56 protein-coding genes and 3 tRNA genes (2 of these 59 running past the window's edge) are annotated in these 55,659 nt (G+C 69.1%); 36 read left to right on the forward strand and 23 right to left on the reverse strand.

All coding sequences use genetic code 11. The features are described from left to right. The 5 genes from IT072_RS09755 to pepN form a co-directional block, all read right to left on the reverse strand. On the reverse strand, window positions 1-136 hold the 5' portion of the coding sequence (locus tag IT072_RS09755) for a response regulator (protein ID WP_223360757.1). 542 nt of this gene lie to the left of the window's left edge; only the first 136 of its 678 coding nucleotides appear in the window; its start codon is at window positions 134-136; its stop codon lies beyond the left edge, outside the window. Further along, complete coding sequence (locus IT072_RS09760) at window positions 133-1,431, reverse strand: sensor histidine kinase (protein WP_223360758.1); 1,299 nt, start codon at window positions 1,429-1,431, stop codon at window positions 133-135. Before IT072_RS09760 ends, IT072_RS09755 begins: the two co-directional genes overlap by 4 nt. Then, entirely contained in the window at window positions 1,428-2,285 is an 858-nt protein-coding gene (locus IT072_RS09765; protein WP_223360759.1) for an ABC transporter permease subunit, read from the reverse strand. Before IT072_RS09765 ends, IT072_RS09760 begins: the two co-directional genes overlap by 4 nt. Continuing rightward, window positions 2,282-3,193, reverse strand: a complete 912-nt coding sequence (locus IT072_RS09770) for an ATP-binding cassette domain-containing protein (RefSeq protein WP_223360760.1) — start codon at window positions 3,191-3,193, stop codon at window positions 2,282-2,284. The genes IT072_RS09765 and IT072_RS09770 overlap by 4 nt, the downstream gene beginning before the upstream one ends. Window positions 3,194-3,299: 106 nt before the next feature. After that, the gene (gene pepN, locus IT072_RS09775; protein WP_223360943.1) at window positions 3,300-5,846 is read right to left on the reverse strand and encodes an aminopeptidase N; all 2,547 of its coding nucleotides are present in this window, start codon (window positions 5,844-5,846) and stop codon (window positions 3,300-3,302) included. A gap of 99 nt (window positions 5,847-5,945) precedes the next feature. Here pepN and IT072_RS09780 point away from each other — a divergent pair, with 99 nt between their 5' ends. Genes IT072_RS09780 through IT072_RS09795 form a run of 4 tightly spaced genes read left to right on the forward strand, consistent with a single transcriptional unit; the run spans window position 5,946 to window position 9,518 of the window. Next, a complete protein-coding gene (locus IT072_RS09780) occupies window positions 5,946-6,434 on the forward strand; it encodes a ribose-5-phosphate isomerase (protein ID WP_223360761.1) in 489 nt (162 codons plus the stop codon). Then, window positions 6,434-7,426 (forward strand): Fpg/Nei family DNA glycosylase, encoded by a 993-nt coding sequence (locus IT072_RS09785; protein WP_223360762.1) that lies wholly within the window; start codon window positions 6,434-6,436, stop codon window positions 7,424-7,426. Before IT072_RS09780 ends, IT072_RS09785 begins: the two co-directional genes overlap by 1 nt. 8 nt (window positions 7,427-7,434) lie before the next feature. Continuing rightward, a complete protein-coding gene (locus IT072_RS09790) occupies window positions 7,435-8,073 on the forward strand; it encodes an FMN-binding negative transcriptional regulator (RefSeq protein ID WP_223360763.1) in 639 nt (212 codons plus the stop codon). After that, window positions 8,070-9,518: an amidohydrolase gene (locus IT072_RS09795; RefSeq protein ID WP_223360764.1), complete on the forward strand. Its 1,449-nt coding sequence runs from the start codon at window positions 8,070-8,072 to the stop codon at window positions 9,516-9,518. Before IT072_RS09790 ends, IT072_RS09795 begins: the two co-directional genes overlap by 4 nt. A gap of 90 nt (window positions 9,519-9,608) precedes the next feature. Here the strand turns inward: IT072_RS09795 and IT072_RS09800 are convergent, their stop codons facing one another. After that, entirely contained in the window at window positions 9,609-10,091 is a 483-nt protein-coding gene (locus IT072_RS09800; RefSeq protein ID WP_223360765.1) for a Dps family protein, read from the reverse strand. Between the two features lie 167 nt (window positions 10,092-10,258). Between IT072_RS09800 and IT072_RS09805 the strand changes: the two genes are divergently transcribed. Beyond that, on the forward strand, window positions 10,259-11,692 hold the full coding sequence (locus tag IT072_RS09805; RefSeq protein ID WP_223360766.1) for a sensor histidine kinase: 1,434 nt from the start codon (window positions 10,259-10,261) through the stop codon (window positions 11,690-11,692). Window positions 11,693-11,757: 65 nt separating this feature from the next. Here IT072_RS09805 and IT072_RS09810 read toward each other — a convergent pair whose 3' ends face one another. After that, window positions 11,758-12,012 carry an antitoxin gene (locus IT072_RS09810; RefSeq protein WP_223360767.1) on the reverse strand — a complete coding sequence of 85 codons (255 nt, stop codon included), beginning with the start codon at window positions 12,010-12,012 and terminating at the stop codon, window positions 11,758-11,760. A gap of 7 nt (window positions 12,013-12,019) precedes the next feature. Then, entirely contained in the window at window positions 12,020-12,685 is a 666-nt protein-coding gene (locus IT072_RS09815) for a response regulator transcription factor (protein WP_223360768.1), read from the reverse strand. A gap of 124 nt (window positions 12,686-12,809) precedes the next feature. Here IT072_RS09815 and IT072_RS09825 point away from each other — a divergent pair, with 124 nt between their 5' ends. Then, entirely contained in the window at window positions 12,810-14,033 is a 1,224-nt protein-coding gene (locus IT072_RS09825) for an IS30 family transposase (RefSeq protein WP_442786773.1), read from the forward strand. Between the two features lie 306 nt (window positions 14,034-14,339). Here the strand turns inward: IT072_RS09825 and IT072_RS09830 are convergent, their stop codons facing one another. After that, window positions 14,340-15,134, reverse strand: coding sequence for a hypothetical protein (locus IT072_RS09830; protein WP_223360769.1), 795 nt, complete (start codon window positions 15,132-15,134; stop codon window positions 14,340-14,342). A gap of 215 nt (window positions 15,135-15,349) precedes the next feature. Here IT072_RS09830 and IT072_RS09835 point away from each other — a divergent pair, with 215 nt between their 5' ends. Together IT072_RS09835 and IT072_RS09840 are read left to right on the forward strand one after the other, a co-directional pair. Then, window positions 15,350-15,547 carry a hypothetical protein gene (locus tag IT072_RS09835; protein WP_223360770.1) on the forward strand — a complete coding sequence of 66 codons (198 nt, stop codon included), beginning with the start codon at window positions 15,350-15,352 and terminating at the stop codon, window positions 15,545-15,547. A gap of 342 nt (window positions 15,548-15,889) precedes the next feature. Continuing rightward, a complete protein-coding gene (locus tag IT072_RS09840) occupies window positions 15,890-16,735 on the forward strand; it encodes a tyrosine-type recombinase/integrase (protein ID WP_223360771.1) in 846 nt (281 codons plus the stop codon). A gap of 62 nt (window positions 16,736-16,797) precedes the next feature. Here the strand turns inward: IT072_RS09840 and IT072_RS09845 are convergent, their stop codons facing one another. After that, on the reverse strand, window positions 16,798-17,058 hold the full coding sequence (locus IT072_RS09845) for a DUF3892 domain-containing protein (RefSeq protein ID WP_263282070.1): 261 nt from the start codon (window positions 17,056-17,058) through the stop codon (window positions 16,798-16,800). 257 nt (window positions 17,059-17,315) lie between these two features. Between IT072_RS09845 and IT072_RS09850 the strand changes: the two genes are divergently transcribed. Further along, window positions 17,316-18,311 (forward strand): hypothetical protein, encoded by a 996-nt coding sequence (locus IT072_RS09850; protein ID WP_223360773.1) that lies wholly within the window; start codon window positions 17,316-17,318, stop codon window positions 18,309-18,311. After that, complete coding sequence (locus IT072_RS09855; RefSeq protein WP_223360774.1) at window positions 18,271-18,801, forward strand: hypothetical protein; 531 nt, start codon at window positions 18,271-18,273, stop codon at window positions 18,799-18,801. Before IT072_RS09850 ends, IT072_RS09855 begins: the two co-directional genes overlap by 41 nt. Before the next feature lie 7 nt (window positions 18,802-18,808). On the opposite strand, the gene IT072_RS09860 is transcribed toward IT072_RS09855, so the two are convergent. The 3 genes from IT072_RS09860 to IT072_RS09870 form a co-directional block, all read right to left on the reverse strand. Further along, the gene (locus IT072_RS09860) at window positions 18,809-19,351 is read right to left on the reverse strand and encodes a hypothetical protein (protein WP_223360775.1); all 543 of its coding nucleotides are present in this window, start codon (window positions 19,349-19,351) and stop codon (window positions 18,809-18,811) included. Beyond that, window positions 19,344-19,868, reverse strand: a complete 525-nt coding sequence (locus IT072_RS09865; protein WP_223360776.1) for a hypothetical protein — start codon at window positions 19,866-19,868, stop codon at window positions 19,344-19,346. Before IT072_RS09865 ends, IT072_RS09860 begins: the two co-directional genes overlap by 8 nt. A 103-nt stretch (window positions 19,869-19,971) precedes the next feature. Then, window positions 19,972-20,042, reverse strand: a tRNA-Gly gene (locus IT072_RS09870). A gap of 98 nt (window positions 20,043-20,140) precedes the next feature. Between IT072_RS09870 and IT072_RS09875 the strand changes: the two genes are divergently transcribed. From IT072_RS09875 to clpX, 6 genes are all read left to right on the forward strand, one after another. Then, window positions 20,141-20,215: transfer RNA gene (locus IT072_RS09875), tRNA-Pro, on the forward strand. Window positions 20,216-20,275: 60 nt separating this feature from the next. After that, the gene (tig, locus tag IT072_RS09880; RefSeq protein WP_223360777.1) at window positions 20,276-21,697 is read left to right on the forward strand and encodes a trigger factor; all 1,422 of its coding nucleotides are present in this window, start codon (window positions 20,276-20,278) and stop codon (window positions 21,695-21,697) included. A gap of 70 nt (window positions 21,698-21,767) precedes the next feature. Then, complete coding sequence (locus tag IT072_RS09885; RefSeq protein ID WP_223360778.1) at window positions 21,768-22,256, forward strand: tetratricopeptide repeat protein; 489 nt, start codon at window positions 21,768-21,770, stop codon at window positions 22,254-22,256. Window positions 22,257-22,367: 111 nt separating this feature from the next. Continuing rightward, a complete protein-coding gene (locus tag IT072_RS09890) occupies window positions 22,368-22,961 on the forward strand; it encodes an ATP-dependent Clp protease proteolytic subunit (protein ID WP_223360779.1) in 594 nt (197 codons plus the stop codon). Between the two features lie 29 nt (window positions 22,962-22,990). Further along, window positions 22,991-23,689 (forward strand): ATP-dependent Clp protease proteolytic subunit, encoded by a 699-nt coding sequence (locus IT072_RS09895; RefSeq protein WP_374758237.1) that lies wholly within the window; start codon window positions 22,991-22,993, stop codon window positions 23,687-23,689. A gap of 177 nt (window positions 23,690-23,866) precedes the next feature. Next, window positions 23,867-25,141, forward strand: coding sequence for an ATP-dependent Clp protease ATP-binding subunit ClpX (gene clpX, locus IT072_RS09900; RefSeq protein ID WP_223360780.1), 1,275 nt, complete (start codon window positions 23,867-23,869; stop codon window positions 25,139-25,141). Between the two features lie 46 nt (window positions 25,142-25,187). Here the strand turns inward: clpX and IT072_RS09905 are convergent, their stop codons facing one another. Continuing rightward, window positions 25,188-27,227, reverse strand: a complete 2,040-nt coding sequence (locus IT072_RS09905) for a M3 family metallopeptidase (RefSeq protein WP_223360781.1) — start codon at window positions 27,225-27,227, stop codon at window positions 25,188-25,190. Between the two features lie 118 nt (window positions 27,228-27,345). Between IT072_RS09905 and IT072_RS09910 the strand changes: the two genes are divergently transcribed. The 3 genes from IT072_RS09910 to IT072_RS09920 are packed head-to-tail and all read left to right on the forward strand — an operon-like array spanning window position 27,346 to window position 29,422. Further along, on the forward strand, window positions 27,346-27,981 hold the full coding sequence (locus tag IT072_RS09910; protein WP_223360782.1) for an ArsR/SmtB family transcription factor: 636 nt from the start codon (window positions 27,346-27,348) through the stop codon (window positions 27,979-27,981). After that, a complete protein-coding gene (locus tag IT072_RS09915) occupies window positions 27,978-29,240 on the forward strand; it encodes an MFS transporter (RefSeq protein WP_223360783.1) in 1,263 nt (420 codons plus the stop codon). The genes IT072_RS09910 and IT072_RS09915 overlap by 4 nt, the downstream gene beginning before the upstream one ends. Further along, window positions 29,237-29,422 carry a hypothetical protein gene (locus tag IT072_RS09920; RefSeq protein WP_223360784.1) on the forward strand — a complete coding sequence of 62 codons (186 nt, stop codon included), beginning with the start codon at window positions 29,237-29,239 and terminating at the stop codon, window positions 29,420-29,422. The genes IT072_RS09915 and IT072_RS09920 overlap by 4 nt, the downstream gene beginning before the upstream one ends. A 6-nt stretch (window positions 29,423-29,428) precedes the next feature. Here IT072_RS09920 and IT072_RS09925 read toward each other — a convergent pair whose 3' ends face one another. The 5 genes from IT072_RS09925 to IT072_RS09945 all read right to left on the reverse strand — a co-directional run bounded on the left by IT072_RS09925 (window position 29,429) and on the right by IT072_RS09945 (window position 34,686). Continuing rightward, window positions 29,429-29,695, reverse strand: a complete 267-nt coding sequence (locus IT072_RS09925; protein ID WP_223360785.1) for a hypothetical protein — start codon at window positions 29,693-29,695, stop codon at window positions 29,429-29,431. Continuing rightward, window positions 29,695-30,150: a GNAT family N-acetyltransferase gene (locus tag IT072_RS09930; RefSeq protein ID WP_223360786.1), complete on the reverse strand. Its 456-nt coding sequence runs from the start codon at window positions 30,148-30,150 to the stop codon at window positions 29,695-29,697. The genes IT072_RS09925 and IT072_RS09930 overlap by 1 nt, the downstream gene beginning before the upstream one ends. A 72-nt stretch (window positions 30,151-30,222) precedes the next feature. Further along, the gene (locus tag IT072_RS09935) at window positions 30,223-30,669 is read right to left on the reverse strand and encodes a GNAT family N-acetyltransferase (RefSeq protein ID WP_223360787.1); all 447 of its coding nucleotides are present in this window, start codon (window positions 30,667-30,669) and stop codon (window positions 30,223-30,225) included. Then, complete coding sequence (gene valS / locus IT072_RS09940; protein WP_223360788.1) at window positions 30,666-33,275, reverse strand: valine--tRNA ligase; 2,610 nt, start codon at window positions 33,273-33,275, stop codon at window positions 30,666-30,668. The genes IT072_RS09935 and valS overlap by 4 nt, the downstream gene beginning before the upstream one ends. 88 nt (window positions 33,276-33,363) lie before the next feature. Further along, entirely contained in the window at window positions 33,364-34,686 is a 1,323-nt protein-coding gene (locus tag IT072_RS09945) for an MFS transporter (RefSeq protein ID WP_223360789.1), read from the reverse strand. A gap of 65 nt (window positions 34,687-34,751) precedes the next feature. On the opposite strand from IT072_RS09945, the gene IT072_RS09950 reads away from it, so the two are divergent. The 5 genes from IT072_RS09950 to ndk all read left to right on the forward strand — a co-directional run bounded on the left by IT072_RS09950 (window position 34,752) and on the right by ndk (window position 41,126). Next, on the forward strand, window positions 34,752-35,366 hold the full coding sequence (locus IT072_RS09950; RefSeq protein ID WP_223360790.1) for a TetR/AcrR family transcriptional regulator: 615 nt from the start codon (window positions 34,752-34,754) through the stop codon (window positions 35,364-35,366). A 222-nt stretch (window positions 35,367-35,588) separates the two neighbouring features. Continuing rightward, a complete protein-coding gene (gene ileS / locus IT072_RS09955) occupies window positions 35,589-38,918 on the forward strand; it encodes an isoleucine--tRNA ligase (RefSeq protein ID WP_223360791.1) in 3,330 nt (1,109 codons plus the stop codon). Continuing rightward, window positions 38,915-40,291, forward strand: coding sequence for a bifunctional folylpolyglutamate synthase/dihydrofolate synthase (locus tag IT072_RS09960; RefSeq protein WP_223360792.1), 1,377 nt, complete (start codon window positions 38,915-38,917; stop codon window positions 40,289-40,291). Before ileS ends, IT072_RS09960 begins: the two co-directional genes overlap by 4 nt. Continuing rightward, window positions 40,288-40,707 carry a DUF4233 domain-containing protein gene (locus IT072_RS09965; protein WP_223360793.1) on the forward strand — a complete coding sequence of 140 codons (420 nt, stop codon included), beginning with the start codon at window positions 40,288-40,290 and terminating at the stop codon, window positions 40,705-40,707. The genes IT072_RS09960 and IT072_RS09965 overlap by 4 nt, the downstream gene beginning before the upstream one ends. Beyond that, the gene (ndk, locus tag IT072_RS09970) at window positions 40,704-41,126 is read left to right on the forward strand and encodes a nucleoside-diphosphate kinase (protein WP_223360794.1); all 423 of its coding nucleotides are present in this window, start codon (window positions 40,704-40,706) and stop codon (window positions 41,124-41,126) included. The genes IT072_RS09965 and ndk overlap by 4 nt, the downstream gene beginning before the upstream one ends. An 82-nt stretch (window positions 41,127-41,208) precedes the next feature. Here the strand turns inward: ndk and IT072_RS09975 are convergent, their stop codons facing one another. Next, the gene (locus tag IT072_RS09975) at window positions 41,209-41,826 is read right to left on the reverse strand and encodes a vitamin K epoxide reductase family protein (protein WP_223360795.1); all 618 of its coding nucleotides are present in this window, start codon (window positions 41,824-41,826) and stop codon (window positions 41,209-41,211) included. A gap of 302 nt (window positions 41,827-42,128) precedes the next feature. On the opposite strand from IT072_RS09975, the gene IT072_RS09980 reads away from it, so the two are divergent. Further along, window positions 42,129-44,723, forward strand: a complete 2,595-nt coding sequence (locus IT072_RS09980) for an Rne/Rng family ribonuclease (protein WP_223360796.1) — start codon at window positions 42,129-42,131, stop codon at window positions 44,721-44,723. 44 nt (window positions 44,724-44,767) lie between these two features. Here IT072_RS09980 and IT072_RS09985 read toward each other — a convergent pair whose 3' ends face one another. Then, the gene (locus IT072_RS09985; RefSeq protein WP_223360797.1) at window positions 44,768-45,043 is read right to left on the reverse strand and encodes a DUF4031 domain-containing protein; all 276 of its coding nucleotides are present in this window, start codon (window positions 45,041-45,043) and stop codon (window positions 44,768-44,770) included. A gap of 263 nt (window positions 45,044-45,306) precedes the next feature. Between IT072_RS09985 and rplU the strand changes: the two genes are divergently transcribed. The 11 genes from rplU to IT072_RS10040 all read left to right on the forward strand — a co-directional run bounded on the left by rplU (window position 45,307) and on the right by IT072_RS10040 (window position 52,982). Further along, the gene (rplU, locus tag IT072_RS09990; protein WP_055916382.1) at window positions 45,307-45,615 is read left to right on the forward strand and encodes a 50S ribosomal protein L21; all 309 of its coding nucleotides are present in this window, start codon (window positions 45,307-45,309) and stop codon (window positions 45,613-45,615) included. Between the two features lie 30 nt (window positions 45,616-45,645). Beyond that, a complete protein-coding gene (rpmA, locus tag IT072_RS09995; RefSeq protein ID WP_223360798.1) occupies window positions 45,646-45,903 on the forward strand; it encodes a 50S ribosomal protein L27 in 258 nt (85 codons plus the stop codon). Between the two features lie 82 nt (window positions 45,904-45,985). After that, window positions 45,986-47,536, forward strand: coding sequence for a GTPase ObgE (obgE, locus tag IT072_RS10000; protein ID WP_223360799.1), 1,551 nt, complete (start codon window positions 45,986-45,988; stop codon window positions 47,534-47,536). Then, entirely contained in the window at window positions 47,533-48,375 is an 843-nt protein-coding gene (gene proB / locus IT072_RS10005) for a glutamate 5-kinase (RefSeq protein ID WP_223360800.1), read from the forward strand. The genes obgE and proB overlap by 4 nt, the downstream gene beginning before the upstream one ends. Window positions 48,376-48,384: 9 nt before the next feature. Next, window positions 48,385-49,653, forward strand: a complete 1,269-nt coding sequence (locus IT072_RS10010) for a glutamate-5-semialdehyde dehydrogenase (RefSeq protein ID WP_223360801.1) — start codon at window positions 48,385-48,387, stop codon at window positions 49,651-49,653. 53 nt (window positions 49,654-49,706) lie between these two features. Continuing rightward, window positions 49,707-49,943 carry a hypothetical protein gene (locus tag IT072_RS10015; RefSeq protein ID WP_223360802.1) on the forward strand — a complete coding sequence of 79 codons (237 nt, stop codon included), beginning with the start codon at window positions 49,707-49,709 and terminating at the stop codon, window positions 49,941-49,943. Between the two features lie 11 nt (window positions 49,944-49,954). Further along, entirely contained in the window at window positions 49,955-50,557 is a 603-nt protein-coding gene (gene nadD / locus IT072_RS10020; protein WP_223360803.1) for a nicotinate-nucleotide adenylyltransferase, read from the forward strand. Next, window positions 50,554-51,990, forward strand: a complete 1,437-nt coding sequence (locus tag IT072_RS10025) for a hypothetical protein (RefSeq protein WP_223360804.1) — start codon at window positions 50,554-50,556, stop codon at window positions 51,988-51,990. Before nadD ends, IT072_RS10025 begins: the two co-directional genes overlap by 4 nt. Before the next feature lie 55 nt (window positions 51,991-52,045). Next, window positions 52,046-52,423 carry a ribosome silencing factor gene (gene rsfS / locus IT072_RS10030; protein WP_223360805.1) on the forward strand — a complete coding sequence of 126 codons (378 nt, stop codon included), beginning with the start codon at window positions 52,046-52,048 and terminating at the stop codon, window positions 52,421-52,423. Window positions 52,424-52,497: 74 nt separating this feature from the next. Further along, the gene (locus IT072_RS10035) at window positions 52,498-52,794 is read left to right on the forward strand and encodes a TFIIB-type zinc ribbon-containing protein (RefSeq protein WP_223360806.1); all 297 of its coding nucleotides are present in this window, start codon (window positions 52,498-52,500) and stop codon (window positions 52,792-52,794) included. 112 nt (window positions 52,795-52,906) lie between these two features. Beyond that, window positions 52,907-52,982 (forward strand) — tRNA-Ala (locus tag IT072_RS10040). A gap of 39 nt (window positions 52,983-53,021) precedes the next feature. Here IT072_RS10040 and IT072_RS10045 read toward each other — a convergent pair. Continuing rightward, the gene (locus tag IT072_RS10045) at window positions 53,022-54,212 is read right to left on the reverse strand and encodes an IS481 family transposase (RefSeq protein WP_223357653.1); all 1,191 of its coding nucleotides are present in this window, start codon (window positions 54,210-54,212) and stop codon (window positions 53,022-53,024) included. A 199-nt stretch (window positions 54,213-54,411) separates the two neighbouring features. Beyond that, window positions 54,412-55,659, reverse strand: the 3' portion of a protein-coding gene (locus tag IT072_RS10050; RefSeq protein ID WP_223360807.1) for a hypothetical protein. Its footprint extends 189 nt past the window's final position; only the last 1,248 of its 1,437 coding nucleotides appear in the window; the start codon falls outside the window, past its right edge; the stop codon is at window positions 54,412-54,414.

The raw sequence follows: 55,659 nt of genomic DNA on the forward strand, positions 1-55,659 counted from the left end.
GCACGGCCTCGGCGCCGTCGGCGGCCTCTCCGACGACCCGGAAGTCGTCCTCCGCGTCGAGCACCATGCGGAAGCCCAGGCGCACGAGCGACTGGTCGTCGACGAGCAGGATGCGGAGGGGGAGCGGGTCGGTCACGGTTTCTCCTCGAGGTCGGTTGCGGTGGCGGGGGCGTCGGTGGTGGCGGCCGGCCGGATGGCGTCGAACTCGGCGTGCAGTCGCCAGCCCGCGGGGTTCTTGGGGCCGGCGTCGAGCGTGCCGCCGTACAGCGCGACGCGCTCGCGCAGCCCGATCAGGCCGCGACCGGAGCCCTCGACGGCGTCGGTGTGCACGGCGGCGTCGTCCTCGACGGTGATCGCGATGCGCTCCGGGCGGAAGCGGATGGTCACCTCGACGGTGTCGGCCAGCGGACCGTACCGGAGGGCGTTGGTGAGGCCCTCCTGCACCACCCGGTAGACGGTGAGCTGTTGGCCGATGTCGGCGGGCGGCTCGCCGGTGATGGTGATGCGCACGGACATGCCGGCGGCGCGGAACCGCTCCACGAGCTCGCCGAGGTCGCCGACGCCCGGCTGGGGCTGGTGGGCGGCGCCCTCGAGTTCGTCGGAGCGCAGGACGCCCAGCAGGCGGCGCATGTCTCCGAGCGCGGTCCGCCCCGTCTCCGCGACCATCCGCATGGTCTCCGCGGAGCGGTCCGGTGCGGTCTGAGCGAGGCGGGCCGATCCCTCCGAGAGAGTGATCATGACCGTGAGGCTGTGCGACACGATGTCGTGCATCTCGCGCGCGATGCGGCTGCGCTCGGCGGACGCCGCGATGACCGCTTGCTGGTCGCGTTCCCGAGCCAGCTGGCGGGCACGGTCGATGAGGGCCGTCAGGTAGCGGCGGCGGCCGCCGATGTTGTTGCCGATCAGCACGGCGACCAGCGAGAACGCGAGGACCGTGAACCCGGTGCTCGTCGGGTCCTCCGGCTGGGCCGCGTAGACACCCGTGCGGCGGAGCAGCTGGGTGATTCCGAGCGAGCCGAGCGACGCGCCCGCGGTGATCGCGAAGCCGATCCAGGCGGAGGACGTGGAGCGGTAGACCGCGAGGGCATAGAGGGCGAACAGCGCGGGGACGAAGTCCACGAGGTGGCCGAGCAGGGTGCTGACGACGAGCACCGCCATGGCGACCGCGAAGACCACCCGTGGGTGCTGCCGCCTGACGTAGAGCGAGCCGCCGGCGGCGATCACGAGGGCGACCTCGATCGCTCCGGCGACGGACGGCGTCATGATCAGGGTGACGACGGTCAGCAGGATGGACGGGACGAAGTAGACGGTGACGACCGCCGTGTCGACGAGGAGCGGATGATCCGCCAGGAAGCGGCGGATGACCCCGGGCGGTCTGGGGAGTTCCAGAGCGCCCGGGGCCGGATCCGCCGCGGGGAGGGACGGGGTCATGCGTCCCGTCGCTGGAGCAGGAGGGCGCCCACGACGAACGAGACCACGGCCCAGGCGATCGCCGTGAGGATGTTCGCCCACGGCTCGAGCGTCCCGTTGGTCACCCCGGCGAGTCCGGTTCCCGCGCTGCTCAGGAGGTAGTGCCCGGCATCCTGCACCCACTGGGTCTTGGTCAGGCTCGAGACGAGGTTGGCGATGATCGGCAGCACCAGCAGCACGCCGAGGGCCGCAGCGATGCCGCCGGCGGTCGACTTGAGGATGGCGCCCACGCCCAGGGCGAAGACCGCGACCAGCCCGAGGTAGGCGCCGGCGCCGACGATCGCCCAGAGCGTGTCGGAGGCGAGCAGGTCGCCGGGGTAGCCCTTGCCGTTCAGGATGGGCAGCGCGACCGCCCAGGAGGCCGCCGAGGAGACCAGCCCGACGACGAAGGAGACGCCGAACAGGACCAGGGCCTTCGCCAGGAAGACCGGGAAGCGGCGCGGCACGGCGGCGAACGACGAACGGATCATCCCGGTGGAGAACTCCCCGCTGATGACCAGCACGCCGAGGACGGCGATCACGAGGGCGGCGAACGTCAGTCCGGCCGTCGAGGCGCTGGTGGCGAACTGCGCCGCCTGGGCCTCGATCCCGGCACGCTGGGACTGCGGCACCTCGCCGAACAGGACCGACTTCTCCGGGATCGCCGTCGCGACGAGGGCGGCGATGCCGATGACGAGCACGATGACGCTCGCGAGCGTCCAGAACGTGGAACGCAGGGTGCGCAGCTTGATCCACTCGGAGCGGACGACGCGCGGGAAGCTGAGCCGGCCGAGCGTCGAGTGCTCGTGCGGGCGGGCGGGGGCTGTCGTGGTCACTTCTCGACCTCCGTGCGGTATTCGACCTCGTCGTGGGTGAGCTCGAGGTAGGCCTCCTCGAGCGAAGCGCTCAGCGGCGTGAGCTCGTGGAGCACCACGCCGGAGCGGGCGGCGGCCTCGCCGACCTGGGCGGCCGTGAGTCCGGTGACTTCGATGAGCTGGTTCTCCACGCCGGTCACGGTGACGTCGGCGGAGGAGATCGCGCGGGCGAGCTCGTCGACCTGCGGCGTGCGCACCCGCACGGCGTTGCGGGTGGCGCCGGCGAGGATCTGGTCGACGGGGGCGTCGGCCAGGATGCGCCCGCGGCCGAGCACGATGATGTGGTCGGCGGTCTGGGCCATCTCGCTCATCAGGTGCGAGGAGAGGAAGACGGTCCGGCCCTGTGCGGCCAGGTGACGGGCGAACTGCCGCACCCAGAGCACGCCCTCCGGGTCGAGGCCGTTGACCGGCTCGTCCAGGATGAGGGTGGCGGGGTCGCCGAGCATGGCGGCGGCGATGCCGAGCCGCTGGCCCATGCCGAGCGAGAACCCGCCGACGCGCTTGCCCGCGACGGAGTCGAGCCCGGTGAGCCCGATGACCTCGTGGACGCGGCGCTTCGGGATGCCGTGGGTGGCCGCCATCGCGAGCAGGTGTCCGTAGGCGGTGCGGCCGGTGTGCACGGCCTTGGCGTCGAGCAGGGCGCCGACCTCGGTGAGCGGCGAACTCAGCTCGGCGTAGCGTTTGCCGTTGACGGTCGCACCTCCCGAGGTCGGGCGGTCGAGGCCCATGATCATGCGCATGGTCGTCGACTTGCCCGCGCCGTTCGGCCCGAGGAAGCCGGTGACCTTGCCGGGCTGGACGGTGGCGGTGATGCCGTCGACGGCCGTCTTGGGGCCGAACCTCTTCGTGAGGCGGTCGAGTTGAATCATGGTTCCAACGTAGAGGGAGGGGCCCTCGTCCGCCATCGGCCCCTGGTACCAGGCCGGTCGGACGAGGGTCCCCTCCTCAGCTTGTTCGCGTGATGCGCGCGGTGCGTCAGCTCTGCGCGTCGCGCTCCTGGGCGGCGAGCGCGCGCTCCACGCCCGCGAGGTTCTCCACCACGAGGCGGCGGAGCGCCGCCGGCTCCGGATGGGCGTCGAGCCAGGCGCGCGTCGCGTCGCGCAGCTCGGCGTTCGCCAGCGCCGCCGGGTACATGCCCGCGACGAGGTACTCCGCGATCTTGTACGAGCGCGACTCCCACACGTCCTGCAGGGCGGCGAAGTACGGCGAGACGAAGCCTGCGAGCACCGACGTGTCCGCCGCGCGCTGGAAGCCGATCCCGGTGAAGCGCACGATGGTGTTCGGGAGGTCGTCGGAGCCGAACACCGAGTCCCATGCCGCCTGCTTGCCCGCGGCGGTCGGGATGCTCGCCCGCGCCTGCGCGGCGAACTGGCCGCCGTTGGCGGTGTTGTCCGCCGCGAGGGCCGCGTCGATCTCGGCGGTGCCGGCCGCACCACCGGCGACGAGGGCGATCAGCAGCTCCCAGGCCAGGTCGGTGTCGACCGTGAGACCGTCGAGCGTCTGCGAGCCGTCGCGCAGCGCGGCGATCTCGGCCAGGTGCTCGTCGGTCGACGCGTAGGCGGCGAAGAACTTGACGAACTGGAACTGCGCGTCGCTGCCGGCCTCGGCCTGCTTCGCCAGCTCCCAGAGCGCGGTCGCGACCGCCTGCATCGTCTCCTTCTGACGCTCGGGCGCGACGTAGCTTCCCGCGGCCAGGCCGAGCTGGGTGAGGGTCGTGCGGAGCGTGGTCGACTCCGTCTCGGCGGCGATGTTGCCGAGCACGAGGCGCACGTAGTCGCTCGCGCTGCTCTCGGCATCGCGCGTGGCATCCCAGGCGGCGCCCCAGACGAGCGAGCGCGCGAGCGGGCTCTCGATCTGGCCGAGGTGCTCGATCGCGACGGCCAGCGACGCGTCGTCCAGACGGATCTTGGCGTAGGCCAGGTCGTCGTCGTTGAGCAGCACGAGCGCCGGGCGGGTGCGGCCGACGAGTTCGGCGACCTCGGTGCGCTCCCCGTCGACGTCGAGCTCGACACGGTGGTCGCGTACGAGCGCGCCGTCACGCAGCTCGTAGAAGCCGATCGCGAGGCGGTGCGGGCGGATGGTCGGGTAGTCGGCCGCGGCGGTCTGCAGCACGGCGAACGACGTGATGACGCCGTCCGCGTCGACCTCGATCTCGGGGCGAAGCGTGTTGACGCCCGCGGTCTCGAGCCACTTCGCCGACCAGTCGGTGAGGTCGCGGCCGCTGGTGGCCTCCAGCTCGACGAGGAGGTCCTTCAGCTCGGTGTTGCCGTGGGCGTGCTTCGTGAAGTACTCGGAGACGCCTGCGAGGAAGTCGTCCTGGCCGACCCACGCCACCAGCTGCTTGAGCACCGAGGCGCCCTTGGCGTAGGTGATGCCGTCGAAGTTGACCTGCACGTCCTCCAGGTCGTTGATCGTGGCGACGATGGGGTGGGTCGACGGCAGCTGGTCCTGCTTGTACGCCCAGCTCTTCTCCATCGCGGCGAAGGTCGTCCACGCCTCGTGCCACTCGGTCGCCTCGGCCGTCGCGAGAGTCGAGGCGTACTCGGCGAACGACTCGTTCAGCCACAGGTCGTTCCACCACTTCATGGTGACCAGGTCGCCGAACCACATGTGCGCGAGCTCGTGCAGGATCGTGACGACGCGGCGCTCCTTGATGGCGTCGGTCACCTTGGAGCGGAACACGTAGGTCTCGGTGAATGTCACCGCGCCGGCGTTCTCCATCGCGCCGGCGTTGAACTCCGGCACGAACAGCTGGTCGTACTTCTCGAACGGGTACGGGACGTCGAACCGCTCCTCGTAGAAGGCGAAGCCCTCGCGGGTCTTCTCGAAGATGTAATCGGCGTCGAGGAACCCGGCCAGGCTCTTGCGCGCGTAGACGCCGAGCGGGATGGTCCGGCCGTCGCTGCTCGTCAGCTCGCTGTGCACCGACTCGTACGGTCCGGCGATGAGTGCGGTGATGTACGACGAGATGACAGAGGTCGGGGCGAACGTCCACGTCGCGACGCCCTCGCCCGCGGGCACGGGCTCGGGGGTGGGGGAGTTGCTCACCACGGCCCAGTTCGCGGGAGCGGTGAGCGTGAACGCGAACGTCGCCTTCAGATCGGGCTGCTCGAAGACCGCGAACATGCGGCGGGAGTCGGGCACCTCGAACTGGCTGTAGAGGTACACCTCGCCGTCGACCGGGTCGACGAAGCGGTGCAGACCCTCACCGGTGTTCGTGTAGATCGCGTCGGCGTCGACGGTCAGCACGTTCTCGGCCTGCAGGCCGTCCAACCGGATGCGCACGCCGTCGGCGACCTCCGCCGGGTCGAGCTCGACGCCGTTGAGGACCACTGAGTGCACGGTGCGGGTGATCGCATCGATGAACGTCGACGCGCCCGCGGTCGCGGAGAAGCGCACGGTCGTCGTGCTGCGGAAGGTCTCCGGACCGGTCGTCAGGTCGAGCGCGACCTCGTAGGCGTGGGTGCTGACGAGCGACGCGCGCTCCTGTGCTTCGATGCGGGTGAGGTTTTCTCCGGGCAACGGTGACTCCTTGAAGACGAGATTCGCGTGGATCGTGTCCACCCGATCCACCTTAGTGACCCGCGCGCCGCCGTCGGCGGCCTTCCCTAGACTTGCCTCATGCGCATCCACATCGCCACCGACCATGCCGGCCTCGACTTCAGCACGCACCTCCAGGAGCACCTGAGCGCCGCGGGCCACGAGGTCGTGGACCACGGTCCGGCCGCGTACGACCCGATCGACGACTACCCGGCGTTCTGCATCAACGCCGCGAAGGCCGTGGTGCGCGATCAGCAGGCCGGCGTGCAGGCGCTCGGGGTCGTCTTCGGCGGATCGGGCAACGGCGAGCAGATCGCCGCCAACAAGGTGCTCGGCGTGCGTGCGGCGCTGGTCTGGAACGAGAGCACCGCGCAGCTCGCCCGGCAGCACAACGATGCCAACGTGATCTCGATCGGCGCGCGGCAGCACACCGTGGAGGAGGCCACGCGCTTCATCGACCTCTTCATCGCGGAGCCGTTCTCGTTCGAGGAGCGGCACGTGCGCCGGATCGCACAGCTGGCCGAGTTCGAGGCCACCGGCGACATCGCGGGCAAGAACGTGGACCGCTGATGCCCGAGGGCCACTCCGTCCATCGCATCGCCCGGCAGTTCGCGACCAACTTCGTCGGTCACCGGGTGGCCGTCTCGTCGCCCCAGGGGCGGTTCGCCGAGGGCGCCGCGCGCATCGACGGCCAGGTCATGACCGCGGCGAAGGCCGTGGGTAAGCAGATGTTCCTCGAGTTCGAGAACGGGCTGTGGCTGCGCATCCACCTCGGCATCTACGGTGCGTGGGACTTCGCGGGCGAGATCAGCGTCGATCCGACGATCGCCTCGGCCAACGGGCGTATGGGGCAGACCAACCAGCGCGGCACCGTGGCCGACGACGCCCGGGTCTTCGACGACGCGGGTGAGAACTCCCTCCATTCGATCGGCGCACCGCGCCGCACCCGCTTGCGCATGGCCGAGTCGGAGAAGCTGGAGGCCGAGATCACGACGTTCCCGCCCGAGCCGGTCGGCCAGGTGCGTGTGCGCCTGCTGACGGACACCGCAGTGGCGGACCTCCGAGGCCCCACGGCCTGCGAGGTGCTGGACCCGGCGCAGGTGGATGCGGTCATCGCCAAGCTCGGGCCCGACCCGATGCTCGACGACGGGCCGGATGCCGAGGAGCGTTTTGTCGCGACGGTGCGGCGCAAGCCCACCGCGATCGCGCTCCTGCTCATGGACCAGAGCGTCGTGAGCGGCATCGGCAACGTCTATCGCGCCGAGCTGCTGTTCCGCGCGCGCCAGAACCCGCACACGCCCGGCAAGCTGGTCCCGGAGGACACCGTGCGCGCACTCTGGCGCGACTGGGTGAAGCTGCTGCGCATCGGCGTCGCGACCGGCCAGATGATGACGATGGACGACCTCGACGACGCGGCGTACCGCAAAGCGATGGCGAGCCGCGACGACCGCCACTGGGTCTACAAGCGGGAAGGTCTGCCCTGCCGTGTCTGCGGGACGCACATCGTGATGGAGGAGCTGGGCGGCCGCAAGCTGTACTGGTGCCCGAAGGATCAGGCCTAGGAGGCGGCATGCGCCAGAACCCGAGTTTCACCCTCACCGACGCCGAAGAACTGGCGCGGCTCGTCCGCGAGAACCCGTGGGCGACGTTCGTCAGCAACACCGAGGCCGGACTGGTGGCGTCGCACTACCCGGTGATCCTCGACGACACCCGGGACGGGATCAGCCTCCTGAGTCATGTCGGCCGCCCCGACGAGCAGTTGCACGAGCTGGGCGAGCACGAGCTCATGATCATCGTGCAGGGCCCGCACGGCTACATCTCGTCGGGCTGGTACGACGACAAGCCCGCCGTCCCGACCTGGAACTTCATCTCCGCGCACTTCTCCGGAGTGCCGGAGATCCTGAGCGACGAGGAGAACCTCGACGTGCTCGCGCGCCTGGTCGACCACTTCGAGCGCGAGCTTCCGGAGCCGCGGCGGATGGCGGGCACCGAGGCCGACGCCGCGTACGCCCAGCGGATCGCGTCGGGCACCGTCGGTCTGCGCCTCACACCGACCCGGATCACCGCCAAGCAGAAGATGAGCCAGAACCGGCCGGACCACATCGTCGACCGCATCCTCCGGGAGCTCGCCGGCGACGGGCCGTACGCGAGCGACGGGCTGCTCCGCGAGATGACGATCGTGCACGACCGCCGTCGCGCCGCCCGATGAGCCTGCTGCTGGCCGGGGCGCGGCTCCCCGGATCGGACGGCGTGCTGGACCTGCGGATCGTCGATGGCCGGATCGACGCCGTCGACCTCGCCGGACGTCTCGACCCGCGCGGGGCGGAACGGCTGGACCTGGGCGGTCGCTGGCTGGTGCCCGGGCTCTGGGACAACCACGTGCACTTCACCCAGTGGGCGCAGACCGCGCGCCGCCTGGACGTCTCGCGCGCGGCCTCCGCAGCGGAGGCGGCGGACCTGGTGCGCCGTCGCGTCGCGGCCGAGCCGGGGAAGGAGCTGCTGGTGGGGTTCGGCTTCCACGACGCACTCTGGCCCGACCTCCCGACCCGTGCCCTCTTGGACGCCGCGGCGGGGCAGCGGCCGGTGGTACTGATGGCGGGCGACCTGCACTGCTCCTGGCTGAACTCTGCTGCGGCGCGGCGGTTCGCCCCGGCATCCGACGACGCGGTGCTGCGAGAGGACGCGAGTTTCGCGGTCACGAGCGAACTCAGCGCAGCCGACGAGGCGACGTCGGACCGCTGGGCGGCCGAGGCCGCTGCGGCCGCGGCGCGCCGCGGCGTCGTCGGGATCGTCGACCTGGAGTACGGCTGGAACCTCGACACGTGGGTCCGCCGGATGGCGCCGTCCGATCCCCTCCTGCGCGTGGAGTTCGGCGTCTACGGCGACGATCTCGAACGCGCCGCCGGCCTGGGCCTGCGCACGGGCGCACCGGTGGAGGGCACCGACGGGCTGCTGACCGTCGGCCCGTTCAAGGTCATCTCCGACGGATCGCTCAACACGCGCACCGCGCTCTGCACTCACGCCTATCCCGACGGCAGCCACGGTGTCGCCAACCTGAGCGGGGACGAGCTGGTCGCCGCGATGCGGTTCGCCGTCCGCAACGGCATCGAGCCCGCCGTCCACGCCATCGGCGACGAGGCGAACCGGCGGGCGCTGGACGCCTTCGAGCGCATCGGCGTTCGGGGCCGCATCGAGCATGCGCAGCTGGTCGCCCCGGACGACGTGGCGCGTTTCGCGCGGCTCGGGGTGACCGCGAGCGTGCAGCCCGAGCACGCGATGCACGATCGGGATGTCGCCGAGCGACTGTGGGAGGGGCGCACCGACCGCGCCTTCCCGCTCGCGGACTTCCTCCGCCACGGCGTGCGGCTGGCCTTCGGGTCGGATGCGCCGGTCGCGCCGCTCGATCCGTGGGTCGCGATCGGCGCCGCGGTGGATCGGTCGCGTGCCGGGCGCGAGCCGTGGCATCCCGAGCAGCGCATCCCGTTCTCCGCGGCGCTCGACGCCTCGGTGCGCAGCCGTGTGGCCACAGGGGAGCCTGCCGACCTCGTGGTCCTCGATGCCGACCCGTCGACGCTCGCGGGGGAGGCGCTGCGCGCCGCGCCCGTCGCCGCGACTCTGCTGGGCGGCCGGTTCACCCACGACACGCTCCGCTGAGCCGCAGACGACAAGTGCGGCTCCCCGGGACGAGTGCTGCTCGGCGCAGCACCGCATTCGTCCCGAAGAGCCGCACTCGTGCGGCGGACGCTACTCGCTGATGTGGGCGAACAGGAACCAGCGGTCCTTGTCGAGACCGCGCGCGATCTCGATCGCGACGTCCTGGCTGGTCTGATCGAGCTCGTCGAGCTCCTTCACCGCGGTGTTGACGGCCGCCAGGGCGGCGTCGATCTGAGCGATGACCTCGGCGATCGTGTCGTTGGCGGGGCGGAAGCCCGCGGTCAGCTCCGGGGTCGTGGTCTTGGCGGCCACGGTCCCGAGGCGGCCGTCGACGGGCAGGCCCAGGGCGACGATGCGCTCGGCGGCCAGGTCGGCCCACTCCTGCGCGTGGTCGACGATCGTGTCGAGCAGCTCGTGGACGCCGATGAAGTTGGCGCCGCGCACATGCCAGTGCGCCTGCTTTCCGTTGACGACGAGCGCGGTGAGGTCGACGACCACCGGGCTCAGGAACTGGGCGACCCCGGCGGCGACGTCCGGGTTGGAAACACTCTGGCTTGCGGCGATGTCCGTCATGGTTGTGGCGTCCTTTCTCGTGCCTGCTTCAACGCTACCCGGGCGCGGGAATTCCGCAACGAAGCTGAGCCTCGGCTTACTCAGCTGAGCCTTGCCTGGGCGACGGCCGAACGTGGGCAGGAGGCCGCCCGGGGGATAACCCCCGCTGGGATCGGGAGGCTCGCGGGATGGGTTCGGCCGCAGGCGCCCGCGAGGCTGGAGGCATCCTCACCGACTGGAGAAGAACCATGACCGCCGTCCCGTCCGCCATGCTGGATCCTGTGAACGCACGTCCCGCTCCGCCCACCGACCGCACGACCTACGGCGCGCTGTGGCGGGGCGTCCCGCGCGAGCTCGGGTTCCTGCTCCTCACCATGCCGATCGCGATCGTCGGCCTCTCGGTGCTGCAGTCGCTCTTCTGGACGGGTGTCGGCACGATCGTCATCTACGTCGGCCTGTTCATCCTCATCGGCGCGTTCTACACCGCCCGCGGGTTCGGCACCCTCGAGCTCGTGCGCCTGCGCTGGGCGCGCCGACCCGAGATCGCGCGGCCGACGTGGGAGCCACGGGGCACGCCGCGCACGTTCTGGCGGGTCGCGTTCGGGCCGTTCGTCAACGGCCACTACTGGCTCTACCTGCTGCACGGCATCCTGATCAACCCGATCGTCAGCATCGTCACCTGGACCGTCACGATGGTGTGGACGCTCGTGGCGCTCGGCGGACTCACCGATTGGATCTGGGACGGATTCATTCCGCGCGAAGGGCAGAACGTCCATCTCTCCCACGTGATTGTGGACTGGGCCTTCCGCACGAGCTCCACCTTCGATCCGGTGCTCGGCGACCGCATCCTGTACTTCATCCTCGGGGTGGTGTTCGCCGCGACGCTGCCGTTCGTCACCCGCGGGTTGACGCTTGCCCATGACGCCATCGCGCGCGGGCTGCTCGGTGCGTGGCGTTCCGAGGCGCTGCAGCGGGAGGTCGCCGACCTGTCGGCCTCGCGCGGTGCTGCCGTCGCCGCCGAGGACCAGGCGCTGCGCCGCCTGGAGCGCGATCTGCACGACGGCCCGCAGCAGCGGCTCATCCGGCTGCAGATGGACATCGCCGCCGCCGAGCGCAAGCTCGCCGACGATCCGGACGCCGCGGCCGCCCTCCTGGCCGAGGCCCGGCAGCAGGCGGGGGACACCCTGGAGGAACTCCGGGCGCTCTCCCGTGGCTTCGCACCGCCGCTCCTTCAGGACCGAGGACTCGCCGCCGCCGCCGAGTCGCTCGCCGCGCGCAGCACCGTGGCGATGCGGGTGGAGTCGTCGCTCGCGACCGGCGAACGCTTCAGCCCGGAGACCGAGCGCAACGCCTACTACGTGCTCGCCGAGCTGGCGGCGAACGTCGCGAAGCACTCGGGTGCGACGGAGTCACGGCTGTTCCTGGACCGCACTGTCGACCCGTCGGGTGCTGTGTGGCTGAGCGTGTGGGTGACCGACAACGGCACCGGGGGTGCGGCCGCGGTCGACGGTCACGGCCTCAGCGGGCTGGCCGAGCGCGTGCGCGGCCTGCGCGGCGAGTTCGTCGTGGACAGCCCGGCCGGGGGCCCGTCGCGGATCGGGGCGCGTCTCCCGCTCTCCTGAGCGCGGAGACGACCAAGGGCGGGGGAGGGCTGTACCCTCGCCCGCCCTTCGTCGAGCGATCGCCGCTACTCGGTGCCGATGGCCTTGTCCGCGGCATCGCGAGCGCCGTCGATCTGGCTCTCGAACTTGCCACCGGTGACCTTGTTGGCCGCGTCGGCGACCCCGTCGAGCAGCTTGTCGCTGATGTCCTCGGCCTGCTCGGATTTCAGCGCGTTCTTCACGGTGTCGCTGTCGAGGAATTCCTTGGCTTTGTTGGTGATGTCGTCCAGTCCTGCCACGGTGCACCTGCTTTCGTCGTCGATGAGCGGTTCACGCGCCATTCTGTCCTCACCGCTGCAGGAACGCCAGTACCGCGAGCACCCTGCGGTGGTCGTCGCCGGAGTCCTCCAGTGTCAGCTTCTGGAAGATCGACGTCACGTTCTTCTCGACGGCGCCCACCCCGATCACCAGTTGCGCGGCGATCGCCGAGTTCGTGCGCCCCTCCGCCATCAGCCCCAGGACCTCCCGCTCACGCGGCGTCAGCGTCGCCAGCGGATCCGTGCGCCGCGTCAACAGCTCGCGCACGACCTCCGGGTCGAGCACCGTACCGCCCTGTGCGACCCGCGTCACGGCGTCCCGCAGCTCGTCGAGCGACGCGATGCGATCCTTCAGCAGGTAACCCGTGCCGCCCTCCCCGCTGGCGAGCAGCTCCTGCGCGTAGGTCCCCTCGACGTACTGGCTGAGCAGCAGCACGGCGACGCCCGGATGCTCGGCCCGGATCCGCAGCGCCGCCCGCACCCCCTCGTCGCGGAACGTCGGCGGCATCCGCACGTCGAGCACCGCCACATCCGGCCCCACCGCGCCGATCTCCGCCAGCAGAGACTCCGCGTCCCCGTACGCCCCGACCGTCTCGAACCCGGCCTCGTCGAACAGCCGGATCAGCCCCTCCCGCAACAGGACGGAGTCGTCGGCGACGACCAGGCGGAGCGGAGCAGAGGTGGGGTTCAGTGGCACGGGAGCCAGCCTATTCGGGCACAGCGGCGACGTCCCGCCGCACACATTTGGACCGAATGTCGAGAATCACGCTGGTGGTTTCTGGTGGTGAGTGCAACACCCTTTGTTGATGTGGAGGGTTGGGATGGGGTTGCATTCGTCGTTGGAGACGCGGGTTGAGGCGTTGGGGTTGTTGTTGGCTGGTGCTTCGGCTGTGAGTGTGGCGGTGGTGGTGGGGGTGCCGCGTGGTCGGGTGCAGCGGTGGGCCAGGCTTGCGGGCATGAGGTTTGAGCCGGGGAGTCGTGCTGGTTTGTTGCGTGTCGGGCTGTCGGGTGCGGGTGGCGCGGCGGGGGGTCATGGGCGCAGGTTGTCGTTGGCGGATCGGGCGTTGATCCAGGCAGGGTTGGCGCAGGGGTTCTCGTTGCGCCGGATCGCGGGTCTGGTCGGGGTGGCACCGTCGACGGTGTCGCGGGAGGTTGCCCGTTCCAGGTGGTCGTATCGGGGGCGGTGGCAATATGAGGCGGGGGTGGCGCATCAGGTCGCCGGTCAGCGGCGGGCCCGGCCCAAGCCGCGCAAACTCGATCAGGATCCGTGGTTGCGGGCCGCGGTGGTCGAACAGTTGAACGCCCGGTTCTCCCCGCAGCAGGTCGCGGGTCGGCTGCCGCTGCTGTTCCCGGGGCGAGAGGATATGCGGGTGACGGCTGAGACGATCTACCAGGCCCTCTATGTTCAGGGCAAAGGCGGGTTGCGGCACGAGCTGACCGTGGTCAAAGCGTTGCGGACCGGTCGGGCGGGACGCATCCCGCAGTCGAAACTGCCGCGGCGCAGCAACCGGCCCTGGCTGGACGGTGCCCGGCTCAGCGACCGGCCAGCCCAGGTCACCGACCGCGCCGTCCCGGGACATTGGGAAGGCGACCTCGTCGTCGGACCCGCAGGCTCCGGGATCATCACCCTGGTCGAACGCTCCACCCGGTTCGCCCTCCTGGGCCGGCTGCCCGGAACCCGGGACTCCGCCACGGTCATCGACCGGCTCACCGAGATGATCGGCCACCTGCCGTCCGCACTGTTCTCGACCCTGACCTGGGATCAGGGCACCGAGATGGCAGAACACGCCCGCTTCACTATCGCAACCGGTTGCCCGGTGTTCTTCGCCGACCCTCACTCACCCTGGCAGCGCGGCAGCAACGAGAACCTCAACGGGCTGATCCGAGACTTCTACCCCAAGGGCACCAACTTCAACACCATCCCCGACGCCGACCTCGCCGAAACCCAACGCCTCCTCAACATCCGCCCCCGACAAACCTTGAACTTCCACACCCCAGCCGAGAAACTCGACCAATACCTACAAGGTGTTGCACTCACCAGCTGAAACCGCCGCTCTGTAACCACACTTTTAGTCCAAATGTGTGTACGGCGGGATGCGAACGGAGGGGATGACGGGAATCGAACCCGCGTAATCAGTTTGGAAGACCCTCCAGGTGCGTAAACCGAGCCGAACCAATTTGCTCCGACCCAGACCGCCGTCACCCGTCTTGCCCAGTGTTTAAATGGGGAGATCGCGGGTTCTAGCCCCGTTACTCACCAGCCTCGGAGTGCGCCGGAGTGCCTCGGCGGGGCACGGTGACGGGGTTTTTCGGGGATTGGACGGGGATCGCGCCATCAGTTCCCGACGGGGTTAACCGGGGATGACGTAAGAGTTGAGGCCAGCGGCGAGGTTGTCATAGCGATCAAGCATCCACGAGACGCTGATGTGTTCACGCTTCGGTCGCGGCAGGTATCCGAAGCCTCCTGCGCGCATCTCTCCAGTTGGATGCTTCTTCGTCCACAAGAGTTGCGCGAGGTTGGGGAACATCTCGCGCGCGACCGGCTCGCGACCGTTGCCACCTGCCGTATTCGCGCAGTATCTGAACGCGCCGAGGGAGATGTCCGCGGCGCTACTGAGATGTGAAGCGTTGTCGCTGGTCATGCCGAACAACCGAATCCGATCATCGACTCGAACGTGGCTGCCTGTATGCATCTTGAGGCCGTGCTGATGAAGATACTCAAGATGGTCGTAACGGTCGTTGTCGCGGTCCATCAGCATGATGCCGGTCTGACGTTCATCCACGAGCAGCTTCCTGTACGAGCCAGCTAGCGTGTTCAGCGCCCATTCCATCCGCGTGTCGTAGCTCTGATCTCGGCACAGGTCGTGCAGGACGAGTGACACGATCATCCGGACGCCGATGTCTTTGAGGTCTGCGATCAGGTCGCGTTTAGCAGTCCTATGTTGCTCGATACTGACGGACGCAGGACGTGAATTCGTATCGAACTTGAAGCTTTGGCCATGTCGGTAACCAGCGATTCGACGCTGCTTTGCCACCGCGGAGTGAACGAGGGCGATCTGAGCCTCGTCGAACACCAGCCCGCCTACGATGAAGAACTCGCCCTGCGATGCATCCTTGTTTGTCTCATCTACGAGAAACGTGTACACGGAGCCCCCTTCTCTTCCTTGAAGCTACCCGAGGGAGCACTGCGGTGTGGTGCAAGGCGCAGCGCGTCGCTAGCGCTCATCCGCCCCAGAGAGATGCAGCATTCTCAGTTTCTCGACGGGGTTTGCCCACCGCAACGCCAGCCGAGCCGATCGCGGCCGATGCCGCCGAGCAGATGGGCTGGGCCGACCGATGAGCAAGGTCATCGTCCGTCGCCGTGTCAGCGCTCAAGCGTGGCCACGTCGTCCTGGAGGACTACGAGTTGCCGGCCGTCATCACGCGGATCGTGCCGAGCCGAGGACGCTTAACAGTCTGGGCGCGCTACCCGTGGCAGGCGTCAAGAGAGCCGGAGTGGCGGCTCGGCCGCTTCAACCGAGCCGACGTCCTGCCCAAGGTCGTGGAGAGGGGCTACTGATGGCACACGTTCGAGAATTTGAACGGAAGACCGGCATCGCGTACGAGGTGCGATGGAAGGCGGACGGTCGAGAGCGGCAGAAGACCTTCACCGTGAAGCGTGAGGCCGAGCGGTACGCCCTCACCGTTGAGAACGCCAAAGCCACCGGAGCGCCGACAGCCGAGCTCGCAGGACGATCCGAGAAGTTCGAGGCGGTCGTGGCAGCGTCCCTCGACGCGAGCCGTCCGCGGCTCAAGGCAGGGACCATCGTGCAGTACGAGAACCTCTACGCGACCCGCATCTTGCCGACGTTCGGCGCCCAAGCGCATCTCCGCAATCACGAGCCAGGATGTGCAGCGGTGGGTGAGTGCTCTCGTCGCTGCGGGCAAGGCACCGAACACCGTCCACAACCACTACGTCGCCCTGAACAAGGTCTTCCGCTACGCGGCCAAGCACCGGCTGATCTCGCATAACCCTTGCGACGCCGTCGAGCTACCGAAGAACGTTCACACCAAGGGGTTCGCGCCGGTGTTCCTCACCAAAGCGCAGGTGGACGAACTCGCGTCTGCTCTCGACGTAACGGAGCCGTACGGATTGCTTGCGCGTTTCTGTGCGCTGACGAGGCTGCGAGCGGCAGAGGTACAGGGTCTGCGAATTCGAGATGTAGCCCTCGCCGCCACCGAGACGACCGGCGCGCACGTCGAGGTTCGGCAGACGATAAAGCGGGTCGGCGGAGTGTGGACTGTTGGCACGCCCAAGTCCGCCCGGAGTCGCCGCGACGTGCCGTTGCTCGACCGATCGCTGATTGCGGAGCTGAAGTTGTTCCTCCTGACGCACCCGAACTCAGGCGACCCCGACGCGCTCTTCTGGCCGGCTCGGAGCAACGGCTCTCGTCGCCTCGACTTCTCCCGCAACATCGACTGCGGGTCTGTCCTGCAGTACTACATGCGCCCGCTGCTGCCCGCTCTAGCGTTGCCACCGAAGATGCGCTGGCACGACCTCCGCCACACGTACGCATCGCTGATGCTCGCCGCGGGCATCCCGCCGTACAAGCTCAGCCGGTGGACGGGCCACGCCTCGCTCGTCACAACGGACACCATCTACTCGCACCTGTACCCGAGCGACTACAGCGCCGAGATCGCGCAGTTCGAGGCGTTCACATCCAGCAGAGCGGTAGTGATCGCTGACCGGCTTGCACTCGAGCGCTGACATGGGGGAGCCCCGACGCGCATGTCGATTCGGGCGACACGTGCGCCGGGGCTCTGCGCAGACTAGAAGGTCGGCAGCGACAGCAGGTTGTTGTTCCACTTGCCGTCGGCGTACGTCCGCAGGTACGGGCGTCCGGCGTCCGGGTGCACGGTGCCGACGTCTACGCGACTTGCGCCACTGCCGACGTAGGCATCGCCCTTCTTGTTGTCGATCCACTCGACCATCGTCGGCTTATCGCTGACGCCCGTCTCGGTGCTGCTCGTGTTCTTCCACTTGTAGCTGACGATGGACTCGTGCGTCTTCGAGTAGCCCTCGTAACGCACGTGTGTTATTTGAACTGCCATTGCTTCTAACTCCCTTGGTAAGCGAGCCGCGGGTGCGACTGACACATACCAGTCTGTCTCTGTCCACCGACACCGAGGCCGGGCACACTCGGAGGCTGGGTAGCGGCCAAACCTGCTCCTCCCGCGCACTTTGATCCTCCTAGCTGCCGCGAGAGCCACCCGAATAGGGGTGAAAAATGGCCGATGGTGACGACGGCGTTTCGCTAAGGTCTTGCCAAAGAGGGGGACTGTCCAAGATGACGCTCGATCAGGGGAACAATTCTGCGGCCGCTGCTTCAGAGCCGTGGTTCTCCAAGCCCAACGTCGATGTGCTGTTCTATCGCGTAAATCGCAGGCCGATTGGGGGCGATCCGTCGCTGTTTGATCCGCCCCCAGACCTCCTGGATCATCTCCGACGCGTTCTTGCGGTTTCGGCGCCCGGGCACAGTGGCAGAAAGTATCGCAGGACCTGGCAGCTCGGCAGCCTGGAGTTCGATGAGCAAGCCGGGACCTTCACCGGGCGCTTGGGGTGGGCCAGATCGGCCAGTGTTCTCGGGCAGGTCTGGGACAGCGAGACTCACGAGTGGAGGGACCGGCTCGTCCCCAAGGATGACAGCGCTGTGGCGCCTGTCGCGTTCAGCTTGAACGGTCGCATCCTCGGCGTACTGAAGCATCCCTCCTTCACGACCGAGGCAGTGCTCGACGACGTGCTGACGGAGATTCTCAATGGCGGCGAACGCCAGATGGAGTTCCCGACTACGTCCTGGGGCGTCGAACCCCTGGGCGACCAAGGAGACTTCTACGCATGGCTAGATTCCGTCGATCAGTTGTTGCTACTACGCCTTGTCTTCGAGCGCCCGAACCCCGACGGCGAGCCTGAGTTCGATGCGTTGTTCGCTCGTCTCGATCGGTATGAGGCGGATCAGATCAAGGAAGAAATCCGGGCGCGCGACCAAACATCGGGGCTTCAGAAAGAGGCAGTCAAAAACGATCCAACCACCAAGGGGTTCCTGGTTGCGGCCCTCGACCATGCATTTGGACGGATCTGGGCTAAGGGAAAGCGCAATGGTCGCGCTGCAACTTATGATCAACGCCAGAGGGTCCAACGGCTGTCTATCGACGATGTCGGGAGCGACTGGAATACTGCGACCGAGGCCGTCCTAGACGCGGTCTCCAAACGAGGACTGGAGCATGGGAAAACTTCGAAGCGAGGTGAGCTTTTGGACGGCAGTGGGACGACTTCGCCTCTCTGACGTTTTCTCGTTCGAAACGCTTTCGAGCATCGTTCTTGGGGTCGGCCTTGCGTGGTACCTCGCCGCGTTCGGCGCGCTTGCTCAGCGCACGTCGCTGGCCTCGTCTTTCCTAGCCGTTGTGGCTGCGCTCGTAGCAATTGTGTTCGCCGGGCTGGCCTTGGTGGCCTCTCTCCTGTCGGACACATACTTGCGCCTGCTCCGAACAAACGAATCTGGTGTGCTGGGGTTCTTTCGCCCATTCCTTCTCGCGGTCGGCGTCCAGGTAGCGACATTAATTGGTACGGCCTTTTATCTAGCGCTGTCTCCGACGCTTCCTCGGCCTGTTGAGGAGTACTTCTTTGGCCTAGTTGCAACGTTCTTCTTCGCTTCTTGCTTTGAGATCGTTGTCTTGACGCGATCAGTTCTGATGCACGCACTGCTAAGAAGCCGGCTCGGCGAATTGATCGAGCTTGAGACCGAGAAAGAACGCAAACGCAAGCCTGGCGCTTGACTCGTTCTCAATGGAGTCGGTCGTCCTCTTCCCACACAGAAATAGATCGCACGTCGGCGACCTCCCGCGACGTCGCGGTCTCGAAAGGATCACCCCGCAACACCACGCTCTCCTCGGGATCAAGTTTGCGCGGCGAGTTCTTGTCGAGGCGTAGTTTCTCGACCTCTTCCACATACTTGGGCGGCTGCAAGCTTGCATAGAGAGCACTCACACCCCCGCCAGCAGAGCCCCCAACATTGACTCTGCGAGTGCGGAAAGTGCGGGCCAATGTGAGTTTCGGGGCAACCTCCACAGCGCGCACCGTGATTTTCACTACTCGAATTCCGCCAAGCTGTTCTCCCGTGTCGGGGTCTGTGATTCCCACTGTGTCCGGGTTCAGAACCGCGAAGTACATTCCTTCACGAACTCCGTCATCGCTGCCCTTGTTGAGGATGATCTCGCGGTCGCTGACGACCTCCGCGACTTTTCCCCTGATGCGAGTGAGATGTTCGACCCGGTCAACTACCTCCTCAAGCCGCTCGCTATTCGTGATGTCGTTGTCCTCAGACATCAGTTCCCTTTCTCTGAAGCATCTTCAGGGCATCGCGACCCGCGTTGTTGAGCTTGTCGACCTCGGCCAGGGCGCCCGGTGCGATGTTGTCCCACTCTGCCATCGAGACGTAGAGCGAGCTGATTACTTCCTCTAGCCGGTTCTGGGTGTCGACGAGTCCGACCTTCACGCGGTTGGGGTCAGACTCCACCTCGCTAACGAGACTGGTCGTTTGGACCCGTACATTTTCCAGGTCTTGGGCTGCGCCGAGAAGTCCCCGCACCGCGCTTGCACCGTTGGTCGTGTAGTCGACGGGGAGAGGCGTCGCTTGCAGCAATACTCCGAGGAGCGCGCCGAGCACCCCACATGCGCCGGTGCCCAATCCGACCCAGGGCTGGTGCAGCGAGATCAGCACGCTGACCACAACGATGACCACAATGAAGACGACAGCCAGCCAAAACTTGAAGTCCAGCTTCAACTCAGACTTGCGGAATCGCAGCGTCGGCGCCGAACGCTCCTCAGTCGAATCCACCGTCACGGAACAATAGAGTATTGCGAAACCGAGAGAGCGCGGGGTTTTGACGGGGATCGCGTTCCGGAGCGTTTCGCTCGACGGGCGGCTCGCCCAGTGTTTCCAGCGGAGGGGATGACGGGAATCGAACCCGCGTAATCAGTTTGGAAGACTGAGGCTCTACCATTGAGCTACATCCCCGAAGCCGCGCGTCTGCGGCGGCCGGAGACCATCGTAGTACACGCGGGGGTCATCTCGTGTGCAGTAGACTTGCGCGTGGTCTTTCGCACCGTTGTAGCCGGGGCGTAGCTCAGCTTGGCTAGAGCGCCCGCTTTGGGAGCGGGAGGTCGCAGGTTCGAATCCTGTCGCCCCGACGAGGACCTCGTTCCTTGCGAGAAGACCATCGTTCGAACATTCAGGAGAACCCAGACATCGTGAAGACCACGGTCGAGAAGCTCAGCCCCACCCGCGCCAAGCTCACCATCTCGGTGACGCCGGAGGAGCTGAAGCCTTCCATCACCCACGCGTACGAGCACATCGCCGAGCAGGTCAGCATCCCCGGCTTCCGCAAGGGCAAGGTCCCGCCGGCGATCATCGACCAGCGGGTCGGCAAGGCTGCCGTCCTCGAGCACGCCGTCAACGAGGGCCTGGACGGTTTCTACCGTGCGGCCGTCGAGGAGAACGACGTGCGCCCGCTCGGCCGCCCGCAGGCCGACATCACCGAGTGGCCGGCCGAGAAGGACTTCTCCGGTGACCTGCTGCTCACCATCGAGGTCGACGTGCGCCCGGAGATCACCCTCCCGAAGCTCGACGACATCACCATCACGGTCGACGCCGCCGAGATCGCGGAGAGCGACATCGACGAGGAGCTCGACACCCTGCGCAGCCGCTTCGGCACGCTCGTGACGGTCGACCGTCCGGCCAAGAAGGGCGACTTCGCCCAGATCGATCTGACCGCCGAGATCGGCGGCGAGGAGGTCGACACCGCCGCGAACATCTCCTACGAGATCGGCTCCGGCGAGCTGATCGACGGCATCGACGAGGCGCTCGACACGCTGACCGCGGGAGAGACCACGACCTTCGAGGCTCCGCTCATGGGCGGCGACCACGAGGGCGAGAACGCGCAGATCACCGTCACGCTCAACGCCGTGAAGGAGCGGGAGCTGCCGGAGGCGGACGACGACTTCGCCCAGATCGCGAGCGAGTTCGACACCATCGCCGAGCTGCGGGACAGCCTGCGCAGCCAGGTGGAGCGCTCGAAGGCGTTCGGCCAGGGCACCTCCGCCCGTGACCAGCTCGTCGACACGCTCCTCGAGCTCGTCGAGATCCCGGTCCCGGAGCAGCTCGTCGAGGACGAGGTGCACCGCCACCTCGAGCAGGAGAACCGCCTCGAGGACGACGTGCACCGCGCCGAGGTGAAGGAGTCGAGCGAGAAGACCTTCCGCACGCAGATCCTGCTGGACGAGGTCTCGACGGCCGAGGACGTCAAGGTCAGCCAGGACGAGCTCACCCAGTACCTCATCCAGGGTGCGGCGCAGTACGGCATGGACCCGAACGAGTTCGTCAAGATCCTCAGCGAGAACGGCCAGATCCCGTCGATGGTCGGCGAGGTCGCCCGCAACAAGGCGCTCGCGATCGTGCTCGGCAAGGTGAAGGTCGTCGACAGCAACGGCAAGCCTGTCGACCTCAGCGAGTTCACGGCCGTCGCCTCGGGCGACGACGAGGACGCGGAGGCCCAGGACGCGGAGGCCCCCGCGGAGGAGGCCGCCGAGGCCCCCGCCGCCGAGGAGAAGCCGAAGAAGAAGGCTCCCGCCAAGAAGCCGGCCGCCAAGAAGAAGGCCGCGGACGCGGAGTAACACGACACGACGACGAAGGCCGGGTGCGCACGCGCCCGGCCTTCGTCGTATCCGGCACGAGGGAGACGGAATGGACGACTGGCAGCGGCGTGTCGACGCGGCGTGGGACGCGGCGGACGACCGGGGTGAGGCGGCGACCGTCGCCGCGATCCTCGCCCTCGCAGCCGAGCGGCCCGCGGGGGACGCCGCCGCGCTGTACGAGAGCGCGGGCGCGTACGACTACGCCGGAAGGGAGGCGGAGGCGGAGCCGCTCTACCGGGCGGCACTCGACGCGGGCCTGGCCGAACCGGAGCGCTCGCGGGCGACGATCCAGCTCGCAAGCACGCTCCGCAATCTGGATCGTCCTGAGGAGGCGGTCGAGCTGCTCCGCGACCTGCTCGCCGCCCAGCCGGCCGGCGCTCCGCTCGCCGGTGACGCGCACGCGTTCGCCGCGCTCGCGCTCTTCGATCTCGGCCTGAAGGCGGAGGCCCTTCGCGAAGCCCTGACCGCTCTCGCACCGCACGCCTCCCGCTACGGCCGTGCGATCTCCGCATACGCGGCCGAGCTCGACGACGCCTGACCCCGCCGTCATGTGCACGGCGCGACACCACTCTGCCCAGGGCGAACAGCGCCGAAATGGCCGCACCGCTCCGATAGATTCGATCCCAAGCGATAAGGAAACGGAGCGAACATGGCCGACCTGGGTATCCAGCCCAATGTTTTCGACAGACTGCTGAAGGACCGCATCATCTGGCTCGGTTCCGAGGTCCGGGACGAGAACGCGAACGAGATCGCCGCGAAGCTGCTGCTCCTGGCCGCCGAGGACCCGAAGCGCGACATCTATCTCTACATCAACTCTCCCGGCGGTTCGATCACGGCCGGCATGGCGATCTACGACACCATGCAGTTCGTCCCGAACGACATCGTCACCGTCGGCATCGGCATGGCGGCCTCGATGGGCCAGCTCCTGCTGACCGCCGGCACCAAGGGAAAGCGGTACATCACCCCGAACGCCCGCGTGCTGCTCCACCAGCCGCACGGCGGGTTCGGTGGAACCGCGAGCGACATCCAGACCCAGGCCCAGCTCATCCTGGACATGAAGAAGCGACTCGCCGAGATCACGGCGTCGGCCACGGGCAAGTCCGTCGAGCAGATCAACGCGGACGGCGACCGCGACCGCTGGTTCACCGCGCAGGAGGCACTCGAGTACGGCTTCGTGGACCACATCCGCGAGTCGGCCCTCGATGTCGCCGGCGGCGGCGGCACCGACCAGGAATCCAAGTAGCGGACGCCGGAAGGACGAAGGACACCACTATGAACACCCCCATGCTCGGCGGAGCCGCCCACAACGGCCAGCCTCTCGGCGGCCAGGCCCTCGGCGGCGTGCAGGCGCCCGGCTCCCGCTACATCCTCCCCAGCTTCGAGGAGCGCACGGCCTACGGCTACAAGCGCCAGGACCCGTACGCGAAGCTCTTCGAGGACCGCATCATCTTCCTCGGCGTGCAGGTCGACGACGCCTCGGCGGACGACATCATGGCCCAGCTCCTCGTGCTCGAGAGCCAGGACCCCGACCGCGACATCGTCATGTACATCAACTCGCCCGGTGGCTCGTTCACCGCGATGACGGCGATCTACGACACGATGCAGTACATCCGCCCGCACATCCAGACGGTCGTGCTCGGCCAGGCGGCCTCCGCCGCGGCCGTGCTGACCGCTGCGGGCACCCCCGGCAAGCGTCTCGCGCTGCCGAACGCCCGCATCCTCATCCACCAGCCGGCCGTCGGCCAGGCGGGTCAGGGTCAGGCGTCCGACATCGAGATCCAGGCCAACGAGATCATGCGCATGCGCAGCTGGCTGGAGGAGACGCTCGCGAAGCACTCCAACCGGTCGGTCGAGCAGGTCAACAAGGACATCGACCGCGACAAGATCCTCGGTGCGCAGGAGGCTCTGGAGTACGGTCTGATCGACCAGGTGCTCACCAGTCGCAAGACGCTGCCGGCGCTCGTCAAGTAGCAGCAGCGGTAGAAGGGGAGGACGCGGTCGATGCGATCGCGTCCTCCTCGCACGTCCGGCGGTCATCTGCTGTCGGCATAACGGCGGATGACGCGTTCGACCCGCCGGTGCGCGCCATTGTCGCTCGCACAGGTTAGGCTCGGACGAAGACACCCGTGTTGTAGGAGGGGATGAGGGATGGCTCGAATCGGGGAGAGCGCCGATCTGCTCAAGTGTTCCTTCTGCGGCAAGAGCCAGAAGCAGGTCCAGCAGCTGATCGCCGGGCCGGGCGTGTACATCTGCGACGAGTGCGTCGAGCTGTGCAACGAGATCATCGAAGAGCGTCTCGCCGAGGCCGGCGAGGAGGCCGCGAGCGAGTTCGACCTGCCGAAGCCGAAGGAGATCTTCGGGTTCCTCGAGGAGTACGTGATCGGCCAGGAGCAGGCCAAGCGCTCGCTCGCCGTGGCCGTCTACAACCACTACAAGCGGGTGCGCGCCAAGCAGACCATCACGGCGGCCGACGCCATGGACGACGTCGAGATCGCCAAGAGCAACATCCTGCTGATCGGCCCCACCGGCTGCGGCAAGACCTATCTGGCGCAGACGCTCGCCCGCCGCCTCAACGTTCCGTTCGCCGTCGCGGACGCCACCGCCCTCACCGAGGCGGGCTACGTCGGCGAAGACGTCGAGAACATCCTGCTCAAGCTGATCCAGGCCGCCGACTACGACGTCAAGCGCGCCGAGACCGGCATCATCTACATCGACGAGGTCGACAAGATCGCCCGCAAGGCCGAGAACCCGTCGATCACCCGCGACGTCTCCGGCGAGGGCGTGCAGCAGGCGCTGCTCAAGATCCTCGAGGGCACGGTCGCCTCGGTCCCCCCGCAGGGCGGTCGCAAGCACCCGCATCAGGAGTTCATCCAGATCGATACGACGAACGTCCTGTTCATCGTGGCCGGCGCCTTCGCCGGGCTGGAGGAGATCATCTCGTCCCGCGCGGGCAAGAAGGGCATCGGCTTCGGCGCCCCGCTGCACTCCAAGGGCGACGACATCAACCTCTTCAGCGAGGTGCTCCCGGAGGACCTCCACAAGTTCGGGCTCATCCCGGAGTTCATCGGCCGTCTGCCCGTCGTCACGACCGTGACGCAGCTCGACCAGAGCGCCCTGATGCAGATCCTCACCGAGCCGAAGAACGCCCTGGTGCGTCAGTACCAGCGCATGTTCGAGCTCGACGGCGTACAGCTCGAGTTCGAGCACACCGCGCTCGAGGCCATCGCCGATCTCGCCGTGCTCCGCAAGACAGGTGCCCGCGGCCTTCGCGCGATCATGGAGGAGGTGCTCGGGCCGATCATGTTCGAGGTGCCGTCCAGCTCCGAGGTCGCCCGCGTCGTCGTCACCCGGGAGGCCGTGCTCGAGAACGCCGCGCCCACCATCGTCCCGCATCGCCCACGCCGCGAGGAGAAGTCGGCCTGACGGCCGGCGGCGGGCGGCGACCGAGACGGCCTCCGCCCGCCGGCGGTCAGCCGGTCAGCCCGCGCCGTTCCAGCAGCGGCTCGATCACGGCGTCGCGCCCGCGGAAGTCGCGGTACGCCTCCAGCGGGTCCTTCGAGCCTCCCACGCCGAGCAGGCGGGAGCGGAACCGGTCGCCGTTCTCGCGGGTGAGGCCGCCGTTCTCCCGGAACCACTCGACGGTATCGGCGTCGAGCACCTCGCTCCAGATGTAGGAGTAGTAGCCCGCGTCATAGCCGCCGGAGAACGTGTGCGCGAAGTAGGTGCTCGCGTAGCGCGGAGGGACCGCCGGGTTGTCGAGGCCGACCGCGGCCAGAGCCTCCGCCTCGAACGCCGCGACGTCCTCGACGGTGTCGTCGGCCGTGATGGCGTGCCAGGCCTGGTCGAGGAGCGCGGCGGCGAGGTACTCGCTCGTCGCGAAGCCCTCGTTGAACGACTCCGAGGCGTGGAGGCGGTCGATGAGATCCTGCGGCATCCGCTCGCCGGTGACGTGGTGCACCGCGTAGTTCTCGACGATCTCCGGCCACAGCATCCACATCTCGTTCACCTGGCTCGGGAACTCGACGAAGTCGCGGAAGACGTTGGTTCCCGCGAACTTGGGGTAGGTGACGCGGGCGAACAGTCCGTGCAGCGCGTGCCCGAACTCGTGGAACAGTGTGTTCGTCTCGTCGTAGGTGAGCAGCGTCGGCTCGCCCGCCGCGGGCTTCGGGACGTTGAGATTGTTCACGACGACCGTCGGGGTGGCGAGGAGCTCGGACTGGGAGATGAGCGGGTTCATCCAGGCGCCGCCGCGCTTCGAGTCGCGGGTGTAGAGGTCGAGGATGTAGAGGCCGAGTTCGCTGCCGTCCTCGTTGCGGACCTCGAAGACGCGGGCTTCCGGGTGGTAGGCGACCAGGTCGGGGCGCTCCTCGAACGTGATGCCGTAGAGACGGGTCGCGGCGTGGAAGACGCCGTCGCGCAGCACCCGCTCGGCCTCGAAGTACGGGCGCATGCCGGCGAAGTCGACGTCGTACTTCTGCTGCCGCACCTTCTCGGTCAGCAGCGGCCAGTCCCAGCTCTGCACGGTGTCGCCATCGGGGAGCTGCTGCTGGAGGTCCTCCTGTTCGGCGCGCGCGTTGCGGGCCGCGGGAGGGGCGAGCCGGCCGAGCATGTCGGCCACGGCCTGCGGGGTGCGTGCGGTCTGGTCGGCCGTCACGAAGGCCGCGTGCGTGTCGAAGCCGAGCAGACGGGCGCGTTCGGCGCGCAGGCGGGTGATCTCGAGCACCAGCTCACGGTTGTCGTGCTCGCCACCGCGGATGCCGCGCGAGCGGGAAGCCGTCATGATCCGCTCGCGCACGTCGCGGCGGGTGAGGGAGGACAGCCACGGGTGGCCGGTGGGGAGCACCAGAGTCACCACGTACGTGCCGTCGAGTCCGCGCTCCCGCGCCGCCTCGGCCGCGGCGGAGATCTCTCCGTCGCCCAGTCCCGCGAGCTCGTCAGCCGAGTCGAGCACGACCGCGAGGTCGTTCGTGTCGGCGAGGAGGTTCTTCTCGAAGCGGGTGGTGAGGGTCGAGAGCCGCTGGTTGTACTCCCGCAGCCGCTCCTTGTCCGCCTCGTCGAGGCCGGCACCCGCCAGGGTGAATTCGGTGTGGTACCGCTCCACCAGGTAGCGGGACTCGGCGTCGAGGTCCAGCTCGTCGAGTGCGGCGTGGACCGCGGCGATCCGGGCGTAGAGCTCCGGGTTCAGGAGGATCGCATCCTGGTGCGCGGCGAGCCGCGGCGCGATCTCCTCCTCCAGCGCATTGGTGAAGTCCGTGCTGTCGGAGGAGCTCTTGTTGAAGAAGACCTCGGCGACGCGCTGGAGCACCTGTCCGGAGCGCTCGAGCGGCAGGAACGTGTTCTCGAACGTCGCCGGTCCGGGGGAGGCCGTGATCGCGTCGATCTCGGCGAGCTGCTCCGCGAACCCGCGCTCGAAGGCCGGACGATAGTGCTCGTCCCGGATCTCGGCGAACGGCGGCAACTGGTAGGGGAGGGTGCTGGGGGAGAAGAACGGATTCGCGGTGTCTGCCATTCGTCCAGCCTACGGCCCCATTCACACTCGCAAAGGGTGCGCTGCAAAGAAATGATTGCAAACGAATCAGTGCAAAGAAACAATTGCAAAGAATCCTTTGCATTGCTACGCTCGATACATGGCCCACGAAGACCCCCGCGAGACGGACGCCCCGCAGAAGCCGGCGCCGATCTCCCACCCCATGGACGACGCCCTCGGCATGGAGGCGCTCCGCGCGCTGGCGCACCCGTTGCGCGTTGAGATCATGAACGAGCTCTCCGACTTCGGGCCGGCGACCGCGAGCGGACTGGCGGAACGGCTGGGGGAGTCGAGCGGCTCCACGAGCTACCACCTGCGCCAGCTCGCCAAGCACAACATCATCGTCGAGGACGCCGAGCGCGGCTCGGGGCGCGAGCGCTGGTGGCGCATGGCGCCGGGCGGCGTGACGATCGGCTCGCCCGAGACGCTGGCCACTCCGGCCGGCCGTGAGGCCAACGAGCTCATCTCGCGCGAATGGCAGCAGAACAACGAGCGCCGCCTCACCGCGTTCGTCCGCCGCGGACTCGACGTCTTCGGTACGGAGTGGATGCAGGCGAGCACACTCTCGACCTCCCACCTCGAGCTCACGATCGACCAGCTGGCCGAACTCGGGCGCGAGTACTACCGCCTCCTGGACCGGCTGCGTGAGCAGTGGAAGTCCGACGATGTCGAGGGCAAGCTGCGGGCCCAGGTGCAGTTCAACGCCTTCCCGCTGGTCGAACAGGAAGACCGATGACGACGCCGCTCGGCGCCGGGTTCGCGCGCCTCTGGACCGCCGCGATCGCGAGCAACCTCGCGGACGGCATCGGCCGCACGGCGGTGCCGCTGATCGCGACGACGCTGACCCGCGACCCGGCTCTCATCGCCGGGCTCACGGCGGTCACCTTCCTCCCGTGGCTGCTCTTCGGCATCCCGGCCGGGATGCTGCTCGACCGTGTCGACCGGCGCGTCGCGATGGCCGTGGCCAACAGCCTCCGGTTCGCCGTCGCAGCGCTGCTCGCCGGACTCATCGCGGCGGACGCGCTCACCATCTGGTGGCTCTACGGCTGCGTGCTCCTGTTCGGGCTGGGCGAGACCGTCTTCGACAACGCCACGACCACGGTCGTGCCGAGCCTGGTCGGCCGCACCCAGCTCGACCGCGCGAACGGCCGTATGCAATCCGCCGAGATCGTCGTGCAGAACTTCATCGCGACGCCCATCGCGGGCTTCCTGTTCGCGGTCGCCCTCGTGCTGCCGGTCTGGCTCACGGGGTCCGGATTCCTTGTCGCCGGTCTGCTGGCGCTGAGCATCCCGGCGGCGGCCGCGCGTGCCCACGCGCGGGGCGCAGACACGGACGGGGAGGCGGCCGCCCGCCCGGGGATGGGCGCCGTCGTGCGCTTCCTGGTCGGGCACCGGTTCCTGCGCAAGATGATCGTGCTGACATCGCTCACCGCGTCGGCCCTGGCCTTCGCACAGGGAAGCGTGGTGCTCCTCCTGCTGCAGACCTTCGCGGTGCCGGAGGCGCTTGTCGGTGTGGTGACGGCGGGTGTCGGGGTGGGGGCGCTCGTGGGCGCCCTGATCTCCAGTTCGCTCGTCGCCCGATTCGGTCGCGGCCGGGTGATGTTCTGGTCGATCCTCGTGAGTGGCGTCGGTCTCGCCGGTGTCGGACTCACCGCGAACGTCGCGGTCGCCGTGCTCAGCTACGCCGTCGGCGCCTTCGGTGTGGCGGTCTGGAACGTGCCGTGGGGTGCGCTCCGCCAGGCGCTCATCCCGGGCGACATGCTCGGCCGTGCGATGGGCATCGTCCGCACCATCGGGTGGGGACTGACTCCGATCGCGACCGTGCTCGGCGGGTTCGTCGCCCGCATCGACCTGCGCCTGCCGTTCGTCATCGGCGGCGGCGTCGTGGTCGTCCTGACCTTCGTCTGCACGCGCCTGCTGCTCAGCGCGCGCAGCTACGACGCCGGCTCTCCCGAGCCGGCACTCCAGCCCATCTCGGAAGGATCCGCCTCATGACCGCCTACGCCCTCTCGGCCCGCCGGCCGTGGACCCACCGCACCGCCGTCCGTCTCGGCCACGCGCTCACCGCGTGGGGGGACCGCCCCGTTCGCCGGTCCGCTGAGCACGCCGACCTCGTCGACCAGCTGGAGGCGACGCGGGATCGCGCCGCGCGCCAGCTGCCGCAGCTCCCGCGGTAGAGCCGATCAGGCCTCGTCGTAGTCGGTGGGCTGCTGCTCCACCGGCTGCGTGATCGTGGCGGAGTCCTCCTGCGGGTTGTACCGCACCACGGTGCCGTCGTCGAGCTCCACGACGGGGCGCCCCTCCAGCCAGGTGAGGGTCCAGCGCCATCCATCGGTCTCGACGTCGGTGGCGACCAGCTCCTCCTCGACGGTCGAGAGCGCGAACGCGACGACCTCGGGGAGGTTCTCCGGAGGAGTCGCGCCGACGGCCCAGCGGGTGCCGAGCTGCATCAGCCCCGGCCCGACAGATCGATCTCGTACGTCACCCAGGAGGTGCGTTCGGCCACGGCATCGTAGACGCGCTGGGCCGTTGCATTGTCCTGGGCGGTGATCCACTGCACGACGCCGAGACCGCGCTCCTGAGCGAGCGAGCGGACATGCTCGATGAGCGTGCGCCCCACTCCGGCGCCGCGAGAGTCCTCCGCGACGAACAGATCGTCGAGGAATAGGCCGCGGTCGCCCTCGAGCGGCCGGGCGAACTCGCGCACGTGGGCGAGGCCGACGATGCGCTCCCCGTCCACCGCGACGAAGCCGAGCTCCTCGTGCTCCGGAGCCGTGAGCCACGACCACAGCAGCAGGGCGCGCTGGTCGGTGAGCTCCGTCTCGTAGAATTCCGCGTACTTCGTGTACAAGTCGAGCCAGGCGAAGAAATCGCCGTCCCTGACCGGTCGGACCTCGATCGTCATGGGTTACTCCGTTCGCCTTCCCCATACGGCCGTGCGGGCCGCGTGCGTGTTCTGACCATATCCCGATCCGGTTCAGGGGACGAGATCGTAGGTCACCCACTTCGTCTTCTGTGCGACGGCGTCGTAGAGCCGCCGCGCCGTGTCGTTGTCCTTCGCCGTGATCCAGCGCACCACGGAGAGACCGCGCTCGCGGGCGGCGTCGCGCAGGAACTCGAGCAGCTGCGTGCCCGCTCCCGCGCCGCGCGCGTCCGGAGACACGAACAGGTCATCGAGGTAGAGGCCCTTGCTGCCGTCGAGCGGGCGCACGAACTCGCGCACGTGGGCGACGCCGATGGGCGCCCCCTCGTCGTCGATGGCGAAGTAGGCCTCGAGCTCGTTCTCGGGGTCAGTGATCCAACTCCAGACGAGAAGGGCCTTCTCGTCCGTGACGGGGCTCTCGTAGAACTCCCCGTAGCCGACATAGAGGTCGAGCCAGGTGAAGAACTCGTTGTCCTCCACCTTCCGGACGGTCGCCGTCATCGTTCCTCCTCGGTCGGTGCCTGAGCAAGCAGAATATCGGTGACGGCCAGCTCCTCCGCGGCTGCGAAACGCAGTTCGGCGATTCTGCCCACCGAGCGCAGATCGGCGGCCGCCGACTCGATCGCGGCGATCTCGTCCGCGGGGCCCGAGATCACGGCGGAGTCGACAGGTGTGCGCTGCGAGACCTTCGCCGCCGTCTTCGCTCCGCGGATGCCCGTGAGAGCGCGGCCGACGACGGCCAAGACAGGACGCTGGTCGGCGCCCTCGGGGGCGACATCGGAGGCCGTCGGCCAGGGCGCGACGTGCACGGAGTCCTCCGCGGACCAGCTCCAGGCCTCCTCCGCCGCGAACGGCAGCACAGGCGCGAGCAGTCGCAGGAACGCCGAGAGGGCGACACGGAGGGCGACGACGGCCGAGACCTGCTCGGCGTTCGCCTCGCCGTAGGCGCGCTCCTTGACGAGCTCGAGATAGTCGTCGCAGAAGGTCCAGAAGAACGTCTCGACGATCTCGAGCGCCCGCGCGTGATCGTAGCCGTCGAGCTCGGCGGTCGCGTCGGCGATCACCTCGGCGAGGTTCTGCAGCATCCCGATGTCGAGCGGGCTGGTGACCTGGGCGAGGTCGAGGGAGGCGGGCGCCTCGAAGCCCAGGATGAACTTCGCCGCGTTGAGCAGCTTGATGGCCAGGCGGCGGCCGATCTTGATCTGCGTCGGGTTCTGCGGGTCGAAGGCGGCATCCGTGCCGAGGCGCGATGAGGCGGCCCAGTAGCGAACGGCATCCGAGCCGTGCCGCTCCAGGATGTCGGCGGGCGTGACGACGTTGCCCTTCGACTTCGACATCTTCTTGCGGTCGGGGTCGACGATGAAGCCGGAGATCGCAGCGTTGCGCCAGGGAACGACGTCGCTCTCGAGCTGCGAGCGCAGGAGGGTCGAGAACAGCCAGGTGCGGATGATGTCCTGTCCCTGCGGACGCAGGTCGAACGGGTAGACGGCGTCGAACAGGGCGCCGTCGCGCTCCCAGCCGCCCGCGAGCTGCGGGGTGAGGGAGGAGGTCATCCAGGTGTCCATGACGTCGAGCTCGCCGATGAAACCGCCCGCCTGGCCGCGCTGCGACTCATCGTGACCGGGGGCCGGATCGGACGACGGGTCGACGGGGAGCTGCTCCTCGGTCGGCAGGATCGGCTGGTCGAACACCGGGTTGCCCTCCGCGTCGAGCGGGTACCAGACGGGGATGGGAACGCCGAAGAAGCGCTGGCGTGAGATCAGCCAGTCGCCGGTGAGGCCGTTCACCCAGTTCTCGTAGCGCACCCGCATGAACTCGGGGTGCCAGTCGATCTGGCGCCCGAGCTCGATGAGTCGCTGCCGCAGCTGCTCGTCGCGCGCTCCGTTCTTCACGTACCACTGCCGGGTGGACACGATCTCGAGCGGCTTGTCGCCCTTCTCGAAGAACTTCACCGGGTGCTGGATGGGCTTCGGATCGCCGATCAGGTCGCCCGAGGCGCGCAGCAGCTCCACCACCGCCTGCTTGGCCGAGAAGGTGGTCTTGCCGGCGAGCTCGGCGTACGCCGCCCGACCCTCGGCGCTCTCGATCGCCGCGGGCGGCTCGCTGACGATGCGGCCGTCGAAGCCGATGATGGCGCGGTTCGGCAGGTCGAGCTCGCGCCACCAGACCACGTCGGTGATGTCGCCGAACGTGCAGATCATCGCGATACCGCTGCCCTTGTCGGGCTGGGCGAGGTGGTGGGCGACGACGGGGACCTCCACGCCGAAGACCGGGGTGCGGACGGTGGTGCCGAACAGAGGCTGATAGCGCTCGTCGTCCGGGTGGGCGACCAGGGCGACACAGGCCGGCAGGAGCTCCGGGCGAGTGGTCTCGATGTACACGGGTCCGTCGGCGCCGTGGAACGCGACGCGATGGTACGCGCTCGGCTGCTCGCGGTCCTCGAGCTCGGCCTGGGCGACCGCGGTGCGGAACGTGATGTCCCACAGCGTCGGCGCGAGGGCCTGGTACGCCTCACCGCGGTGGATGTTGCGGAGGAACGCGAGCTGGGAGGTCTTGAGCGACTCGTGGCCGATCGTGCGGTAGGTCTGCGACCAGTCGACCGAGAGACCGAGCGAGCGCCAGAGCGCCTCGAACTGCTTCTCGTCCTCGACGGTGAGGCGCTCGCACAGTTCGATGAAGTTGCGGCGCGAGATCGGCTTCTGGTCGGCCGCCTTGGTGCTCTTGTTGTCCCCGCCCTCGAACGGCGGCACGAAGTCCGCCTCGTAGGGGAGGGTGGGGTCGCAGCGCACGCCGTAGTAGTTCTGCACGCGGCGCTCGGTGGGCAGGCCGTTGTCGTCCCAGCCCATCGGGTAGAAGACGTGCTTGCCGCGCATGCGCTGGTAGCGCGCGACGACATCCGTGTGGGTGTAGCTGAAGACGTGGCCGATGTGCAGGGAGCCGGACGCGGTCGGCGGCGGGGTGTCGATCGAGTACACGCCGTCGCGGCCGGCGGCGAGGGCGGAGTCGCGATCGAAGCGGAAGGTGCCCTGCTGCTGCCAGCGGTCGCCCCATTTGGCTTCCAGGCCCTCCAGTGCGGGCTTCTCGGGCACGGGGTTCGCGGCGCTCATGGTCCTCCGGTTCGATATGTGCGGCACCGTGTCATCGGGGTGCCTGAGTGTGCGACCGTACAAGCGTACCGGAGGACCGCACCGCCGTTCAGACCTCGTCGACGATCGGGGTCCGTCGGGAGGCGATCAGCGCGGCGACCAGGGTGATGACGCTCATCAGGCCGAGGACGATGCCGGGGTGCCACCAGGCGTTGCCCGTCGCGCCGCCGAGGAGCAGTGTGAGCGCCGGGACGAACGCGGTCAGGAGCGCCGCGAGGCTGTACGCGACCGAGAGCCCGCTGTAGCGCACCTCGCTCGGGAACAGGTCGGACATCAGGCTGCCGAGACCCGCCCAGGCGAGCGTCGGGAGGATGCCGCCGACGATCATGCTGCCGACGAGGATCGGGAACGTCGCATACTGCAGGAGGAAGTACATCGGGAAGGCGATGATCAGCGTCCCGATCGCACCGATCATGACGACCCTGGCCGACCCGATCCGTGTCGCCCAGACTCCGAACAAGGGGATGGTGACGAGCTGGAGGAGGCCGCCGACGGTAGTCGCGATCAGCAGGTCCTGGAAGCTGAAGCCGAGCGTCGTGGTGCCGTAGTCGACCATGTAAGTGTTCATCAGCGAGTACGAGCCGATGCCCAGCACGGCCGCGCCGATCGCGATGACGAACCCGGAGGGCGCCTTGCGGAAGACGTCGAGCACGGGGAAGCGGTCCCGCGTCCCCGTCTCGAGCAGCTGTCGGAAGACAGGGGTCTCGTCGATCGACCAGCGGAGGTACAGGGAGACCAGCAGGAGCGGGATGGCGGTCAGGAAGGGCAGGCGCCAGCCCCACGCCGCGATCTGGTCGGTCGGTATCAGCGCGGTCGTCGCGATGAACACCACGGCGCTCAGGATGGAGCCGACCGGGGAGCCGAGCTGGGGGAGCGCGGCGTAGAAGCCGCGGCGCTTCGGGTTCGCGTACTCCGTCGCGAGAAGGATCGAGCCTCCCCATTCGCCGCCGAGCGACAGCCCCTGCACCAGACGCAGGATCACGAGCGCGACGGCGCCGAACCAGCCGGCCTGCGCGTAGGTGGGCAGGACGCCGACCAGGCCCGTCCCGATCCCCATCATCGCGATGGTGATCAGGAGGGTCGGGCGCCGGCCGATGCGGTCGCCCAGATGGCCGAAGACGATCGCGCCGATCGGGCGGATGACGAATCCGGCCGCGATGGTCAGGAAGCCGGCGAGGACACCCCCGAACGCGCCGAGCGGCTGGAAGAACAGCGGTCCGACGAAGAACGCGCTGAAGTACGCGAAGAGGTAGAAGTCGTACGATTCGAGGGCGGTCCCGACGAACGAGGCGATCGTGACGCGGCGTGCCGTGCCGGGCGTGATGCCGGGCCGATCCGTCTCGCTGCGCACGGCGGTGGGGGTGGTTGTCACGGGCGTCCTTCGCAATCGTTGATAAGTGGACCGGGTCCAATAATAGGCGTCAGGGAGAACACGAGATGGCCAGAGCGCATTCCGCATCGGGCAGGCCCCGCGCGTCCTCCCGGCAGATGATCGCCGAGGCGGCGGGCGAACTGTTCCTGGAGCAGACCTACGCGGGCACGACGATCGACGACATCGCGCGCCGCGCCGGTGTGAGCCGCGGCACGTTCTTCAACTACTTCGGATCCAAGAGCGACCTGCTGTGGCTGGAGGTCGATCAGTCGCTCGCCGGATTCGCGGACGCGCTCGCCGCCGTCGACGACGGCGTCGCACCGATGGATGCGGTCCTCGCCGCCGTGGTCGCGCTCGCCGACGGGTTCGGTCCGTCGCGCCTGCCTCTCGCGGTCACGCAGGTGGAGCTGATGGGCACCGACGCCGAGCTGCAGGCGTCCGGCCTCCCGCGCTTCCTGGCCCTGGTGCGCGCGGTCGCCGGCGCCGTCGCCGCGCGCACCGGTCTCGACCCCGACGACCTGCTGCCACGCAGTGCGGCGACCGCCGTCGTCGGCGCCATGGTCTCGGCCGCGACGGTGTGGGCGCGTGCGGGAGTCGCGCGCGGGCCGCTCTCCCCGCTCGTGCGGGCAGCGGTCGAGCCCGTCTGCCGGGGCTACGCGGCCGCGTTCGTGAACGGGTAGAATCGACGCATCGACTACGACCCGGCCATCACCGGCGAGTCTTCGGAAGAACCGTGCGGCCCGTCCGTGCGCAGTAGAACCGAACGGGGTCGGCCCGTCACAGCCGCAGAATGAGAGGCCGTACCCGGCGCAGCCGGCGGGTGGGGCAAGCGGGGTGGTACCGCGACGGGCGCGCGAGCGGCCGGCGTCCTCGTGCAGACCAGTGAACCTGCCAGGAGAGAGATGCCGTACCCCAAGCCCTCATCGGACGGAGCCTCGGCCGACGCCGCTCAGCGCTCGGACGTGCCCGCCAGCCCGGTCCTGCCCGAGATCGAGACCGGCATCCTCGCCTTCTGGAAGAAGGACGACACCTTCCGCGCCTCCGTCGCCAACCGCGAGGGCGCGCCGGAGTGGGTGTTCTACGACGGACCGCCCTTCGCCAACGGCCTCCCGCACTACGGCCACCTGCTGACCGGCTACGCCAAGGACGTCTTCCCTCGCTTCCAGACCATGCGCGGCAAGCAGGTGCACCGCCGCTTCGGCTGGGACACGCACGGCCTGCCGGCGGAGCTGGAGGCGGAGCGCCAGCTCGGGCTGACCGACAAGAGCCAGATCGAGGAGATGGGCATCGCCGCCTTCAACCAGGCGGCGAAGGACTCCGTCCTCCGCTACACGAAGGAGTGGCAGGAGTACGTCACCCGCCAGGCGCGCTGGGTCGACTTCGACAACGACTACAAGACGCTCGACGTCACGTACATGGAGTCCGTGATCTGGGCGTTCAAGCAGCTGCACGAGAAGGGCCTCGCCTACGAGGGATACCGCGTCCTCCCGTACTGCTGGCGCGACCAGACGCCGCTCTCCAACCATGAGCTGCGGATGGACGACGACGTCTACAAGATGCGACAGGACCAGACGGTCACGGTCACCTTCCCGCTGGTCGGCGCGAAGGCCGAGGCGCTCGGCCTCACGGGTGTGCGGGCGCTGGCGTGGACGACGACGCCGTGGACGCTTCCCACGAACCTGGCGCTCGCCGTCGGCCCCGCGATCACCTATGCGGTGGTGCCCGCCGGCCCCCACGGCGCCGCCGACACGCACGGCGCGACAGACGACGAGGTGCTGAGCGGCGAGTACCTGATCGCGATCGACCTGCTCGGCAACTATGCGAAGGACCTCGGCTACGAATCCGCGGCCGACGCCCAGGCCGCGGTCTCGCGCACCCTGCTCGGCGCCGAGCTGGAGGATGTGCACTACGACCGCCTCTGGGACTACTACGCCGACGCGGAGACGTATGGCACGCAGGACGCCTGGCGCATCCTGGTCGACGACTACGTCACCACCGAGGACGGCACCGGCATCGTCCACCAGGCCCCTGCCTACGGCGAGGACGACCAGCGGGTGACCGAGGCTGCCGGAATTCCCATGATCATCTCCGTCGACGACGGCGCCCGCTTCCTGCCTGCGGTCTCCGACGTCGCGGGTCTGCAGGTTTTCGACGCGAACAAGCCGCTCACGGCCCTCCTGAAGCAGCAGGGCCGACTGCTGCGCCAGGCGAGCTACGAGCACTCGTACCCGCACTGCTGGCGGTGCCGGAACCCGCTGATCTACAAGGCCGTCTCGAGCTGGTTCGTGCGCGTCACGGAGTTCCGCGACCGGATGAGCGAGCTCAACCAGGAGATCAACTGGGTGCCGGAGAACGTGAAGGACGGCCAGTTCGGCAAGTGGGTCGCGGGGGCGCGCGACTGGTCGATCTCCCGCAACCGCTACTTCGGCTCGCCGATCCCGGTGTGGAAGAGCGACGACCCCGCCTACCCGCGCACCGATGTGTACGGGTCGCTGGAGGAGCTCGAGCGCGACTTCGGCCGGCTGCCGCTCAACGCGGCGGGCGAGCCCGACCTGCACCGCCCGTTCATCGACGACCTCACCCGCCCGAACCCGGACGACCCGACCGGCCGCTCGACGATGCGCCGCATCTCCGACGTGCTCGACGTGTGGTTCGACTCCGGCTCGATGCCGTTCGCCCAGGTGCACTACCCGTTCGAGAACCGGGAGTGGTTCGACTCGCACCACCCGGCCGACTTCATCGTCGAGTACATCGGCCAGACACGTGGCTGGTTCTACCTGCTGCACACCCTCTCGACGGCGCTCTTCGACCGGCAGGCGTTCTCGAACGTCATCAGCCACGGCATCGTGCTGGGCAGCGACGGGCAGAAGATGTCGAAGTCGCTGCGCAACTACCCCGACGTCAACGAGGTCTTCGACCGCGACGGCTCGGACGCGATGCGCTGGTTCCTGATGTCGAGCCCGGTCCTGCGCGGCGGCAACCTCGTCGTGACCGAGGAAGGCATCCGCGAGGGCGTCCGCCAGGTGCTGCTGCCGCTGTGGAGCACCTGGTACTTCTTCTCCCTGTACGCGAACGCGACGGGCTACGAGGCGAAGCGCTCGGTGCAGTCGACCGACGTGCTCGACCGCTACCTGCTGGCGAAGACGCGCGACCTCGTGGAGGCCGTGACCGATGACCTGGAGGGGCTCGACTCGACGCTCGCGGCGGCGAAGCTGCGCGACTTCGCCGACGTGCTCACCAACTGGTACGTCCGACGATCCCGCGATCGGTTCTGGACGGGCGTCGGAGAGGACGGCTCCGGCGCCGAGGCGTTCGACACCCTCTACACCGTGCTCGAGACGCTGACGCGCGTCGCGGCGCCCCTCCTGCCGCTCGTCACCGAACGGATCTGGAAGGGCCTCACCGGAGGCCGCAGCGTGCACCTCACCGACTGGCCGGAGGCCGCCGAGTTCCCGGCGGACGACGCGCTGGTCGATGCGATGGACCGAATCCGCGCGATCAGCTCGACCACGCTGTCGCTGCGCAAGCAGGCCGGACTCCGCGTCCGCCTCCCGCTCGCGTCGCTCACCGTGGTCGTCGAGAACTCCGCGGCCCTGCAGCCGTTCGAGGCGATCCTGCGCGACGAGCTCAATGTGAAGGCGGTGGAGCTGGTCGAGCTGCACGACGACAGCGCGACCGCATACGGCATCACCCGCAGGCTGACGGTCAACGCACGCGCGGCCGGGCCCCGTCTCGGCAAGCAGGTGCAGCAGGTGATCGGCGCCGCTCGAGCCGGCGACTGGAGCGAGCAGGACGGCGTAGTCACGGTCGGTGGCATCCTGCTGGTCGAGGGGGAGTACGAACTGGTGCTCGAGACGGCCCAGACCGACGGCGACGCTACGAGCGCCCTCGCCCTCCTGCCCGGCGGCGGCTTCGTGCTGCTCGACACGCGCACCACCCCGGAGCTGGAGGCCGAAGGGCTCGCGCGCGATGTCATCCGCGCCGTGCAGGACACCCGCAAAGCGGCCGGTCTCGATGTGAGCGACCGCATCCGGCTGGTGCTCACCTTCGATCACGAGGGCGACGTCCGCGCGCTCGACCTCGCCGCCGATGTGGACATCGCGACCGAGACGCTGGCGCTCGAGCTCGTGGTGGGCTCCGCGTCGTCCGCGTTCGAGAAGGGCTTCACCGCCGGGCAGTTCGCGAACGCCGGCGCGTTCACCGTCGGCGTGACGAAGATGGAGGAATCGTGAGCGACGAGATCTCGGCCGAGGACTGGCACGAGCAGGCGGAGGCCGTCTACCAGGCGCTGCTGGCGCGGGTCGGTGAGGGCGCCCCGGAGCGCCGGCTCGACGCGACCCGCCGGGCGGTCGAACTGCTGGGCGACCCGCAGCGCGCCTACCCGATCGTGCACATCACCGGCACCAACGGCAAGACCTCGACGAGCCGCATCATCGAGAGCCTCCTGCGCGCCTACGGGCTGCGTACCGGGCTGCTGACCAGTCCGCACCTGGTGTCGTTCACCGAACGCATCGTCATCGACGGGCAGCCGGTCTCCGATGAGGAGCTGGTGCGCAACTGGGAGGACATCCGGCCCTACCTCGAGATCGTCGACGCTGAGCTGGAGGAGCAGGGCAAGGCGCCGCTCACGTTCTTCGAGGCGCTCACGGCGCTCGCCTACGCGATCTTCGCCGACTCACCGGTCGACGTCGCAGTGATCGAGGTCGGCATGGGCGGCGAGTGGGACTCGACCAACGTCGGGGACGGCCAGGTGGCCGTCTTCACGCCGATCTCCCTCGACCACACCAAGGCGCTCGGCGACACGGTCGAGGAGATTGCGCGCACGAAGTCCGGCATCATCAAGCCATCGGCCGACGTGGTCAGCTCGGCACAGGTGCCCGAGGCGCTCGACGTACTGCGGGAGGCCGCGGCTCTCACCGAGTCGAGCCTCGCCGTGCAGCCGCGCGACTTCGACGTCGCGTCGACCAAGGTCGCGGTCGGCGGCCAGCTCGTGACCGTGCGCGGCCGCGCGGCGACCTACGAGGACGTCTTCTTGCCGCTCTACGGCGATCACCAGGCGCAGAACGCCGCCGTGGCGGTGGCCGCCGTCGAGACCTTCCTCGGCCGCGGTTCGCAGCCGTTGAAGGCCGACCTGGTCGAGGAGGGCTTCGCGACGGCGACGTCGCCCGGCCGCCTGCAGCTCATCGGCATCGAGCCGACCATCCTGGTCGACGCCGCGCACAACCCGGCGGGCGCCTCCACCCTCGCCGAGGCCCTGCGCCGGTACTTCGACTTCGACGAGCTGACGTTCGTGATCGGCAGCCTCGCCGACAAGGACGCCCGTGGGGTGGTGCGCGCTCTGGCGCCCGTCGCCACCCAGTTCTTCGTCACCGCGCCCGCCAGCGAGCGCGCGCTCGACGCGGAGGACCTCGGCGACATCGTGCGGGACGAGGTCGGTGACGAGGCGACGATCGTCTACAGCGATGCGATCGACGCGCTCGAGTCCGCCCGCGACTGGGCCGGCGAGTCGGGCCGGCGCGCCGTGGTCGTCACCGGGTCGATCGTCCTGGTGGGCGCCGCCATCGCCTACGCGGGCGACCAGGAGTGGAAGGGGAACGGCGCGTGAGCGACGCCCCTCCGGAGTCCACCGCGGCCGGCGGGCCGCCGCCCCGCGCCCGCCGCACGCGCAGCCTCCGCGAGAGCCTCGGCTCGATCGTGCTCGCCTTCGAGCTCGTGATCGTGTTCCTCGGCGCCCTCGTGCTGTTCGGGCTGGGCGCCCTGCCGCCCGCGGTCGCCCTGGGCGGGGGAGCGGCGGTGATCGTGCTCATGATCCTCGCGGTCGGCACCCTCCGCTGGCCGGTGGGCGTCGTGCTCGGCTGGATCGTGCAGCTCACCGTCGTCGCCGCCGGATTCCTGGTGCCCGCCTTCTTCATCGTCGGGGCGATCTTCACCGCCATGTGGACCTACTGCATGATCGCGGCCGCCCGCATCGACCGCAACCAACGGGCCGCCTCGGCCCACAACGGAACGGAGAACACATGACCACCGCCGTCGAAGAGACCCTCGTCCTCGTGAAGCCCGACGGGGTCGCCCGCAGCCTGACGGGTGAGATCCTGCGACGCATCGAGGCGAAGGGATACTCGCTCGTCGACCTCCGGATGCTGCAGGCCGACCGCGAGCTGCTGGCGAAGCACTACGCCGAGCACGAGGGCAAGCCGTTCTACGAGCCGCTCGTCGAGTTCATGGAGTCCGGCCCGATCGTGGCCCTCCGCGTCGCGGGCAACCGCGTGATCGAGGGCTTCCGCTCGCTCGCCGGCACCACCGACCCGACCACCGCGGCTCCCGGTACCATCCGCGGCGACCTCGCTCGCGACTGGGGCCTCGCGGTGCAGCAGAACCTCGTGCACGGCTCTGACTCGCCCGAGTCCGCGCAGCGCGAGCTCGCGCTCTGGTTCGGCTGAGCCGGCGGGTCGGCTGCACGGGCCGACGACGAACGAAGGGCCGCGGCATGCCGCGGCCCTTCGCCGTGCGACAAGCGGGTGCTCAGACGAACGCGCGGTGGATCCAATCGAGCTGGATCTGCGCCAGGATGGCGACGGTCGCATAGCAGACGATCGTGATGAGCGGCACCCAGGAGTAGGCGGCCGTGAAGAAGCGCCGGGCGCGCTCCGGGACGGGGATGTTCCCCTCTTTGAGGTTGTAGAGGGTCACCGCCCAGAAGGTCGGGATGGTGACCGCCCAGGTGACCATGCACCACGGGCACAGCACGTTCAACACGGTGAGCGACTGGGTGATCAGGAAGACGACCAGCGCCAGCGCGAGCACGACGCCCACGTTGAAGGCGATCCAGTACCAGCGCGCGAACCGACCGCGGACCGCGAACAATCCGACGCCGACAGCGATCGTGGCCGTCCAGCCGCCGAGTCCGAGCACCGGGTTCGGGAAGCCGAGGAGCGAACCCTGCCAGGAGTTGAGGTTTTTCGAGCAGCCCACCAGCACGCTGAAGTTGCAGGACAACTGGGCGTCCGGGTTCTCGAGGAGGTGGAACTTGTCCACGGTCAGCATGAAAGCGGCCCACAGGCCGATGACTCCGGCGGCGATCAGGAAGACCGCAAGAACGGTGGGGCGCCGGTAGGGGGCCGCGACGACAGGTTCAGACACCCTCGGATTATGGCATGCGCCACGCGCGTCGTCCTGGGAGCTACGGTCATCGGCGCGCGCGTCATGCGATAATCGTCTGTGGACGTCGAACCGGCCCGGCCGGAGACGTGCGAAGAAGGCTTGAGGGCGCCCCCGGCGCCCGGTGAGGGTCGGCCGAAGAGGTCGGCGGAGACAGAGCCGGATGCGCGCCGCGCCACGAGCCGGCGGTGTCCGAGCAAGGATTACGGGGCAGGCCGAGTGTCAGTTCCGACGGAGAGTACCCGGTGAGCGGGGAACCGCACCGGTCGAGGAGTGCACCAGCGATGGTGGAAAACGAGAATATCGACAGCAATGGCAACGACACGGAGACGGGAGGGCGCAAGCGCAAGGGGCTCTTCGGAGCGCGGCGCGCGGTGAAGCGCACCACCGATTCCCCCGTGCAGCAGGCCTCGGTACAGCAGGACACCGTGGCGGAAGCCCGCGCAGCGCGGCCGACCTCCGCGACGGTGCAGGACGACGTGGTGACCGCCTCAGCGACGACGGTGACGCAGCCGGAGACCATCGCGGAGGCGGCGACGCCGACGCAGGCTCAGACTTCGACGGGGGCGAAGACCGACGCGGTGGTCGAGCGCGGTGCGCACGAGCCGCCGGCGCTCCCGGCGCCGCACGGCGACGAGGAGGCGCCCGTCGCCGCCGCCGTCCCGGGCCTCCCGCCCACGACGCTGCTGTTCCAGGCGCCGGACATCGTCCCCCTCCCGCCGCTCCCGGGCGACGATGAGGAGCAGGCGGGCTCCGTGCGCCGCCGGTCGCGCCGACGCGCCGGCGAGTCGGGCCGTGAGGGCGCGAACGACCCGGCGAACACCGTCGTCAAGGTGCGCACGCCGCGCGAGCCGGAGCTCATCACCGAGCCGCAGAAAGTCAAGGGATCGACCCGTCTCGAGGCCAAGAAGCAGCGTCGCCGCGACGGTCGCGACGCCGGTCGCCGCCGCCCGGTCATCACCGAGGCCGAGTTCCTCGCCCGCCGCGAGTCCGTCGACCGCCAGATGATCGTGCGCTCGAAGGGCGGCCGCATCCAGATCGGCGTGTTGGAGGACAAGGTGCTCGTGGAGCACTACGTCGCCCGCTCGCAGGAGGCGTCGCTGATCGGCAATGTCTACCTGGGTCGTGTGCAGAACGTCCTTCCCAGCATGGAGGCGGCGTTCGTCGACATCGGTCGCGGCCGCAACGCGGTGCTGTACTCGGGCGAGGTCGACTGGGACGCCGTGGAGACCGGCAATCAGCCGCGCCGCATCGAGCTGGCGCTGAAGCCGGGCGACCGCGTTCTCGTCCAGGTGACCAAGGACCCGGTCGGCCATAAGGGCGCTCGACTGACCAGCCAGATCTCGCTTCCCGGCCGCTACCTCGTCTACGTGCCCAACGGCTCGATGAACGGCATCAGCCGCAAGCTCCCGGACACCGAGCGCTCGCGCCTCAAGAAGATCCTCAAGGAGGTGCTCCCCGAGAGCGCGGGTGTGATCGTGCGCACCGCCGCGGAGGGGGCCACCGAGGAGCAGCTGACGCTCGACGTCAACCGCCTCACCGCGCAGTGGGCCGACATCAGTGCGCAGGTCGAGAGGCAGCAGGCTCCCGCCCTGCTCCACAGTGAGCCCGACCTGCTGATCAAGATCATCCGTGACGTCTTCAACGAGGACTTCCAGAAGCTCGTGATCGCGGGGGACGACGCGCGCCAGACGATCGAGAACTACCTGCGCCAGGTCGCCCCGGACCTCCTCGACCGGGTCGAGGCCTACACGGGAGAGCGCGACGCGTTCGACGAGTTCCGCATCACGGAGCAGATCGAGAAGGCGCTCGAGCGCAAGGTGTGGCTGCCCTCCGGTGGCTCGCTCGTCATCGACCGCACCGAGGCGATGACGGTGGTGGACGTCAACACCGGCAAGTTCGTGGGCTCCGGCGGCAACCTGGAGGAGACGGTCACCAAGAACAACCTGGAGGCCGCGGAGGAGATCGTGCGCCAGCTGCGGCTGCGCGACATCGGCGGCATCATCGTCGTCGACTTCATCGACATGGTGCTCGAGTCGAACCGCGATCTCGTGCTGCGGCGCCTGATCGAGTGCCTCAGCCGCGACCGCACCAAGCACCAGGTGGCCGAGGTCACCTCGCTCGGCCTGGTCCAGATGACCCGCAAGAAGCTCGGCCTCGGTCTGCTGGAGACGTTCAGCGAGGCGTGCGAGGTCTGCGCGGGCCGTGGCGTCGTCGTGCACCACGACCCGGTCGTGAAGCACCGCCAGCCCCAGCAGCAGGCACCCCAGGGCGAGCGCCGCCGAGGCCGCGGCAACGGGGGCGGGTCCGGATCGCAGACGGTGTCCGGCGTGACCCAGAACGGCACCGGGAACGGCGGCACGCACGCCATCACGGACGACGCGAAGAACGCGCTCGCGCAGATCGCCGCCTCCACCATCCACGCCCACCCGCACGACGAGGAGGCGGCACCGGCGGAGGCCGCTCCGGCGGAGGCCGCTCCGGCGCCGAAGAAGCGCCGCCGCAAGGGAAAGGGCGGCGCGTCGGGCGAGCAGGCTCCTGTTGCAGAGGCTTCCGCTGCAGAGGCTCCCGCTGCAGAGGCTCCGGACGCCGAGGCTCCGGCCGACGTCCGCGCGGGAGAGGCACCGGCCGTCCCGGACCTCGAGCCGGCTCCCGCCGCGGAGGACGACGGCACGCTGGTGCCGCTGATCGACCTGCCCGAGCCGCACGATGCGCCCGCGCCCGCCGAGCGCCCCTCCGCCCAGGAGGCCGCGTTGCTGCTCGACTCGGTGCTCGACGCTCTTCCGGCGCCGAAGGAGCCGGGCCAGGGCCGCAGCCGCAGCCGGCGCGCCAGCACGGCGGTCATCGCCGGCGGGGAGATCGCCCACCCGGGCGAGTAGCGCGCGACGCAGACACGCGACCGCGTCCGGAGGCGCTGACCGGCTCAGTGCCTCCGGACGCGGTCGCGTGCTTTGACGCGCAGTCCGCTCGCGATGAGCCGGGTGACGAGCTCTTTGCCGGGGACGGCGAGGGCGCCGGCGGCCACCAGCTCGTCGTGACGGCGGTCGGGGACGTCGTAGTGGTCGCGGTCGAAGGCGCGCGCGGGGATGTCGTTGGCGGCGGCGAAGGCGTGGAGTTCCTCGAGCGACGCGTCGCTGACCAGATGCGACCACAACATGCCGTGGGCGGGCCATGCCGGGGGATCGATCAAGACCGTCATAGAATGATTGTAGGAACGGCGCCATCGACGGTGCTGCACGGCCCCGGAGCCCCCTCGCTGAATTGACGAGAAGAGTGGCCTCGGGTAAAGTTGACCGCTGGTGTGTGTTGGGCGTCGCCCTGATCGACACCATGGTTTTCTGAGAGCCGCCCCCGATCCACGGGGCGCCGGACTCGCCAGTGACTTCCGAGAACAGTAAGAGTAGGACCAGGTCCGGGCCGTCAGGTCGCCGGGAGCTGTTCCCCGACGAAAAGGTACTGAAAGTGGTTTACGCAGTTGTGCGCGCCGGTGGCCGGCAGGAGAAGGTCGAGGTCGGCACCATCGTCACGATGGACCGCATCAAGGCCGACAAGGACGGCAACGTCGAGCTGGCTGCGGTCCTGCTTGTCGACGGTGACAAGATCACCTCGGACGCCAAGTCCCTCGCCAAGGTGAAGGTCACGGCGGAGGTCCTCGGCGACCTGCGCGGTCCGAAGATCGTCATCCAGAAGTTCAAGAACAAGACCGGCTACAAGAAGCGCCAGGGCCACCGCCAGGAGCTCACGCGCGTCAAGATCACCGGCATCAAGTAGTCGACCCGGACCTCCCGAGGAGAAGAAGACATGGCACACAAAAAGGGAGCGAGCTCCACTCGCAACGGCCGCGACTCGAACGCGCAGCGCCTCGGCGTCAAGCGCTTCGGCGGCCAGACCGTCAGCGCGGGTGAGATCCTGGTCCGCCAGCGCGGCACCCACTTCCACCCCGGCGTGAACGTCGGCCGTGGCGGCGACGACACGCTGTTCGCCCTGGCGGCAGGCTCGGTCGAGTTCGGCAGCAAGGGCGGCCGCAAGGTCGTCAACATCGTGGCGGTCGAGGCGTAGCCTCCACCACCAGCACCACTTTCCGGATGGGCGGGCTTCGGCCCGCCCATCCGTCGTTGAGGACAGAACAAGGGAGCACCACATGGCGACGTTCGTTGATCGCGTGACGTTGCATCTGCGCGCCGGCAACGGCGGCAACGGGTGCGTCTCGGTCCGGCGGGAGAAGTTCAAGCCGCTGGCCGGCCCGGACGGCGGCAACGGCGGCAACGGCGGCGACATCGTGCTGGTCGCCGACCCGCAGGTCACCACGCTGCTCGGGTTCCACCGCGCGCCGCACCGCTCGAGCGAGAACGGCGGCTTCGGGATGGGCGACCATCGCAGCGGCCACCAGGGCGAGGACCTCGAGCTGGCCGTGCCGGTCGGCACGGTGGTCAAGAGCGCCGACGGCGAGGAGCTGATCGACCTCACCGAGCCGGGCACCCGGTACGTGGTGGCGCCCGGCGGCATCGGCGGACTGGGCAACGCCGCCCTCGCGAACCCGAAGCGCAAGGCGCCCGGCTTCGCCCTGCTCGGCACGCCCGGGTGGGAGGGCGACATCCTCCTCGAGCTGAAGACCGTCGCCGACGTCGCGCTGGTCGGGTTCCCCTCGGCGGGCAAGTCGAGCCTCGTGGCGGCGCTGTCGGCCGCCAAGCCGAAGATCGCCGACTATCCCTTCACCACCCTGCACCCGAACCTCGGGGTCGTGCAGGCGGGTGACGTGCGCTACACCATCGCCGACGTCCCCGGCCTCATCGAGGGCGCGAGCGAGGGCAAGGGCCTGGGGCTCGAGTTCCTCCGCCACGTCGAGCGGTGCTCGGCGCTGCTGCACGTGCTCGACTGCGCCACGCTCGACCCCGGGCGGGACCCGCTGAGCGATCTCGACGTCATCCTCGGCGAGCTCGCCGCGTATCCGGTGCGCGACGGGCAGCTGCCGCTGCTCGAGCGCCCCCAGCTGGTCGCCCTCAACAAGATCGACGTCCCCGACGGCCGCGAGCTGGCCGACTTCGTGAAGCCGGAGCTCGAAGCGCGTGGCTACCGGGTCTTCGAGATCTCCTCCGTCAGCCACGAGGGCCTGCGCCCCCTCTCGTTCGCCCTCGCCGAGCTCGTCGAGCACGCACGACGCGAGCAGGCGCAGCTCGAGGCCGAGCGCCCGCGCATCGTCATCCGCCCGCGCGCCGTCGACGAGATGCCGTTCACCGTCAAGGTCGAGGGCGGGTCCGACGGTCCCGTCTTCCGCGTGCTCGGCGGCAAGCCGGAGCGCTGGGTGCAGCAGACCGACTTCGCCAACGACGAAGCGGTCGGCTTCCTGGCCGACCGGCTGGCGAAGGTGGGCGTCGAGGAGGCTCTGTTCAAGGCGGGCGCGGTGGCGGGCTCGACCGTCGTCATCGGCCGCGACAACGGCGTGGTGTTCGACTGGGAACCGACGCTGACCTCCACGGCCGAACTCATCACATCCCCGCGCGGCACGGACGCCCGCCTCGACGGGAACGCGCGCCCCACGCGCAACCAGCGCCGCGAAGACTATTTCGACCGGATGGACGCCAAGGCCGAGGCGCGCGCCGAGCTGATCCGCGAGCGCGAAGCGGGCCTCTGGCAGGACGACGACTACGACGACGCCGCGGAGGGCGGCAGCGAGGAGACGGGCCGCGAATGATCATCGACGACCGCAGCCGGATCCGCACGGCCAGACGCATCGTCGTCAAGGTCGGTTCGTCCTCGATCAGCGGCGACAACGCCGGGCAGATCCAGCCGCTCGTCGACGCCCTGGCCGAGGCGCACGGGCGCGGCACGCAGGTCGTCCTGGTCTCCTCCGGCGCCATCGCGACGGGCATCCCGTACCTGTCGCTCGCCGAGCGCCCCACCGATCTCGCCACGCAGCAGGCGGCGGCGGCGGTCGGGCAGAACGTCCTCATCTACCGGTACCAGGACAGCCTGGACCGCTACGGGATCGTCGCGGGACAGGTGCTGCTGACGGCGGGGGACATGGAGACCCCGACCCACCGCACCAACGCCAAGCGGGCGATGGAGCGGCTCCTCGACCTCCGCATCCTGCCCATCGTGAACGAGAACGACACCGTCGCGACCCACGAGATCCGCTTCGGGGACAACGACCGGCTCGCCGCGCTCGTCGCGCTGCTGGTAGAGGCGGACGTGCTCGTCCTGCTGTCCGATGTCGACGCGCTCTACACGAAGCCCCCGCAGGAGCCCGGCGCCGAGCGGATCGACCGGGTCGACTACGACGACGAGCTGGCCGGTGTCGAGATCGGCGCCACGGGCACGTCCGGTGTCGGCACCGGGGGAGCTCTCACGAAGGTGTCCGCCGCGCGTCAGGCCGCGGAACGGGGAACCGCCGTCGTGCTCACCTCCACGGCCCTCGTGGCGGAGGCGCTGCGCGGCGAACCCGTCGGCACCTGGTTCGCCCCCGCGCCGGACGGCGTGCCGAGCGTCACGGGAGCCCTCTCGGCCGTCACTCCCGGGACCGTCGCGTCCTAGACTGAGAGCATGTCTCAGACCACCGCCGCACCCGTCGCGCTCATCGACAAGCTCGCCGCGGCCAAGCACGCCTCACTCGCGCTCTCGACGGCGAACACGCTGCAGAAGAACGCCGCCCTGACGGCGATCGCGGAGGGCGTGCTCTCCTCGTCCGCCGACATCCTGGCGGCCAACGAGCTCGACCTCGCGAACGGCCGGGAGAACGGTCTCTCGACGGGACTGCTCGACCGTCTGACGCTCTCTCCCGCCCGCCTGCAGGGGCTCGCGGACGCGGTGCTCGAGGTGGTCGGCCTGACCGACCCCGTCGGACAGGCCGTGCGCGGCAGCACCCTGCCGAACGGCGTCGCGATCTCCCAGGTCCGCGTGCCCTTCGGCGTGGTCGGTGCGATCTACGAGGCGCGCCCCAACGTCACCGTCGACATCGCGGCGCTCGCGATCAAGAGCGGCAACGCCGTCGTGCTGCGCGGCGGGAGTGCGGCCATCGAGACCAACCGCGTGCTGGTGGAGGTCATCCAGTCGGCCCTTGCGACCGCCGGGCTGCCTGCCGCCGCGGTCCAGACCGTCGACGAGTTCGGCCGAGCGGGCGCGGGCGAGCTGATGCGGGCGCGCGGCTACGTCGACGTGCTCATCCCGCGGGGCAGTGCCGATCTCATCCGCACCGTGGTGACCGAGTCCACCGTGCCCGTCATCGAGACCGGGGCCGGCGTCGTGCACATCGTGCTCGACGAGAGCGCGCGAGAGGACTGGGCGGTCGACATCGTCCTCAACGCCAAAGTGCAGCGGCCGAGCGTCTGCAACGCCGTCGAGACACTGCTCGTGCACCGAGGGGCCGCCGAACGGCTGCTCCCTCCCGTGCTCACCGCCCTCGCGGAGTCCGGGGTCACCGTGCACGCCGACGAGCGGGCGCTTCCGTACGCGGTCGCCGGCGTCCCCGTCACGGAGGAGGACTGGGCGACCGAGCACATGAGCCTCGACATCTCCGTGAAGGTCGTCGACGACCTCGACGAGGCGATCGACCACATCCGTCGCTACTCGACGCAGCACACGGAATCGATCATCACGAACGACCTCGCGAACGCCGAGCGGTTCCTGGGCGAGGTGGACTCCGCCGTCGTGATGGTGAACGCCTCCACCCGCTTCACCGATGGCGGGGAGTTCGGCTTCGGCGCCGAGGTCGGCATCTCGACCCAGAAGCTGCACGCCCGCGGCCCCATGGGTCTCCCGGAGCTGACGAGCACCAAGTGGATCGTCCGCGGGTCCGGGCAGATCCGCGGCTGACCGCCCGCTAGACTGATCGGCGGGCCAGCGCCCACCGGAAAGGAAGAACCCCGATGTCATTTCTGACGACCGTCCTCGCGGAGGCCGAGACCCACGTCGAGCTGCCGATGCCCACCTGGGCTTATGGCGCCATCGCCCTCGCCGTCTTCGCGGTGCTCGCGATCGTGGTGTTCAGCTACAAGGACGTCGCCAATCGGCACAGCCACAAGGCCGCTCCCGACGCCGCGTCGCACGCGGGCGCCCCGGGCGCGACGCACCACGGCAGCGGGCACCCGAACCAGGGACACTGACCCTTCCGGGCATGGAGCTCTCGGAGAACAGCCGGCCGCGCATCGGCGTGATGGGCGGGACGTTCGACCCGATCCACCACGGCCACCTGGTCGCCGCCAGCGAGGTGGCGCAGTCGTTCGACCTCGACGAGGTCGTGTTCGTCCCCACCGGGCAGCCCTGGCAGAAGGGCGCAGTCACGGAGGCGGAGCACCGCTACCTGATGACGGTGATCGCGACGGCCTCCAATCCGCGGTTCACCGTGAGCCGCGTGGACGTGGACCGCGCCGGCCCGACCTACACGATCGACACCCTCCGCGATCTGCACGAGCAGCGGCCGGACGCCGAGCTGTTCTTCATCACGGGCGCCGACGCGGTCGCCCAGATCCTCAGCTGGCGCGACGTCGAGGAGCTCTGGAAGCTGGCCCACTTCGTCGCTGTGAGTCGCCCGGGACATGACTTGAGTATTTCTGGATTGCCGTCGAGCGACGTAAGCTTGTTGGAAGTTCCGGCCCTGGCGATCTCGTCCACCGATTGCCGGAGCCGGGTGAGCAGGGGATTCCCGGTCTGGTACCTCGTGCCGGACGGTGTCGTCCAGTACATCTCGAAACACCACTTGTATCGGAGTGTTGCATGACTTCGTGGCCTGACCAGCCAGCGGGAGGCCAGCCGCCCCAGACTCGGCGACAGGCCCGCGAGAGCGAGCGCGCCGCAGGGCGTCGGGACGCCCGCCGCGCAGGAACGACCGAGCCGACGCCGGGCGGGGAGATCCCCGACCTGACCGCGACGGCGGCATCCGCTGCCGGCCGGCCGGCAGACACCGCGTCCGACCGCCCGACCATCCCGGCGACGGCGTTCGCCGAGCCGGGTGTGCTGCCGCCGACGCGTCCGCACACGGCGGGCGGCGACGACTTCGACGCGCTCCTCTTCGCGGGCGCCCCGGCGTCGCAGGAGAGCCCCGCCGATGCCGGCGACGACGCCTCCGGGCTCTTCCGCCAGGCGGCCGACCCCGCGAAGCCGCAGGCGGTCACCCAGCCCCTCGCCGTGGTGGACGGGCCGCCCGCGCCTGCAGGCACGTCCGGATCCGCCACGCCCGGATCCGTCGCAGCCACGCCCGCGTCGGTCGCCGTGCCCGGGTCCGCCGCCGGGTCCATCCCGGCGGATCCGTCCGCTCCGGCCGGCGTCGCCCCCGAGCGCACTCTCACGCGTCGTGAACTGCGGGCCATGATGCAGGCGCAGGAGGCGAACCAGCAGGCGAACCACACGCCGCAGCCCGCCGAGCCGATCGTCCCCGTCACGTTCACGCCTCCGGCCGCTCCGGCCGACGCGAAGCCGCCGGCCGCGGAGGAGACCCCGGCAGACGGCGCCAAGACGGCCTGGCCGTTCGCACCGCTGACGCCGTCGAGCGGTGCGCAGGCGGAGGCGCCGGAGGCCCACGGTTCGTCGGCCACCGCGGTTCCGCCCGTCCGCACGTCCGCGGCGGCGTCCCCCTTCGCCTCGCTCGGTCTGGCGCCGGCGCCGGGCGCGACGGCCGGGGCGCAAACGCCCGCGCCGGCTGCGGATCCCGCCGAGACCGCACAGGAGCGACGCCCCTTCACCCCGCCGACCGGGCACTGGTCGACGGCAGCCGACGTCGAAGACGAGAGCGAGCCGATCATCTCACGCAACGTCGGCCAGTCGACGGCCGCGACGACGACGAACGCGCTCATCCTCCCGGCCATCCCACGTCCTGACGCCACGGCGCCGCTGACCAGCACGGGGGAGATCCTCGTGACCGGGTCGATCGACCTGCCGCGAGGCGTCGGGGCGACCGGACTCAACCCGGAGCACCTCGACTCGTCCGACATCGACAACCTGCTCGACGGCGAGGAGAACGAGTTCAACACCTCGGAGGTGGCGCCTGTGCGTGCCTCCCGTGCGATCAGCACCCACACGTCCACGCGCGGCGTCATCACTCCGCCGAAGAAGCGCGGCAACGCCCTGCCGACCGTGCTGATCATCACGGCGGGCGTCCTCGCCGTGGGCGTCATCGGACTGCTCGTCGCGGCGTACTGGCTGAAGGTGTTCTGATCCTCCGCTCCGCCATCTCGACACCCGCCATCGTCACCGCACCGGAGGCACGACAGTGACCGCATCCCCGCACGCCCGAGAGATCCTGCAGATCGCGGCGGCCGCCGCCGACGCGAAGGGCGGGGAGGACCTCGTCGCCCTCGACGTCTCCGGTCCGCTGCCGCTGACCGACGCGTTCCTGCTGGCGACCGGGCGCGTCGAGCGCAACGTGCTGGCCATCGCCGGCGAGGTCGAGGACCGCCTGAACGAGGCCGGGGTGAAGACCCTGCGCCGCGAAGGCCGTGCCGAAGGCCGCTGGGTGCTGCTCGACTTCGGCGACCTCGTGGTGCACGTCTTCCACGAGGAGGACCGGATGTACTACTCGCTCGAGCGCCTCTGGAAGGACTGCCCCGTCCTCCCGATCGAACTGCCGGTCCACGACACCGCGCAGTAGGCCGCCTGCGCCGTCACGGCGTTTTCCCGGCTTCGCCTGAGAGTTCTCTCATGCGCGCAGGTTCTACTGTGGACATGAAGTGTCCTACCGACAGTGCGACCCTGGTCATGAGCGAGCGCAGCGGCATCGAGATCGACTACTGCCCCGAGTGCCGCGGCGTCTGGCTCGATCGCGGGGAGCTCGACAAGATCATCGAGCGGGCAGGTGCGAGCGCGTCCCCGAGGCCGGCGGCGCCGCCAGCGCCGGCATACCAGGAGGCGCAGTTTCGCGAGCCGCAGTACCGGCAGCCGTCGTACCCGCAGCAGGGCTACGAGCAGCAGCGCCCGTACAGGAAGAAGCGCGAGAACTGGCTCAGCGAGCTGTTCGACTGAGCCTGCGACGACGACGCGCCCGGGGAGGCTCGGATTTTTTCCTGGGCGAGTCGGTGTAGTACGCTGGATGAGTTGTCGCGGGAGACCGAGACAGCAACGAGAAGTGAACAACGGGTCTGTGGCGCAGCTGGTAGCGCACCTGCATGGCATGCAGGGGGTCAGGGGTTCGAGTCCCCTCAGATCCACCATGTCTTGAGTCGCGACATAGGTCTCACCTGAGTCGTGTCTTAGGTCTCACGTGAAGAAGCCCTCGGCCATCGGCCGGGGGTTTTCTCGTTGTTGCGCCAGTAGCTGCGGGTGGGGTCGATGGTGTGGGTGGAGAGGATTTCGCCGGTGTTCAGGGCGATGACGGTGACGGTGGTGTCGTCGGCGAGGGCGAGGATGCGGGTTCCGCGGTGGTGGTAGCCGATGCCGAGGTGGTGCATTCGGCCGGCGCGGCGGAGGCTGACTTTGCCGCCTGTTCCGACGAGGTCGTAGCGGATGCGGTAGTGGCCGGGGGTGCGGGCCTGGGCGGGGAGCGCTTTCGGGGTGGCGCGGAATGCTTGCCCGGGTGTCTGCCGGTTCAGGGCGCGGTGGGGGCGGTGCTCGTTGTAGTGCTCCCGGAACGCGTCGAGCTGAGTCTGGAGCTCGGTCAGGGTGTCGGCGGCGGGCCGTGCGGTGAGCCAGCGTTTGAGGGTTTGGTGGAAGCGTTCGATCTTGCCTTGAGTTTGCGGGTGGCTGGGTGAGCCGTTCTTCTGGGTGACGCCGAGCAGGGGGAGCAGGTATTCGAAGGCGTTGCGGCCGCCGCCGAACCGGGCGGTGTAGACCCTGCCGTTATCGGTCAGGGTGGAGGCAGGGATGCCGTGCCGTTCGGTCGCGGTCAGGAAGCTGGTGACCACGTCGTCGCCGGTGACCGGGCGGTGTGCGGTGCAGGAGAGCAGGTAGCGGGAGTGGTCGTCCAGCCAGTTCAGGATCTCGATATCGGTGCCATCGGCCAGGCGCCAGTGGGTGAAGTCGGACTGCCAGGTCTCGTTCGGTTGCGCGGCCTGAAACCGGAGGTAGGAGGAGCGGGGCCGTTTCCGGGGTTCCGGGGTGATGAGCCCGGCGGTGTGGAGGGTCCGGCGGATCGTCGAGGTCGACGGAGCCTGCAGGTTCTCCTGTTCGAGGTGCCAGGCGATGGTGACCGGGCCGGCATCCAACCCGTTCCCGATCAGCTCAGCTCGCAATTGCAGGATCCGTTCCCGGACTTCGTCCGCGGTTCGCTGCGGGCTGGTGTGCGGGGCTCGGGAGCGCGGTTCGACCGCGTCCAGGCCGCCGTCTCGGTAGCGTGCGAGCAGCCGATGCAGGTGCCGGCGGGAGAACCCGTACTCGGCAGCTGCCGCCGTCACGGTGAGCTGTTTGGACACGATCTTCATCACGGCGACCCGAGCCTTCGACATGCCACCGACTGTGACGCATGTCCCGACTCACCAGGGACCTATCAACTGAGACCTATGTCGTGAACCCAGACACCCTCAGATCCACCACGGGAAGCCCGGCTTCCGCGAGAACTCGCGGAGCCGGGCTTCTTTCGTTCATGGATGCGACTGTCCCCGACGGATGGGTCGGGCGGGTCCGGCACAGCTCGCCGTTCGGTTCTCAGTCGCGCCGCAACTGCGAGCGCACGGCCGTCAGCGCACGCACGGCGGCGACGGCCCGGCGAAGCCGGGACGGCGGGCGGACGGTGCCGAGGGCGTCGGCGGGGAGCGATGTCGAAGCGAGCCTGCGTTGCAGTTCGCGGAACCCGTCGATCTGCAGCGCGAGGGTCTCCAGGTCCACTGTGGGCGCATCCAGCTCTGCGAGGAGGTACTCGGGCGCGGTGACGAGGGCGACGGCCGGGATGCGGTGCTCCAAGAGCGGCTCTCCCTCGCCGAAGTGGATGAGTGGCGCCGGTTTGGCGACCGTGGCGGAAGCCCCGTCGCGCTCCGGCCAGACCAGCCGGACGAGGCTGGCGAGCTCGCGCGTCGTGGCGTACAGCAGCTCGGGCTCTGCCGCACCTGTCGGGCCGTAAGCGCCGGTGGCGGGGTCGACGGCGAATGCACGTGCCCCCAGGTGCTCGATCGCGAGTCCGGCGACGGCGCGCAGATGTCCGATGCGGCCGTCCCAGAGCTCGGGGTGGTCGCGCAGCCAGGCGGTGGTGGCCTGGCCGTGGTCGGTCATGGCCGGGATCCGCAGGTGACCCGTGACCGCGGCGAAGACGATCGTACGGTCGTGCGCGGTCCCCGCTGCGTCTCTGGCGAGCGCGAGGAGGCCGATGTGTCCGTTCTCCTCGACCTCGTTGGAGCCGTCCGTGTGGGTGATCACGAGGACGGACTCGCCGCGCACGGCGCCAGGGGAGACGGCCCAGACGGTGTCGGTGGGGGCAGCGGGCGTGAGCGCGGCGACGAGGCGGAGGCGTGCGGTCGCCCCGCGGCTCGCACCGGCGCGGAGCCGATCGGAGACGCTCTCGGGCGCCCACACCGCCGGTAGGTCGTGGTAAGGCTGGGTGAACGGGACGTACTGGCCGGCGGCGATCGCGTCGGGGAGGCCGCGCCAGACGGCGACGACGCCGAGCACCCCCGCGGCTCGCGCGGCGGCGAGGTCGAGACCGCCGAGTTCGGCACTCAGGACCGGGTTGCTCACGGTCGGTCCCAGCGCCGTCGAGCCGTCCCAGCTGTCGACGAGGAAACGCGAGGGGACGCGGAGGTGGGGCACCTCGACGACGGCGATGGCTCCCGCCGCGTCGGCCCAGCGCGGCCGGCGACCGCCCAGACGGACGAGGCGTCCCGTGACGCCGTCGGCGGGGGTGGCTCCGGAGTACGGCCACGCGGACGCGAGTGGGATCCGCTCGCCGCCCACCTCCAGCGA

Origin of the sequence: Leifsonia sp. ZF2019 (genome assembly GCF_019924635.1) — a bacterium.
Lineage (GTDB): Bacteria > Actinomycetota > Actinomycetes > Actinomycetales > Microbacteriaceae > Leifsonia.

Bases quoted from the DNA above. Each gene is read 5' to 3' on its own strand.
- ileS (WP_223360791.1), top strand. From the start codon at position 35,589: ATGCCGTACCCCAAGCCCTCATCGGACGGAGCCTCGGCCGACGCCGCT.
- IT072_RS09930 (WP_223360786.1), bottom strand. From the start codon at position 30,150: ATGACGATCGAGGTCCGACCGGTCAGGGACGGCGATTTCTTCGCCTGG.
- IT072_RS09850 (WP_223360773.1), top strand. From the start codon at position 17,316: ATGACGCTCGATCAGGGGAACAATTCTGCGGCCGCTGCTTCAGAGCCG.
- IT072_RS09925 (WP_223360785.1), bottom strand. From the start codon at position 29,695: ATGCAGCTCGGCACCCGCTGGGCCGTCGGCGCGACTCCTCCGGAGAAC.
- IT072_RS09980 (WP_223360796.1), top strand. From the start codon at position 42,129: ATGGTGGAAAACGAGAATATCGACAGCAATGGCAACGACACGGAGACG.
- IT072_RS09760 (WP_223360758.1), bottom strand. From the start codon at position 1,431: ATGACCCCGTCCCTCCCCGCGGCGGATCCGGCCCCGGGCGCTCTGGAA.
- clpX (WP_223360780.1), top strand. From the start codon at position 23,867: ATGGCTCGAATCGGGGAGAGCGCCGATCTGCTCAAGTGTTCCTTCTGC.
- IT072_RS09885 (WP_223360778.1), top strand. From the start codon at position 21,768: ATGGACGACTGGCAGCGGCGTGTCGACGCGGCGTGGGACGCGGCGGAC.
- IT072_RS10010 (WP_223360801.1), top strand. From the start codon at position 48,385: ATGTCTCAGACCACCGCCGCACCCGTCGCGCTCATCGACAAGCTCGCC.
- IT072_RS09795 (WP_223360764.1), top strand. From the start codon at position 8,070: ATGAGCCTGCTGCTGGCCGGGGCGCGGCTCCCCGGATCGGACGGCGTG.
- IT072_RS09890 (WP_223360779.1), top strand. From the start codon at position 22,368: ATGGCCGACCTGGGTATCCAGCCCAATGTTTTCGACAGACTGCTGAAG.
- IT072_RS09805 (WP_223360766.1), top strand. From the start codon at position 10,259: ATGGGTTCGGCCGCAGGCGCCCGCGAGGCTGGAGGCATCCTCACCGAC.
- IT072_RS09895 (WP_374758237.1), top strand. From the start codon at position 22,991: ATGAACACCCCCATGCTCGGCGGAGCCGCCCACAACGGCCAGCCTCTC.
- IT072_RS10045 (WP_223357653.1), bottom strand. From the start codon at position 54,212: ATGTCGAAGGCTCGGGTCGCCGTGATGAAGATCGTGTCCAAACAGCTC.
- IT072_RS09825 (WP_442786773.1), top strand. From the start codon at position 12,810: ATGGGGTTGCATTCGTCGTTGGAGACGCGGGTTGAGGCGTTGGGGTTG.
- IT072_RS09985 (WP_223360797.1), bottom strand. From the start codon at position 45,043: ATGACGGTCTTGATCGATCCCCCGGCATGGCCCGCCCACGGCATGTTG.
- obgE (WP_223360799.1), top strand. From the start codon at position 45,986: ATGGCGACGTTCGTTGATCGCGTGACGTTGCATCTGCGCGCCGGCAAC.
- IT072_RS09860 (WP_223360775.1), bottom strand. From the start codon at position 19,351: ATGTCTGAGGACAACGACATCACGAATAGCGAGCGGCTTGAGGAGGTA.
- IT072_RS09935 (WP_223360787.1), bottom strand. From the start codon at position 30,669: ATGACGGCGACCGTCCGGAAGGTGGAGGACAACGAGTTCTTCACCTGG.
- rpmA (WP_223360798.1), top strand. From the start codon at position 45,646: ATGGCACACAAAAAGGGAGCGAGCTCCACTCGCAACGGCCGCGACTCG.
- IT072_RS09915 (WP_223360783.1), top strand. From the start codon at position 27,978: ATGACGACGCCGCTCGGCGCCGGGTTCGCGCGCCTCTGGACCGCCGCG.
- ndk (WP_223360794.1), top strand. From the start codon at position 40,704: ATGACCACCGCCGTCGAAGAGACCCTCGTCCTCGTGAAGCCCGACGGG.
- proB (WP_223360800.1), top strand. From the start codon at position 47,533: ATGATCATCGACGACCGCAGCCGGATCCGCACGGCCAGACGCATCGTC.
- valS (WP_223360788.1), bottom strand. From the start codon at position 33,275: ATGAGCGCCGCGAACCCCGTGCCCGAGAAGCCCGCACTGGAGGGCCTG.
- IT072_RS09770 (WP_223360760.1), bottom strand. From the start codon at position 3,193: ATGATTCAACTCGACCGCCTCACGAAGAGGTTCGGCCCCAAGACGGCC.
- IT072_RS09910 (WP_223360782.1), top strand. From the start codon at position 27,346: ATGGCCCACGAAGACCCCCGCGAGACGGACGCCCCGCAGAAGCCGGCG.
- IT072_RS09785 (WP_223360762.1), top strand. From the start codon at position 6,434: ATGCCCGAGGGCCACTCCGTCCATCGCATCGCCCGGCAGTTCGCGACC.
- IT072_RS09800 (WP_223360765.1), bottom strand. From the start codon at position 10,091: ATGACGGACATCGCCGCAAGCCAGAGTGTTTCCAACCCGGACGTCGCC.
- IT072_RS09810 (WP_223360767.1), bottom strand. From the start codon at position 12,012: ATGGCGCGTGAACCGCTCATCGACGACGAAAGCAGGTGCACCGTGGCA.
- IT072_RS09920 (WP_223360784.1), top strand. From the start codon at position 29,237: ATGACCGCCTACGCCCTCTCGGCCCGCCGGCCGTGGACCCACCGCACC.
- IT072_RS10025 (WP_223360804.1), top strand. From the start codon at position 50,554: ATGACTTCGTGGCCTGACCAGCCAGCGGGAGGCCAGCCGCCCCAGACT.
- IT072_RS09950 (WP_223360790.1), top strand. From the start codon at position 34,752: ATGGCCAGAGCGCATTCCGCATCGGGCAGGCCCCGCGCGTCCTCCCGG.
- IT072_RS09780 (WP_223360761.1), top strand. From the start codon at position 5,946: ATGCGCATCCACATCGCCACCGACCATGCCGGCCTCGACTTCAGCACG.
- IT072_RS09790 (WP_223360763.1), top strand. From the start codon at position 7,435: ATGCGCCAGAACCCGAGTTTCACCCTCACCGACGCCGAAGAACTGGCG.
- IT072_RS10035 (WP_223360806.1), top strand. From the start codon at position 52,498: ATGAAGTGTCCTACCGACAGTGCGACCCTGGTCATGAGCGAGCGCAGC.
- nadD (WP_223360803.1), top strand. From the start codon at position 49,955: ATGGAGCTCTCGGAGAACAGCCGGCCGCGCATCGGCGTGATGGGCGGG.
- IT072_RS09905 (WP_223360781.1), bottom strand. From the start codon at position 27,227: ATGGCAGACACCGCGAATCCGTTCTTCTCCCCCAGCACCCTCCCCTAC.
- IT072_RS10015 (WP_223360802.1), top strand. From the start codon at position 49,707: ATGTCATTTCTGACGACCGTCCTCGCGGAGGCCGAGACCCACGTCGAG.